Annotated in this window: 42 protein-coding genes and 1 pseudogene; 22 read left to right on the top strand and 21 right to left on the bottom strand. The window is 57.1% G+C overall.

The annotated features are described in order from the left end of the window. Positions 1-179: 179 nt before the first annotated feature. Entirely contained in the window at positions 180-1724 is a 1545-nt protein-coding gene (norR, locus tag BFP90_RS25335) for a nitric oxide reductase transcriptional regulator NorR (RefSeq protein ID WP_065898253.1), read from the bottom strand. A gap of 147 nt (positions 1725-1871) precedes the next feature. Between norR and hmpA the strand changes: the two genes are divergently transcribed. From hmpA to queC, 8 genes are all read left to right on the top strand, one after another. Beyond that, the gene (gene hmpA / locus BFP90_RS25330; RefSeq protein ID WP_065898252.1) at positions 1872-3053 is read left to right on the top strand and encodes an NO-inducible flavohemoprotein; all 1182 of its coding nucleotides are present in this window, start codon (positions 1872-1874) and stop codon (positions 3051-3053) included. 221 nt (positions 3054-3274) lie between these two features. Then, positions 3275-3781, top strand: a complete 507-nt coding sequence (locus BFP90_RS25325) for a disulfide bond formation protein B (protein WP_065892841.1) — start codon at positions 3275-3277, stop codon at positions 3779-3781. Positions 3782-4573: 792 nt separating this feature from the next. Then, on the top strand, positions 4574-5515 hold the full coding sequence (gene cyoA, locus BFP90_RS25320; protein WP_065885078.1) for a ubiquinol oxidase subunit II: 942 nt from the start codon (positions 4574-4576) through the stop codon (positions 5513-5515). Between the two features lie 3 nt (positions 5516-5518). Continuing rightward, positions 5519-7537, top strand: coding sequence for a cytochrome o ubiquinol oxidase subunit I (cyoB, locus tag BFP90_RS25315; protein ID WP_065885079.1), 2019 nt, complete (start codon positions 5519-5521; stop codon positions 7535-7537). 3 nt (positions 7538-7540) lie between these two features. Further along, positions 7541-8167, top strand: a complete 627-nt coding sequence (locus tag BFP90_RS25310) for a cytochrome o ubiquinol oxidase subunit III (RefSeq protein WP_003194052.1) — start codon at positions 7541-7543, stop codon at positions 8165-8167. Further along, complete coding sequence (gene cyoD, locus BFP90_RS25305) at positions 8167-8502, top strand: cytochrome o ubiquinol oxidase subunit IV (RefSeq protein WP_065898251.1); 336 nt, start codon at positions 8167-8169, stop codon at positions 8500-8502. Before BFP90_RS25310 ends, cyoD begins: the two co-directional genes overlap by 1 nt. 11 nt (positions 8503-8513) lie before the next feature. Next, a complete protein-coding gene (gene cyoE, locus BFP90_RS25300) occupies positions 8514-9401 on the top strand; it encodes a heme o synthase (RefSeq protein ID WP_003176002.1) in 888 nt (295 codons plus the stop codon). Positions 9402-9523: 122 nt separating this feature from the next. Next, positions 9524-10222, top strand: a complete 699-nt coding sequence (gene queC / locus BFP90_RS25295; protein WP_065892839.1) for a 7-cyano-7-deazaguanine synthase QueC — start codon at positions 9524-9526, stop codon at positions 10220-10222. 141 nt (positions 10223-10363) lie between these two features. On the opposite strand, the gene BFP90_RS25290 is transcribed toward queC, so the two are convergent. Next, positions 10364-11236 carry a queuosine precursor transporter gene (locus tag BFP90_RS25290; protein WP_065898250.1) on the bottom strand — a complete coding sequence of 291 codons (873 nt, stop codon included), beginning with the start codon at positions 11234-11236 and terminating at the stop codon, positions 10364-10366. Beyond that, positions 11223-11825: a helix-turn-helix transcriptional regulator gene (locus BFP90_RS25285; RefSeq protein WP_065892401.1), complete on the bottom strand. Its 603-nt coding sequence runs from the start codon at positions 11823-11825 to the stop codon at positions 11223-11225. The genes BFP90_RS25290 and BFP90_RS25285 overlap by 14 nt, the downstream gene beginning before the upstream one ends. Before the next feature lie 214 nt (positions 11826-12039). On the opposite strand from BFP90_RS25285, the gene BFP90_RS25280 reads away from it, so the two are divergent. After that, the gene (locus BFP90_RS25280) at positions 12040-13134 is read left to right on the top strand and encodes a pyoverdine biosynthesis transaminase PtaA (protein WP_065898249.1); all 1095 of its coding nucleotides are present in this window, start codon (positions 12040-12042) and stop codon (positions 13132-13134) included. 119 nt (positions 13135-13253) lie between these two features. Here the strand turns inward: BFP90_RS25280 and BFP90_RS25275 are convergent, their stop codons facing one another. From BFP90_RS25275 to BFP90_RS25245, 7 genes are all read right to left on the bottom strand, one after another. After that, positions 13254-13970, bottom strand: a complete 717-nt coding sequence (locus tag BFP90_RS25275) for a hypothetical protein (protein ID WP_065898248.1) — start codon at positions 13968-13970, stop codon at positions 13254-13256. 116 nt (positions 13971-14086) lie between these two features. Beyond that, positions 14087-15100, bottom strand: coding sequence for a diguanylate cyclase domain-containing protein (locus tag BFP90_RS25270; protein WP_065898247.1), 1014 nt, complete (start codon positions 15098-15100; stop codon positions 14087-14089). A 118-nt stretch (positions 15101-15218) separates the two neighbouring features. Next, entirely contained in the window at positions 15219-17108 is a 1890-nt protein-coding gene (locus BFP90_RS25265) for an alkaline phosphatase D family protein (protein WP_065898246.1), read from the bottom strand. 111 nt (positions 17109-17219) lie between these two features. After that, on the bottom strand, positions 17220-17426 hold the full coding sequence (locus tag BFP90_RS25260; RefSeq protein WP_065898245.1) for a hypothetical protein: 207 nt from the start codon (positions 17424-17426) through the stop codon (positions 17220-17222). Between the two features lie 161 nt (positions 17427-17587). Beyond that, positions 17588-19831, bottom strand: a complete 2244-nt coding sequence (locus tag BFP90_RS25255; protein WP_065898244.1) for an ATP-binding protein — start codon at positions 19829-19831, stop codon at positions 17588-17590. Then, complete coding sequence (locus BFP90_RS25250) at positions 19828-20442, bottom strand: biliverdin-producing heme oxygenase (protein ID WP_065898243.1); 615 nt, start codon at positions 20440-20442, stop codon at positions 19828-19830. Before BFP90_RS25250 ends, BFP90_RS25255 begins: the two co-directional genes overlap by 4 nt. A gap of 196 nt (positions 20443-20638) precedes the next feature. Then, positions 20639-21019 (bottom strand): response regulator, encoded by a 381-nt coding sequence (locus BFP90_RS25245; RefSeq protein WP_065885090.1) that lies wholly within the window; start codon positions 21017-21019, stop codon positions 20639-20641. 174 nt (positions 21020-21193) lie between these two features. On the opposite strand from BFP90_RS25245, the gene BFP90_RS25240 reads away from it, so the two are divergent. Beyond that, positions 21194-21568 carry a c-type cytochrome gene (locus BFP90_RS25240; RefSeq protein ID WP_065885091.1) on the top strand — a complete coding sequence of 125 codons (375 nt, stop codon included), beginning with the start codon at positions 21194-21196 and terminating at the stop codon, positions 21566-21568. A 26-nt stretch (positions 21569-21594) separates the two neighbouring features. On the opposite strand, the gene BFP90_RS25235 is transcribed toward BFP90_RS25240, so the two are convergent. From BFP90_RS25235 to BFP90_RS25225, 3 genes are all read right to left on the bottom strand, one after another. After that, positions 21595-21954 (bottom strand): hypothetical protein, encoded by a 360-nt coding sequence (locus BFP90_RS25235; protein ID WP_347400893.1) that lies wholly within the window; start codon positions 21952-21954, stop codon positions 21595-21597. Positions 21955-22099: 145 nt separating this feature from the next. Then, a complete protein-coding gene (locus tag BFP90_RS25230) occupies positions 22100-22387 on the bottom strand; it encodes a colicin E3-like toxin immunity protein (RefSeq protein WP_065885092.1) in 288 nt (95 codons plus the stop codon). Between the two features lie 14 nt (positions 22388-22401). After that, complete coding sequence (locus BFP90_RS25225) at positions 22402-23565, bottom strand: S-type pyocin domain-containing protein (protein ID WP_065898242.1); 1164 nt, start codon at positions 23563-23565, stop codon at positions 22402-22404. A 186-nt stretch (positions 23566-23751) separates the two neighbouring features. On the opposite strand from BFP90_RS25225, the gene BFP90_RS25220 reads away from it, so the two are divergent. Both BFP90_RS25220 and BFP90_RS25215 read left to right on the top strand, forming a co-directional pair. Beyond that, entirely contained in the window at positions 23752-24222 is a 471-nt protein-coding gene (locus BFP90_RS25220; RefSeq protein ID WP_065892392.1) for a helix-turn-helix domain-containing protein, read from the top strand. Next, a pseudogene (locus BFP90_RS25215) lies at positions 24219-24632 on the top strand (PIN domain-containing protein); the annotation flags it as partial. The gene BFP90_RS25220 and the pseudogene BFP90_RS25215, both read left to right, overlap by 4 nt. Before the next feature lie 66 nt (positions 24633-24698). Here BFP90_RS25215 and BFP90_RS25210 read toward each other — a convergent pair. Beyond that, a complete protein-coding gene (locus BFP90_RS25210; protein ID WP_065892390.1) occupies positions 24699-25070 on the bottom strand; it encodes a PH domain-containing protein in 372 nt (123 codons plus the stop codon). A gap of 125 nt (positions 25071-25195) precedes the next feature. Between BFP90_RS25210 and BFP90_RS25205 the strand changes: the two genes are divergently transcribed. Then, positions 25196-25831 (top strand): LysE family translocator, encoded by a 636-nt coding sequence (locus tag BFP90_RS25205; RefSeq protein WP_065892389.1) that lies wholly within the window; start codon positions 25196-25198, stop codon positions 25829-25831. Position 25832: 1 nt separating this feature from the next. Here the strand turns inward: BFP90_RS25205 and BFP90_RS25200 are convergent, their stop codons facing one another. Continuing rightward, on the bottom strand, positions 25833-26525 hold the full coding sequence (locus BFP90_RS25200) for an NBR1-Ig-like domain-containing protein (RefSeq protein WP_065898241.1): 693 nt from the start codon (positions 26523-26525) through the stop codon (positions 25833-25835). 230 nt (positions 26526-26755) lie between these two features. Here BFP90_RS25200 and BFP90_RS25195 point away from each other — a divergent pair, with 230 nt between their 5' ends. Both BFP90_RS25195 and BFP90_RS25190 read left to right on the top strand, forming a co-directional pair. Next, positions 26756-27562 (top strand): 2OG-Fe(II) oxygenase family protein, encoded by an 807-nt coding sequence (locus BFP90_RS25195; protein WP_065892387.1) that lies wholly within the window; start codon positions 26756-26758, stop codon positions 27560-27562. Positions 27563-27587: 25 nt separating this feature from the next. Beyond that, on the top strand, positions 27588-28229 hold the full coding sequence (locus BFP90_RS25190; RefSeq protein ID WP_065892386.1) for a LysE/ArgO family amino acid transporter: 642 nt from the start codon (positions 27588-27590) through the stop codon (positions 28227-28229). On the opposite strand, the gene BFP90_RS25185 is transcribed toward BFP90_RS25190, so the two are convergent. After that, on the bottom strand, positions 28197-28526 hold the full coding sequence (locus BFP90_RS25185) for a hypothetical protein (protein WP_065892385.1): 330 nt from the start codon (positions 28524-28526) through the stop codon (positions 28197-28199). The two genes, BFP90_RS25190 and BFP90_RS25185, sit on opposite strands and share 33 nt — an antisense overlap. A gap of 310 nt (positions 28527-28836) precedes the next feature. Here BFP90_RS25185 and BFP90_RS25180 point away from each other — a divergent pair, with 310 nt between their 5' ends. Genes BFP90_RS25180 through BFP90_RS25165 form a run of 4 tightly spaced genes read left to right on the top strand, consistent with a single transcriptional unit; the run spans position 28837 to position 35508 of the window. Continuing rightward, positions 28837-30291, top strand: coding sequence for a DUF3375 domain-containing protein (locus tag BFP90_RS25180; RefSeq protein ID WP_065892384.1), 1455 nt, complete (start codon positions 28837-28839; stop codon positions 30289-30291). Beyond that, the gene (locus BFP90_RS25175; protein ID WP_065892383.1) at positions 30288-30953 is read left to right on the top strand and encodes a DUF4194 domain-containing protein; all 666 of its coding nucleotides are present in this window, start codon (positions 30288-30290) and stop codon (positions 30951-30953) included. Before BFP90_RS25180 ends, BFP90_RS25175 begins: the two co-directional genes overlap by 4 nt. Further along, complete coding sequence (locus tag BFP90_RS25170) at positions 30950-34309, top strand: ATP-binding protein (RefSeq protein WP_065892382.1); 3360 nt, start codon at positions 30950-30952, stop codon at positions 34307-34309. The genes BFP90_RS25175 and BFP90_RS25170 overlap by 4 nt, the downstream gene beginning before the upstream one ends. Further along, positions 34306-35508: a Wadjet anti-phage system protein JetD domain-containing protein gene (locus BFP90_RS25165; protein ID WP_240996956.1), complete on the top strand. Its 1203-nt coding sequence runs from the start codon at positions 34306-34308 to the stop codon at positions 35506-35508. The genes BFP90_RS25170 and BFP90_RS25165 overlap by 4 nt, the downstream gene beginning before the upstream one ends. Before the next feature lie 115 nt (positions 35509-35623). Here BFP90_RS25165 and BFP90_RS25160 read toward each other — a convergent pair whose 3' ends face one another. The 3 genes from BFP90_RS25160 to BFP90_RS25150 all read right to left on the bottom strand — a co-directional run bounded on the left by BFP90_RS25160 (position 35624) and on the right by BFP90_RS25150 (position 38993). Further along, positions 35624-35992 (bottom strand): cupin domain-containing protein, encoded by a 369-nt coding sequence (locus BFP90_RS25160; RefSeq protein WP_065892381.1) that lies wholly within the window; start codon positions 35990-35992, stop codon positions 35624-35626. A 235-nt stretch (positions 35993-36227) separates the two neighbouring features. After that, positions 36228-36560: a hypothetical protein gene (locus tag BFP90_RS25155; RefSeq protein ID WP_065898240.1), complete on the bottom strand. Its 333-nt coding sequence runs from the start codon at positions 36558-36560 to the stop codon at positions 36228-36230. A 51-nt stretch (positions 36561-36611) separates the two neighbouring features. Continuing rightward, entirely contained in the window at positions 36612-38993 is a 2382-nt protein-coding gene (locus BFP90_RS25150) for a PAS domain-containing protein (protein ID WP_065898261.1), read from the bottom strand. A 419-nt stretch (positions 38994-39412) separates the two neighbouring features. Between BFP90_RS25150 and BFP90_RS25145 the strand changes: the two genes are divergently transcribed. Both BFP90_RS25145 and BFP90_RS25140 read left to right on the top strand, forming a co-directional pair. Beyond that, on the top strand, positions 39413-40372 hold the full coding sequence (locus BFP90_RS25145; protein WP_065898239.1) for a hypothetical protein: 960 nt from the start codon (positions 39413-39415) through the stop codon (positions 40370-40372). A 660-nt stretch (positions 40373-41032) separates the two neighbouring features. Further along, complete coding sequence (locus BFP90_RS25140) at positions 41033-41341, top strand: DUF3077 domain-containing protein (protein WP_065898238.1); 309 nt, start codon at positions 41033-41035, stop codon at positions 41339-41341. Between the two features lie 306 nt (positions 41342-41647). Here BFP90_RS25140 and BFP90_RS25135 read toward each other — a convergent pair whose 3' ends face one another. After that, complete coding sequence (locus BFP90_RS25135; protein ID WP_065898237.1) at positions 41648-42388, bottom strand: Cthe_2314 family HEPN domain-containing protein; 741 nt, start codon at positions 42386-42388, stop codon at positions 41648-41650. A gap of 103 nt (positions 42389-42491) precedes the next feature. After that, positions 42492-43361: a hypothetical protein gene (locus BFP90_RS25130; RefSeq protein ID WP_065898236.1), complete on the bottom strand. Its 870-nt coding sequence runs from the start codon at positions 43359-43361 to the stop codon at positions 42492-42494. Between the two features lie 828 nt (positions 43362-44189). On the opposite strand from BFP90_RS25130, the gene BFP90_RS25125 reads away from it, so the two are divergent. Beyond that, entirely contained in the window at positions 44190-45620 is a 1431-nt protein-coding gene (locus tag BFP90_RS25125; protein ID WP_065895849.1) for an IS1182 family transposase, read from the top strand. Positions 45621-45778: the final 158 nt, after the last annotated feature.

Below are 45778 nucleotides of genomic sequence, written 5' to 3'. Positions count from 1 at the left end.
GCTAACCCGGCGTCCTGCCGGGTTACCCACGGATTCAAGCCTGCGTTCGGCCAGCGTGGTTTAACGGGGCACCTGAGATCAAAAGCAGATCAGGATCAAGATCAAGAGCGACTCGCTTCGCATTGTGGTTACGGTTGGGCGCTACAGAGTTGGGTAGCAAGCCCCTCCCACATTTCGGGTTATTTCAGGCCCAGTCGCCTGGCCATGCGGCCGAGGTTGGCACGGTCCAGGCCCAGTTCGCGGGCGGCGGCGGCCCAGTTGTGTTGATGGCGTTCCAGGCAGGCGCTGATGACCTGGCGCTGGAAGTGTTCGGTGGCCTGGCGCAGGTCGCCAGTGACGTCGGGGGCGCTGGCGAGCGGTGCGTCGAGGGTCGCTGCGCTGACATCCGGCAGGTCCAGGTCTGAAGCGCTCAGGCTGAGAATCTTCGGCCGCTCGCGGCAGTGGCCCAGGGCTTTGAGCGCGCTGCGTCCGATCAAGTGCTCCAACTCGCGCACATTGCCCGGCCAGTCGTAGGCCAGCAGCGCCGCCTGGGCATCGCTGGTCAGGCGCAGGCTGCCCAGGCCCATGCGTGAGCGGTTCTGCTCCAGAAAGAACCCGGCCAGCAACAGTACGTCGCGCCCGCGTTCACGCAGCGCAGGCACTTTCAGTGGGTAGACGCTCAGGCGGTGGTAGAAGTCGGCGCGGTAGCGGCCATTGCGGACTTCTTCCGCCAGGTCACGATTGGTGGCGGCAATCAGGCGCACATTCACCTGATGCTCCTTGTCCGAACCCAGGCGCTGCAACTGGCCGCTTTGCAGCACCCGCAGCAGCTTGGCCTGCACCGTCAGCGACAGCTCGCCCACTTCATCCAGGAACAGCGTGCCGCCATTGGCCAGTTCGAATTTGCCCCGGCGTTCATTCAGCGCACCGGTGAAGGCGCCGCGCACATGGCCGAACAGCTCGCTCTCCACCAGGGTCTCGGGCAGCGCGGCGCAGTTGAGGCTGATCAGGGGTTTGTCGGCACGCGCTGACGCGGCGTGGATCGCCTGGGCGACCAGCTCCTTGCCGACCCCGGTCTCACCGGTGATCAGCACGGTCAGGTCACTGCCGCCCACCAGTTTGATTTCCTCCACCAGGTGTTTGTGCGCCTTGCTCTGGCCGATCATTTCCTTGTGCTGCTGGCCGCTGGCCTGACGGTAGATCTCGGCACGCTGGTGCTCGTCTTCGGCGCGCAACGCCAGGCGTTCAATGCGCTCGGCGACGTTGACGGTGGCGGCGGCAAGGCTGGCAAAGGCTTGCAGGGCGTCGAGTTCGACCCGTTCAAAGCGCTCGGTGTCGAGGGCATCCAGGGTCAGCAGGCCCCAGGGCCGGTCGTCGATAAACAGCGGGCAGCCCATGCAGTCGTGGACTTCCAGGTGCCCGTGCAGGCCGTCCACCAGACCGTCGTAAGGGTCGGGCAACGGGCTGTCGCTGTCGAAGCGGGTAGGGCCGGGGCTGCTCAGCAACACCTCGAAACGCGGGTGCTCGCTGACTTTGAAACGTCGGCCCAGGGTATCGGCACTCAAGCCATCCACGGCCAGCGGCACCAGCCACTCGCCATCCAGGCGCAGCAACGCGGCGGCATCGCACGGCAGCAGGGCGCGCATGGCTTGCAGCAGGCGTCGATAACGCTCGCCTTCGGGCAGTTCCCGTGTCAGGTCGGCAACCAGCGGCAACAGGGCGGTGAGCAGCGGTCTAGTAGTCATAATGACTCCTTGTAGTCCTTATGACTATAAGGCGTAAGGGGTCATTCTGACTACATGCTTTTTAACTGGCTGAAAAGTAAGGTTTTATGGGGTGGCACGAATACTGACTACCTAATGGCAATGAGTAAAAAGACCCAGGAGTCTCCCATGCTGAGTGCCCAAGACCGTGCCATCGTCAAATCCACCGTGCCCCTGCTGGAAAGTGGCGGCGAAGCGCTGATTACCCATTTCTACCGCATGATGCTGTCCGAATACCCTGAAGTTCGCCCACTGTTCAACCAGGCCCACCAGGCCAGCGGCGACCAGCCCCGCGCCCTGGCCAATGGCGTGTTGATGTACGCGCGGCATATCGACCAGTTGGACCAACTCGGCGACCTGGTGGCCAGGATCATCAACAAGCACGTGGCCTTGCAGATCCTGCCGGAGCACTACCCGATCGTCGGTGCGTGCCTGCTGCGAGCTATTTCCGAGGTGCTGGGCAGCGAGATAGCCACCCCTGGAGTAATGAGCGCCTGGGGCGCGGCGTATGGCCAGTTGGCGGACATCCTGATCGGCGCCGAAGCGGCTATCTACGACGAGAAAGCCCAGGCGCCCGGTGGCTGGCGCGGTGCGCGGCCGTTCGTGCTGGTCAAGCGTGTGCAGGAGAGCGCCGAGATCATCTCGTTCTACTTTGCCCCGGTGGACAACGGCCCGATCCTCAACGCTGCCCCCGGCCAATACATCGGCATGAAGCTGGTGCTCGATGGCGAGGAAGTGCGTCGCAACTATTCCCTGTCGGCCTTGAGCGATGCCGGGGTGTACCGCATCAGCGTCAAGCGCGAAGCCGGCGGGCGGGTGTCCAATTACCTGCATGATCAACTGCAGGTCGGCGCAACTGTTGACCTGTTCCCCCCTGCAGGCGAGTTCACCCTGGCCGCCAGCGACAAGCCGCTGGTGCTGATCAGCGGCGGGGTGGGCATTACGCCAACCCTGCCGATGCTCGAAGCGGCCCTGGCCACCCAGCGCCCGGTGCACTTTATCCACTGCGCGCGTAACGGCGGCGTGCATGCGTTCCGTGACTGGGTGGATACGCTGGCGGCGAGGCACCCGCAGCTCAAGCGTTTCTATTGCTATGCCGAGGACGACGGCGTGAGCCCGGCGGCGGACAAGGTCGGCCTGCTGAGCCAGGAGCAACTGGCGGCGTGGCTGCCCGAGCAGCGCGATATTGATGCGTACTTCCTGGGGCCCAAGGGTTTCATGGCGGCGATCAAGCGGCATCTGAAGGCGTTGGGCGTACCGCACAAGCAGGTGCGCTATGAGTTCTTCGGCCCCGCTGCGGCGCTGGAATAATCCCTCAGCAGCCACGCTGTTCAATGTGGGAGGGGGCTTGCCCCCGATAGCGGTGGGTCAGTCAGCTTGTCTTTGGCTGCCACATCGCATCGGGGGCAAGCCCCCTCCCACATTGGGTTCGCCATTTTTCCTGATTAATCCGGCGTTAACCCTTCTCTGTTTTAACCACTGCCTGTGTGTAAACTTGTTGCCATCAGGCAAACAGACAAAGGAAACCGGAGATGAGTGACGAAATGCGTTTGGGCAGGGAGCGGCGCTTTCTGGTGTTGCTGGGCATCATCTGCCTGGCGCTGATCGGCGGCGCGCTGTACATGCAAGTGGTGTTGGGCGAAGCGCCGTGCCCACTGTGCATCCTGCAACGCTACGCCTTGCTGCTGATCGCGTTCTTTGCGTTCATCGGGGCCGCGATGCGTACCAAAGGGGCCGTCACGTTCTTTGAGGGCCTGGTGGTGCTCAGCGCCGTGGGCGGTGTGGCGGCTGCCGGTCACCATGTGTACACCCAGTTCTTCCCTCAGGTCAGTTGCGGCATCGATGTGCTGCAGCCGATCGTCGATGACCTGCCCCTGGCCAAAGTGTTTCCCCTGGGCTTTCAGGTCGACGGCTTCTGCAGCACGCCCTATCCGCCGATCCTTGGCCTGTCCCTGGCGCAATGGGCATTGGTGGCGTTCGTGCTGACCGTGATCCTGGTGCCCCTGTGCATCTACCGTAATCGTCACCCCAACGCCTGAGCCCGCGCCACCAAACGCCCCGATCTGCTTGAGCGCAGGCCGGGGCGTTTTTGTTCGCGGGGATTTGTGAAAGTGCTGTGACGAGCGGCAACAAAAGCGTCGCGCAGCATGCGACATGTTGTCACACGGAGGCCGTCGCAGGAGCTGCGCAACGAGCAGAATCGAGCTTTGGATTTGCATCCGGTGCGCAAACTGTGCTGTCAGTTCGTGGTTTGAAAGGCAGCGCGAAACGCTCACGGGTTCAGCAGGGGCAGGGTGATTAAATGCCTGGTTTTATGGGGACTTTACACCCTTTGCCATGCCCTTACAGGTTGTAAGGGGAGTGGCAATCTGCCCAATAGCCCGGCAGTTTTTGTGGTTTTTGTTGAGAATTGAACGCGATAACATCGCGAACCGTTGCAGGAATGGTGAAGGATTATTGCTGTAATCGATAAAAATTATTTCTGTATCAGACATGGTTTATACATCGCTAGCTAACTACAATCGCCCGCACTGAATGTCCGGTGCTGTTCAATATTTGAGCATTGGAGCGGTCGAGGAGCAGATGGAAGGCTCTGTGCGATCCCAGGTTCCTGCAGCCTTTCAACTATTCCGCACCAAATGGAATTGGTCTGTAACAAGGCCTTTAGCCACGAAATCGAATAAGAACTCACCGCAGGTCCGTGAAACGTACAGCTATGACGTAGCGGGCTGGCTCTTATTCAATCGAAGAGAAATGCCAACCCTTGGCAGGGTGAAGTGTTGGCGATCAAAACCCAACTGCATTGCGCAAGCTGCTTTAGAGGTCGTGAGATGAGTAAAAACAGGTACCCCCGATTACTAGGCTTTTTGCCGCTGCTTGGCATGATGTTAATGCTGGGAGGCTGCAAGTGGACCTTGCTCGACCCAAAAGGACAGGTCGGTCTGGATGAACGAAACCTGATCATCACCGCCACCCTGCTGATGCTGCTGGTCGTGGTCCCTGTGATTATCATGACCTTCGCCTTCGCCTGGAAATACCGCGCGTCCAACACCAGCGCCACCTACGCGCCGAAGTGGTCGCACTCCACCAAGATCGAAATCGCGGTGTGGCTGGTCCCGATCCTCATCATCATTGCCCTGGGTTATGTGACCTACAAGTCCACCCACGCACTGGACCCGTACCGTCCGCTGGAATCTGACGTCAAGCCGATCAACATCGAAGTGGTCGCGCTGGACTGGAAGTGGCTGTTCATCTACCCGGACCTGGGTATCGCCACTGTGAACCAGATCCGGTTCCCGGAACACACTCCGCTGAACTTCAAGATCACCTCCGACGCCGTGATGAACTCGTTCTTCATCCCAGCCCTGGGCGGCCAGATCTACGCGATGGCAGGCATGCAGACCAAGCTGCACCTGATCGCCAACCAGAAAGCTGAAATGGAAGGCATCTCCGCCAACTACAGCGGCGCTGGCTTCACCGGCATGAAATTCAAAGCGATCTCGACGAGCCAGGAAGAATTTGACGCCTGGGTAGCCGAAGTCAAGGCCGCACCTAAACAGCTTGATCAAGCTGAATACGACGCCCTGACCAAACCAAGCCAGAACAACCCTGTCGCGCTGTACTCCGCGTTTGAACCGAACCTGTTTCAGAAAATCGTCGACAAGTACGAAGGTATGAAGCCAGGCAAGCCGGTCAAGCACGAGAAGAAAGAAGTGGCCGTGGTTGAAGGTTCTGACACAGGCGCGCATTCAACTGCTGGGGCAGAGGAGTAAACGATGTTTGGTAAATTAAGTTGGGACGCGGTCCCATTCCACGAGCCGATCGTGATGGTGACCATCGCCATGATCGCGCTGGGTGGTCTGGCACTGTTTGCGGGTATCACGTACTTCAAGAAGTGGACCTACCTGTGGACCGAGTGGCTGACCTCCGTCGACCACAAGAAAATCGGTGTCATGTACGTCATCGTGGCCATGGTCATGCTGCTGCGTGGTTTTGCCGACGCCATCATGATGCGTACTCAGTTGGCCATGGCCACCGAGGGTTCGCCTGGCTACCTGCCACCTGAACACTATGACCAGATCTTCACCGCCCACGGTGTGATCATGATCATCTTCATGGCGATGCCTTTCTTCACCGGCCTGATGAACCTTGCCTTGCCGCTGCAGATCGGTGCGCGTGACGTTGCCTATCCGTTCCTGAACTCCCTGAGCTTCTGGCTGCTGGTGTCCGGCGTGGTGCTGATCAACGTGTCCCTGGGCGTCGGCGAATTCGCCAAGACCGGTTGGGTTGCGTATCCGCCATTGTCGGGGCTGCAATACAGTCCGGGCGTGGGTGTGGACTACTACATCTGGGCACTGCAGTTATCAGGACTCGGGACGACATTGACGGGGGTCAACTTCCTGGCCACCGTCCTGAAGATGCGCGCCCCTGGCATGAAACTGATGGACATGCCGATCTTCACCTGGACCTGCACCTGGGCAAACGTGCTGATCGTGGCTTCGTTCCCGATCCTGGCCGCTACCATGGCGCTGCTGTCGCTTGACCGTTACCTGGATTTCCATATTTTCACCAATGAACTTGGTGGCAATCCAATGATGTACGTGAACCTGTTCTGGGCATGGGGTCACCCTGAGGTGTACATCCTGATCCTGCCGGCGTTCGGTATCTTCTCCGAAGTGATCTCGACCTTTACCGGCAAGCGCCTGTTCGGTCACCACTCGATGGTCTACGCATCGGGCGCCATTTCGGTACTGGGCTTCATGGTGTGGCTGCACCACTTCTTCACCATGGGTTCGGGGGCCAGCGTCAACGCCTTCTTCGGCCTGGCGACGATGCTGATTTCCATCCCGACGGGGGTGAAGCTATTCAACTGGCTGTTCACCATCTACCACGGTCGTCTGCGCATGACCAGCCAGGTCCTGTGGACCCTGGGCTTCATGGTGACCTTCGCCATCGGCGGCATGACCGGCGTACTGCTGGCCATCCCGGGTGCTGACTTCGTCCTGCACAACAGCCTGTTCGTGATCGCTCACTTCCACAACGTGATCATCGGCGGCGCGGTATTCGGCTACATCGCAGGTTTCAGCTTCTACTTCCCGAAAGCGTTCGGCTTCAAGCTGCACGAAGGCTGGGGCAAGGCTGCATTCTGGTTCTGGATCTCGGGCTTCTTCGTCGCGTTCATGCCGCTCTATGCACTGGGCTTCATGGGCATGACCCGTCGTCTGAACGCCACTACCAACCCTGAGTGGGTGCCGTACCTGTACGTCGCCATGTTCGGTGCGGTGATGATCGCTGTGGGTATTGCCTGCCAGTTGATCCAGCTGTACGTCAGCGTGCGTGACCGCAAGCAGAACATGTGCGAATCCGGCGACCCATGGAATGGCCACACCCTGGAATGGTCGACCTCGTCGCCACCACCGTTCTACAACTTCGCCGTGATCCCTACCGCGAACACCATCGATGCGTTCACCGAAGCCAAGGAAGACGGTACTGCGTACCAGAAGCCCAAGCACTACGAGCCGATCCACATGCCAAACAACACCGCCACTGGCGTGGTGATGGGTGCGCTGTTGACCGTGTTCGGTTTCGCGATGATCTGGCACATCTGGTGGCTGGCAATCGTGGGCCTGGTAGGCACCATCGGTTACTTCATCATTCACGCTGCCCGTGATGATCAAGGCTACATGGTGCCGGTCGAGACGATCGAACGCATCGAAGCCGAGCAGCACGCTCGCCTGGTAGCCGAGAAGAAAATCCCGGCCAACCGTGTAGAAACCTCGTTGGAACAGGCTTAAACCATGTCGAACTTAGTGACCAATGCTGGACACGCCCATGTCGATGACCATGGGCACGATGACCATCACCACGACTCGGGGCCAATAACCGTCTACGGTTTCTGGCTCTACCTGATGACCGACTGCATCTTGTTTGCGTCGATCTTCGCGGTGTACGCGGTACTGGTAAACAACGTAGCGGGTGGCCCGTCGGGCCACGACATCTTCGAACTGCCTTACGTGCTCGGCGAAACCGCCTTGCTGTTGTTCAGTTCGATCACCTACGGCTTCGCCATGTTGGCCTTCTACAAGGGCAACAAGAAAGGCGTACTGAGCTGGCTGGGCCTGACCTTCCTGTTCGGCCTGGGCTTCATCGGCATGGAGATCAACGAGTTCCACCTGCTGATCTCCGAAGGCTACGGCCCGCACCGTTCCGGTTTCCTGTCGGCGTTCTTCACGCTGGTCGGCACCCACGGTCTGCACGTATCCGCCGGCCTGCTGTGGATGGCGGTGATGATGTATCAGGTCAATAAGCACGGCCTGACCAACACCAACAAGACCCGCCTGAGCTGCCTGAGCCTGTTCTGGCACTTCCTGGACGTGGTCTGGATCTGCGTATTCACCGTCGTTTACTTGATGGGGACTCTGTAATGGCTAATACACACTCCCATGACAGCCACGATTCAAGCCACGGCAGCGTAAAGTCTTACGCTATCGGCTTCATCCTGTCGGTCATCCTGACCCTGATCCCGTTCGGCCTGGTGATGTACCCAACCCTGCCGAAGTCGATCACCTTGATGATCGTCCTGGCGTTCGCGGTAATTCAGGTCCTGGTTCACCTGGTGTACTTCCTGCACCTGGATCGTTCCAAAGAGCAGCGCGAGAACGTGATTGCGTTCGTGTTTGCAGGCCTGGTGATCGTTCTGCTGGTTGGTCTGTCGCTGTGGATCATGTTCAGCATCCACACCTACATGATGGCGAAGTGAGGTAAGACCCGATGTCGCTTAAGCACTTTATCCAAATCACCAAACCGGGGATCATTTTCGGTAACGTGCTTTCTGTGGCGGGCGGTTTCTTCCTGGCCTCCAAGGGACATGTCGATCTGGCCATCTTCCTGGCGGCGATGATCGGCACCTCCCTGGTGGTAGCTTCCGGATGCGTGTTCAACAACTGCATCGACCGTGACATCGACATCAAGATGGAGCGCACCAAGAATCGCGTGCTGGTCCAGGGTCTTATCTCCCTGAAACTGGCACTGATCTTCGCGACCGTCCTGGGTGTTGCGGGCGTGGTGTTGTTGTACAAGGTGGCCAACCCGCTGGCGGCGCTGTTTGCCGTGATCGGCTTTGTCATCTACGTCGGCCTCTACAGCCTCTACCTCAAGCGCAAGTCGGTACACGGCACGCTGGTGGGGAGTCTGTCGGGGGCGATGCCGCCGGTGATTGGTTATGTGGCTGTAACCAATAGCTTCGACATGGCCGCGCTGGTGCTGCTGGTGATGTTCAGCCTGTGGCAGATGCCGCATTCCTACGCCATCGCGATTTTCCGCTTCAATGACTACCTGGCTGCGTCGATTCCGGTTCTGCCGGTCAAGCGTGGCATCCAGGTGGCCAAGAAACACATCCTGCTCTACATCCTGGCCTTCCTCGTGGCGACCTTGATGTTGACCTTCAGTGGCTATGCCGGCATGAGCTACCTCGCCGTCGCCGCGGCCATGGGCATGTACTGGTTGTACATGGCCTGGACCGGCTACAAGGCGGTGGATGACACCGTCTGGGCGCGCAAGCTGTTCGTGTTCTCGATCTTCACCATCACCGCGCTCAGCGTGATGATGTCCCTGGATTTCCAGGTACCGAAAGAGCTGTTGCTGACCTACGCACACTGAGTGGTCTGAGCAGTAAAGGCCCCGCCTTCGCAAGAAGCGCGGGGTTTTTTATGGTATGCCCTTTATGATCGCGAGCAAGCTCGCTCCTATACCCAAATTCTTCGAATGCAGGAAGCAAAGCAATGAGTAAAAAAGCCGTTATGGTCTTCAGTGGCGGGCAGGACTCGACCACCTGCCTGATCCAGGCATTGAAGCAGTATGACGAAGTGCACTGCATCACCTTCGATTATGGCCAGCGCCATGTGGCGGAGATCGAAGTGGCTCGCACGTTGGCCAAGCAGTTGGGCGCCACCGTGCACAAGGTGATGGATGTGTCCCTGCTCAATGAGCTGGCGATCAGCAGCCTCACCCGTGACAACATCCCTGTGCCCACCGTGAACAGCTCAGGCGAAAGCCTGCCGAGCACCTTCGTGCCGGGGCGTAACATCCTGTTCCTGACCCTGGCCGCGATCTACGCCTATCAAGTCAAGGCCGAGACCGTGATCACCGGCGTGTGCGAAACCGACTTCTCGGGTTACCCGGATTGCCGCGACGAGTTCGTGAAAGCGCTGAACCAGGCCCTCAAGCTGGGCATGGAATACGACGTACGCCTCGATACCCCGCTGATGTGGCTGAACAAAGCCGAGACCTGGGCCCTGGCCGATTACCACGGGCAACTTGAGCTGGTCCGCGAGCAGACGCTGACCTGCTACAACGGCGTGATTGGCACAGGCTGCGGCAACTGCGACGCGTGCAACCTGCGCGCCCGGGGTTTGAATGAGTATCTGCAGAATAAAGCGGATGTGATGCAGAGCCTCAAGCACAAGTTGCAGCTGAAGTAACTCGATCAAGAGCCGGGTGATATCCAAATGTGGGAGGGGGCTTGCCCCCGATGAGGGAGTGTCAGCAAATGCATTTTTGACTGACACACCGCTATCGGGGGCAAGCCCCCTCCCACAGGGATAGCGGTGAACCAGTGAGTTTCATGCACTGGTCAGATAGCGCTTGAACAACGACCGCGCCCCATACGCCGGCAGGATATTGAAGAACGCAAAGCCGACTTTGATCGCGATCTGCACATAGATCATGCTCAGGATGTCGCTGGTCTGCATCACGCCATAGAAAGCGATAAAGCAGAACAGGAAGCTGTCGATAATGACCGCAAAGAACGTACTGAGGAAAATCCGCAGGTACAGGTACCTGGAGTTGGTCAGTTCCTTGATTTTGCACAGCAGATAAGAGTTGATGTTCTCCGACACCAGGAAGGACACCGACGAGGCGATCAGCACCGACGAGACTTGCAGGATCACGTCGGTGTACGGTCCATCCAGTTTCCAGCCCGGCAGCCCCGGCAGGAAGGTCGAGCCGTAGAGCAGGATGATGATCATCGCGTTACTGGCAAACGCAAACAGGATCGCTCGGCGTGCCAGGCGCAGCCCGAAGTTTTCGTTCAGCAGGTCCACGATCAGAAAGGTCAGGGGATACAGGAACGTGCCCGGCGTCACGATGATGCCCATCGACTCCAGGTAGATCGGTTTGGTCGCGGCGATACTGGTAAAGATATAAAACGTGAACAGCAGCAGATTCAGGATGATGTATATCATCCATGAGTTTTCATTGCGGTCGTTCATGTCGTAGGCCGTGAGCGCACCGCCTTGTGAATAGAACTTCTTGTAGAGGTTCTTGATTTCCATCCTGTTGAAGTTGTCCATCATTTCGCTGTTGAGCACTTCACTGAGCTTGATCCTGATGACCTTGCCCGTGTCGATCACCATGATCACCGCCAGGCGCTTGTCATTTTCAAACCCCAGCAGCTTGTATTTGCTGTTTTCAACCGGTGCCTCAAGCCTGTTCATTGAAGCGCTCCTCGAAGATATCGCCGATGACACACAGGCGATCCGAGTTCGCACAGGGTTCAAGGGTAATGAAGAGCTTTTGGGTGGCGCGGTCGTACACCAGCTTTTCCTTGTCGTCGCTGCACGCGCCTTTTTGAACGATCAGCAGGTCCCCTGGCTCATTGAGACCGGTAATGGCGTGCTCCAGCAGTACGCCGATCAAGTTGCAGGACAGGCCGAAGTAGTAAGTCAGCGGGAACAGCGTGGACAGCTCACCGATGCGCTTGCCCAGGTGCTGCATGACCTGGCTTTCCTTGAGCACAGGCACCGCCGCCGGGTTCATGTTGCCCAGGGGTGAAGCATGGCTCTCGATGATTTCCTTGGCTTCAAAATTGATGGTTTCGATTTCTTCGTAGGAGACGCCGAAGAAGTCGGAGATTTTGCGCAGGGTCGACTGTTGTACGTTGGCGACCTTGCCTTCGAGGATGTTGTAGATGGTAGTCCTGGTCAGGCCGGCGGCGCTGCTTAACGAAAGCTGGGTTTCGCCGCGACTTTTGATCAAGTACCTGATGTTGCTCTTCAGGTGCTCGGTTTTTTCCCGTCTGTGCATCACGTGCTCACCAGTTCCCTTTAGTCATGATCGTCCATTTTTCCTTCGCGAAACCGTGGATCTAGAGCCTGCCACGGGGCTTTTCAACGTCGCGATCGCGAGTGTTACATGTGTGTTGCTCAACAATAAAGCGCTAAATCAGGCTGCGTTTTCCTCGTCATACTTCTCTGTACGACCCGTAGGAATCATCGTTCGTCTACAAGGAGTAGTTGCCATGGTCAGCGTCAGCCGTCGATCTCTTCTCGCCCTGGGCGCGGCCTTGCCGGTGCTGGGGCGCCTGGATTGGGCTGTCGCCAACCCCACGCCGGTGACCTCTGACACCGTATTGCTCAACTACAACGAAAGCCCCTACGGGCCGTCAACGGCGGCGCTTGAGGCGATGGGGCGGGGCAGTGCGGCAGCAGGACGTTATCCTTACCCGCACCTGTACGCGTTGGCTGCGCTGTTCGCCCGGCAGCAAGGTATTACCGAAGAGCGCGTGGCCGTGTTTGCCGGCTCCATGGCCGCCCTGCGCTATGCCGTGTTGGCGTTCACCCGTCCAACCCGTGGCCTGGTGATGGCCACGCCGTCCTACGAAGTGCCGCGCCAGGCGGCCGCGTCGAACCAGGCACCGGTGCGCGAAGTGAACCTCGATGCCGCGCATGCCCATGATGTACCGGCCATGCTCGCGGCTGATCCCCAGGCCGGCATGCTGTACCTGTGCAACCCCAACAACCCGACCGGTACCCTGACGCCAACCGAGGCCATCCGTCAGGCGCTGGCCAACAAACCCAAAGGCAGCGTGCTGGTGGTGGACGAAGCCTATATCGATTTCTGCGATGCCCCCAGTTGCGTGAGCTGGACCAGCGACCACGACGACCTGCTGGTACTGCGCACGTTCTCGAAAATCTACGGCATGGCCGGTGCGCGCCTGGGCCTGGCAATCGGCCACCCGGCATTGCTGGAGCAACTGGCGGTGTTCGGCGGTGACAATGTGCCGGCGGGTGCCAGCCTGCTGGGTGCCCATGCCAGCCTGGAGGACGTCAAGCTGCTGGGCCAGCGCAAGGCGCTCAATGCCACCGTGCGTGATGAGACTATCGCGTGGCTCAAGGACCGAGGGTTCAGGTGCACGGCCTCGCAGAGCAACTGCTTCATGATCGACGTCAAGCAACCCGCAGAGCAGGTGATCGAGCGGCTGGCTGCACAGAACGTGCTGGTGGGGCGGGTATGGAGCAACTGGCCGCAGTGGGTGCGGGTGACAGTGGGTAACCGGCAGGAGATGGAGCGGTTTCGTCAGGTGTTCGCCACGCAGATCGTGGGTGTCGGCTGAACCGGATACAAAAGGTGGGAACGGAGCACCGCCCCTCCCACAGGGGATCTGCGCTAACTGACCTGCATCAGGACTTGCCCCGTCCCCAACTTCAGTCCTGCTGTGTGACCGGCAATGGATTACTGCTGGACGATGCTGTAGCCATCAAAGGCTGTCTGCTGTTGCAGGGCCGCAATCACGTTCTTGCGGCTCAGCGGCTGTTCAGTGCCGGCGTTATCGACAAAGCTTTCCACCTCCGGCTCGGCTTCATCGCCCTCACCGACAAAGTTGAACCCCAGGAATTCGAATGCTTCACGGTCGACGTTGAGTTTGGAGCGCGGAGTGCGCAGTGGCAGGGTGACACTGGTACCGTCCTTGCTGATCACAAACACCTCGGCTTCTTTCTTGGCACGCGCGGCCTTGCCCTTGCCGGCGCTCGGGTTGCTGATGGCCTGGTGCGACTGGTTCAGCACCTTGAGGGCCAGGCCATAGACCAGTTCCTGGAACTCGGGGTCGTCCTTGAAGCTGGACAGGATGCGGCTGATCGAGAACTTGCTGCTCAAGTCTTCCAGGGCGGCGTTATCGGCCGCTTCGGCGTCCTTCAATTGCTTGAGCCGGCCCATCAGCTCGTACGCCTTGTCATCGTCAAAGGCGTCATGGGCCTGACGGATGGCCAGGCGCAATTCGCGGATCTGGTCGCTTTCCTTGGAGGTGTGAAACGCGTCCAGCACCATTTCGCTGATGATCTTGGCCGCTGGCACATGCTGTGAAAGATTGATGGCGTTCTCGTACTCGGCTTTGGCGTGCAAGGCGGTTACGGAGGCTTCGGCGGATTCAGCGGTGTACGAATCGGACATTGAAATTTCACTACTTCAGTAAACGGGGAGAGACAAAAAAGCGTCGCGCATTTTCAGGGGGCAGGGGAGTCAGGTCAAGGCAACTCATCGAAGGTGAGCCCGCTCAGGTCGCTGGTTTATTCCGACACACCATTCTTCCCCGCCGCCTTGGACCGATACAGCGCCTGATCGGCGCGGGTCATCAGGGCTGCCGGTGACTCACCGAGCTGACGCTCCACCACGCCCAGGCTCAGGGTTATCCTGGCGCCACCCACGGCGGGCATTTCCTGGATTTTATGACGCACCCGTTCGGCCAGTTCCCTGGCCGTCTCCAGGGTACTGTTGGGCAAGACCAGCATGAATTCATCACCGCCCCAGCGCGCCAGCACGTCATCCGCACGCACGCACGCTTCCAGGCCTTCAACCACCCGTATCAGCGTCTGATCGCCTACGGCATGGCCATGTCGGTCATTGATCGGCTTGAAGTCATCGATATCCATGGCCACCAGCGCCAGTGGCAGGCGAAAGCGTTCGGCGCGGCTGCACTGTTCGAGCAATACCTTTTCCAGGCGATAACGGTTGGCGATGCGGGTCAAGGCGTCCCGTCCGGCCAGGGAGCGGTTTTCGTCCAATTGCAGTTGCAGCTGCTGATTGACGCGCGACAATTCAAGGGTGCGCTCCACCACCAGTGCTTCAAGAGACTCGTTACGCTGTTGAAGGCGCTCCATGGAGCATTTGCGCGTATGAATATCGCGGTGCGCACCCACCATGCGCGCGACCGAGTTATCGGGATTACGCGCGATGACGTAGCCCCGGTCTTCGATCCAGAGGTAGCTGCCGTCGCGCTTGCGGCAGCGGTATTCGGCCCGGTATTGGGGCGCGCGTTGGCAGATATAGTCATCAAATCCGCTCATCACCCGGGGGTAATCCTCAGGATGGATCAGGTTCTCCCAGGTGAATACGCTGTTTTCCAGGGAGTGGCGCGAGTAACCCAGCATTTCGTACCAACCGGGATTGCGGTAGACGAAGCCGGTATTGGCATTCCAGTCCCAGATACCGTCGCTGACCAATTCCATGATGGCATGCAACAGGTCGGCGCTGAGGTCGGAAAAGTCATTGCGCGGTATTTCACTGCCGGTTGTATCGTCCATTTACGCGCTTCCTGCGTGAACTGGCTCCCGAGGCCAGCTGTGGTTGACGCCGATACTCCGTGGCTGGCGCTACTGTACAACGCGGCCGGTGTGCTTTGAATAGGGCAGATGTATTGTTTCAGGGGCGTGGCGCGGTCATTTTCGTACGCGGCTTGCCATTCGCGTTGTGCTGAAAAATCGCTTCAGGTTGGCCCTTTTCGTTGAAAAACACCTGACCGATTCCCGCGCAATTCCATAAGCGCTCGCCAGCCTCGGCATGTTCCGGGATATGCGGCACCACCTGCATGGTACGGCGCCGGGTAAACCAGTTGAGCGGTGAGCGCGGGGAGTAGAGCCAGCGGTTGAGACGGTCGAACCATTCCAGCAGACGCGGCGGGAACTCGTTCTTGATGCCGCTGCTGGTGATCTGCCAGATTCTGGGGCCCGCATTGCGGTGGCGAATCAGCACTTCGTAGACAAACGAATAATGCACGTCCCCCGACAGAATCACGTAATTACCGGGTGTACGGGAGTGGCGGAAGATATTGAGAATCACCTGGGCGCTGCCGCGATGGGCCATCCAGTTTTCGGCGTCGACCAATAAGGGGTGGCCGCACCAACTGAAGATTTTCTGCACGGTCTCTATCAGCTTCACGCCAAAGATTGGCGCGGGCGAGACGATGATCGCCGAAGGGTGATCGAGCAGTTCCTGCTGCAGCTCGCTCAAGGCTTCCCAATCCAGCAGGCCGGAGGGTTGCTTGAGCGTGAACTCGCTGCGCCAGCGCCGGGTGCGGGTGTCGAGCACCACCAGCGCGGGGTTGGTGGGTAGTACGTAGTGCCAGTGCTGGAATTTGCGCAGCGCTTCGAGTAATTCGTCCTGCGCGGCTGCGTCCAGATGGTTGGCCCGGGTCTGACGGGTCAACGCTTGGGTTCGGCTCACCAGTTCGCCAAATGCATCGGGCTGATTGCCCCAGCCCTGGCATAGCAGGTAGGCCAGGAGGGCGTTTCCGATGATGCGTCTGGAGAAGGGGTGGCCGTAAGCGGTTTCCTCCCATTGGGCGCTGAGGTTCCAGTCGTCGGTGATGTCATGGTCGTCAAAGATCATCAAGGTCGACAGGTGGGCGAAGACTCGCGCGACCCCCGGCAGCCCATCGCGGAATCCTTCGACCCGGACCTCTTCGCTGGCATAGCGCTGCTGTCGTTCCAGGCTCAGGGGCGGGCTTTGAAGCGTGATCAGCGTCCAGGGCGTGGGTGACCACACCAGCAGGTACATCGCGATGACTTCGGCAAAGGTCACCAGATGATTATCGGCGGTGCTGCTGGTGAAAATCGGCTTTTTCACGCCACCAAAGAAGCGTTCGCGCAACGTCTCATTGCTGTCCAGTGCCGGCAGCAAGTCGGCACGGTGATAATAACTGGCGGGATGCCGGTAGAGGCTTGCGCTGTCATCGACCACGGCGCCTTCGAGGTATTCATCGACCAGGCCCAGCCGTGCAATCAGCCCATGAATCGCACGGAGCATCGGCCCGGCGACATCGTCGGCGTAAACCTGATCGCCGCTCATCATCAGCAAGGCCGGACGTTCGACCGGGGTTTGGGCGTCGGCCAGCAGACGGTCGACGCACAGCAAACCGTCATTGGCACTGTGATGGGGTTTGCGGCATGAGCCGTGCACCAACTGATGGATACGGCTATGCAGGACGAAACTGGGGTATTGGTGGTCGGCGTACAGGAGGTGCGGTGCCCACTCGGCGATGCCAGTATCGGCGAAAACCAGGTCGTAGCCGATCGCCACGTCCAGCGGCAGCGCTTCGTCCAGTGACACATCGATCAAGTGAATAAATGCGTGACGCCCGACGGGTACGACGTTGCAGTCAAGGATAATCTCCAGTGTCCGCTCGGGCAGATGCAGCTTCAGCGTCAGTTCCAGTGCTCGACTTCCTACCAGCCACAACACCAGGCGCCGAGCTTCGAGGCGTCGCAGCAGAGGGCCCGCCAGAACGGCGGGCAGTGTGTCGGAATGCGGCATGCAGGCAGTGGTCCGGGGCAGGATTGAACCAGTGAGTTTAAGCGAGTGAATGTCATGGTTTTGTTATCGGGGGGTACGAAGGGCCGTACACGGCCCCTCGTACGCGCCCGGTTAGAGAACGTTGCCTCGACCCAGGCTGTCCAGCCCACCGCCCTTGGTTTTGCGTCGGTCATCGGCCGCCATGCCTTCAGGCTCGAAGGCATTTTGTTGCGTGGCGGTGGAGTCGATGCTGCGCTTCGTGCGTTGGGGCCCTGCATCATCCTGCTGCAGAGGTGGGTATTGAAAGCTGCTCAGTGAATGATTGATTCCGCTGACCATGGATGTTTCCTTCTATGAGTAGAGGATGACTTCGCCTATCGGAGCGAAGCAAGGCCTACCTTAATAGCGGCCCGCAAGGGCCGCTATAAACGCGTTGCTGCAAGATATGACTGCAACTGACGAGCGTTTTTTAGAAAGGGTCCCGCCCATGCTCTACCGCATCAGGTGTACGAATCTTCAATCATCTTGGGTACCGTAAACCGGAACTCACTCCCTCGGCCCACCTCACTTTCGGCAACGATCTTGCCGCCATGGGCCTGGACGATGCCCTGGGTGATGTACAGTCCCAGGCCGCTGCCGGTGGGGTTGTTTTCGGTCTGCGTCCAGTAGCGGTCAAACACATGGGGCAATTGTTCCGGCGCTATGCCTTCGCCCGAGTCACGCACCGAGAACACGATTTCTTCGCCATTGCTCATGGCACTGATGCCGATATTGCCCTGGCGTGGGGTGAACTTGATGGCATTGCCGATCAGGTTCGACAGGACCTGGAACAGGCGCTCCGGGTCGGCGTTGATCAGCAGGCCGGGCTCGGCGCTGAACGACAGGTCAATGCCTTTCTCCGACGCCAGCGGTGCGAGCAAGGAGTAAGCCTCTTCGAACATCTGGCTGACATCCAGCGCCACCGGCTTGACCACATACCGCCCCGCATCGATTTTCGACGTGTCGAGCAAGTCTTCCAATAGCACATTCATGCGCCCGGCCGCCTGCTGCATGGTATCGATGGCCGAGGAAATCCGCCGTGACGTATGAGGGCCGTCGGAGCTGAAAGCCTTTTGCAGCATGCCGCAGAGCATGGAAATCACGGTCATGGGGTTGCGCAGGTCATGGGACACCACCGCCACCAGCTCTTCACGCGCCCGCACGGCTTGTTGTTCACGCAGCACCTGGCGGGCCAGGTCGTTTTCCAGGGCCGAGCGGCGCAGGTCATTGGCGGCGAACAGGTCGCCATGGCTCCACTTGGTGGAGATGCCGGCCATTTCGACCTTCCAGATTTCAAATGACGTGCGGGGACGAAGGCGCAGGCCGGCGTCGGAGTTTTCCAGGTCCAGCGGCTTTTGCGGATCGCCGCTCCAGTTGATGTTCTCTTTGACTTCCGGGCGGAACCACAGCACACCATTGTCCACAGGCTTGGGCAGTTGCATGGCCAGGACGCCGCTGGCCAGTGCCTGGAACTCGGCGGCCGGGGGGTATGACGAAACCAGATTGTGGCTGGCGAACACCGGTTCGTCGCGTTCCTGCAGCCATTTGTGCAGCGCACGGATCTGCGCCGGTTCCGGGCAGTTACCGTAGCGGTGCAATTGTTTGTTATCAATGATCGCCACGCCGCCTGCCCGCGTCAGGTCCATCAGCAACTGGCCCTGTTGGGCCAGGCCATCGAACACATTGTCCTCCGAGGCCTTCATCGCTTGATCAAGCAGCGCCAGTGCCTGAAGTTTTTCCTCGCGCTGACGGCTCAGTTCCAGGGCTTCCATGGCGCTGATCTGCAACGACAGCACCTGGCCGATGGTCTGGCAGGCGGTGCGTAACTCGTTGGGTACCAGCAGGGGTTCCCGATTGCCGCAGCTGATCAGGCCCCAGAGCTTATCGCTGTCCATCAGCGAGATGCTCATGGATGACAGCACGCCCATGTTCTGCATGTACTGGCAGTGGATCGGCGACACACTGCGCAGGGTGGCAAAGCTCAAATCCAGCGGTTCGCCGTTATCTGGCCGCAGCCTGGGCACCAACGGGACTGGCTCGTAGGCCGCATTGGGAATAATCCGTAGCCAGTTGGTGCGATACAGCTCGCGAGCCTGCTCCGGGATGTCGGACGCAGGGAAGAACAGCCCGTTGAAAAGCTCCATGGACGGCGCCGACGCTTCGGCGATCACCTGGCCATGGCCTTCGTCTTCGAAACGGTAGATCAGCACGCGGTCGTAACCGGTCATGGCCTGAATTTCATTTACGCTGATTTCGTACAGCGCCTGCAGGGTTTTCGCCGCCTGCAAACGTTGCAGCATCTTGCCCAGGTTACTGGTGCGGCCGTTTAACGCGCGCGGGCGAAAGTCCTTGAGCCGCGGCTCGAACTCCAGTACCAGCACGTCCTGGTGGCGGTGCAGCAAGCCTTCGAAATCCGCACCGTTGAGGGTGACGTGCAACGGTGGCATGTCGAAAAAGGTATTGGTCCGGGCCATGACCTGCACGGCCTGGGCGTGTTCGGTGCCGATCAAGCTGTGCAGCGGCTGGCCGAGCAGCGTTTCGGGCGCACGGCCGAACAAGGTGCCGACGTTGGCGCTGACCTGGATGATATTCAGGCCGGGCTCCGACAGGGTCAGCAGCGCACCGTGGGGCTGGATCGCCCCGGGAAAGCGGATGGGCTCGTTGGCACAGTTGGCAAGCAGCTCTTCAAAATCTTCGGTTTTCATAGCAGTACCTCCTGGCTGTCGAGCCATTGCTCAAAGCAGCTGAATGTCGAGCGGGCGGCGTTCACGGCGCATTGTTTTGCGGGCGCGTCCAACGGCTGGTCGCCCAGATAAACAAGAAAGTCTTTCCAGCGCCGCCCGGTCTCTACCCCGTAGATGTCGAGAAAGGCGCCGCCGTTGTCGGCATTGACGCCCAGGCGCTGAGCCATTTCACGACGAAGCACCTGGCCACCCAGCGTCGCACCCTCCAGTACATACAGAGCACCGAGGCAGGCGGCGGGGGTGTCGAGCGTTGGCAGTTGCGTGCAATGGGGCAGGGTGTCGATGGCCTGATCATCCAGGCCCAGCGCGTGGAGGTCACTGACCAGTATCGGTGTTTTCACACGCATTGCGGTATCAAGCCCTTCGGGAATCAAGCCGCTGCCGTACAGTGCAGCCTCCATAGGCTGATAAAACCCGAAGTACGCCTGCAGCAGATGCCGGTACCCCTGCGCATCAAGGCGATCGGAGAAAAACGGCAGGCGTTTTTCCAGCGCGGTATGCAGCAAGGCCGTGCCTGTGCGCAACGCTTCCAGCAGTGGGGGCGCATCGACGTCATGGGCCTGAGAATGCATTCAGTAAGCTCGAACTGTGGGCCTCTCGGCCATGAGTGACGCGCGGAAAAGGGCGACGATTCTACACAACTCGCAGTCAGTAACTAAACGCGCAAGGCGAAAAGGCTGACTAACGGATCAGAAATGTCGCTCCTTGCGTCATTAATGGACCGATGGTTTCACCGGGAAGTTCGCTCAAGGTGATATCGCGACGCTATCAATGCATAGCCAAACCCTGCTGATTCAGCGCTGTTTGCACGCAGTCAATCAGATGCTGGGTACTCCAGGGCTTGGGCAGGAATCGCACCGAGCCGCCCAATTGTGCCGCCAGATGGGCGTTGCCGGACGTCAGCACCACCTGCACCGTCGGCCAGCGGTGCGCCACCACCTTGCTCAAGTCAAAGCCATTGAGCAAACCCGGCATTTGAATATCGCTGACAATCAGGTCCACGGGGTCATCGCCCCGTTCCAGATAAATCATCCCGTCGTCCGCCGAAGGGAACGACGTCACCGACGCGCCGAAGTCCTCCAGCACATCCACCATTAACGCCCGAATGATTTCGTCGTCTTCCAATACTAAAATCGATGGCCGAGCCATGATCCTTACTCCACCATCAGGGTTCAGTAGGGTTGAGTGGAAGCTGCGGGCATAGGTTCGATTGGATGTTTTTTAAACGATGGGTGGTCGTTTGGCGGTGTGCAGGAATGTGGCTGAGGGCGTTGCTGTGTAAACAGGCATAATTGGCATCAACACTCGACGCGGAGCTGTCCGATGAAGTATGCCTTGTTGACCCTCGCCCTGATGCTGACCACCGGCCAGGCCGCCGCCGCCGGCGATGCGGAAGCGGGCGGCAAGCTCTTCGCCAAGACCTGCGGCGGTTGCCACAGCATTGGCGAAGGCGCCCGTGGCGGTTTTGGGCCGCAACTGAACGGCATCATTGATCGACCTGCCGGCACTACGGCGGACTATCAGTATTCGGAGGCGATGAAGACCTCGGGAGTGGTCTGGACCCGGGACAAACTGGCGGCCTACATTGAAGATCCGAAATCGGTTGTGAAAGGGACGCGGATGATTTTCTGGGGCATCAGTGATCCGGAGAAGATTGAAAATATATTGGCGTATCTTGAGACGTTTCAGCACGAGTGATGGCGTAGAGGGTTGTCGGCGTATGTCTAGCCTTCAGGCGTTAAGTTCTCAACCCTGTGTAAAGCCTGTGCGAATACCACACCATTGAAGGTATGGGTGCAGCAGTCGTAAAAGGGGTCCATAAGCTCGGGCGTCAGTTGCGGGTTGACCTTCTGTAACAGGCCGGCCTCGTCTACCCACAAGCCGCTGTAATAGCTGTTCTCATCCGTTCTCACATACTCCTGCTTGTCGCTTTCATGCAGCGCAACCATCCAGAACACCGGCTCCGGACGATCCAGGCGGGCGTTGGCTTCGCTGAAAACCTTGCTCCATGGGTGGCCGACTTTGGACAGGAGAAACCGAAATAGCGGTGTGTAATCAAAGCCGTGTCGTAGGTGACTGTGCATGGAACCTCGATTTGCCAAGGTGTTTCTTTCACTTTTTGTGTTCCGTTCATACCGATAAGCGCGACAGCTGCCGTGACGCACACCGTGGGTTCTAGAGTTGAAGGAGCGGTAGAGGAGAGGCTTTTGCAGGGTAGGTCTCATTGCATCACGATTCCTTGTTCGACTGCTTCGGGGGCGGTGGCCAGGCGCCTTGATAGTGAAAAGAAATCTGGAAGTCGAAAATATCTGGCTCTATCACCCGCCGGAAATGTGGCTGAAGAATCGCTATCCAGCTTGGGAGAACATCAAACCCTCCAGAATAAATTTGCGGTTCCTCGTGTAAATCGAGTTTGTTAAGAATGCTGTCGTCTTCCTCAAAGTCTGCTGAGTATTCAGCTGCCTCCAAATTTTCTGTTTGTTTGTTGAACCATTGCAGCCGTAGTTTCATTGCCATAGAGAACGCTCCACTTACTTTTCTATACGTCTTTCATCTTTTGCCGGCCCCCGCCGCTCGCCGGTATAGGGATCAAATGACCCTAGATGTTTCACATCACTGTATCGGTAGACTTCCAGCTCACCTTGTTCTGAGTCCCACTCAAAAAGTCTTTTTCCTTTCGCATCCTTCCAGCGCTCCCGAAGCCCGCCACCGTTGCGTTTTCGCGTCTTTCTCTTCTGTTCTATCAAACCAGGGAAGCCAGTAATGTCCTCGGTCTTGGGGGCCGGGAAGTAACCATAATCTGGATTTTTCGAGCCCTTGCGAGTCTCATTTACCACCAGATACAGCGGCTGAACGCCCGACCCCACCGGGAACACCAGAATAAAATCCCGGTACTCCGGCGGATAAACCGGATTCACCAGAATCTGCGCGGCCTTCTCCGTCGGCGGGTAAATCCAGATCACCGGCGCTTGCGGCGCAGCCTCCAAGGCTGGAATTCCCAGCGTGTCACTGGGATCAACCGCAGGCGTCCAGATCAACTCGACTCCCTCACCCAAATCCGCCACAAACTGCTCGTCGCGGGCTTGGAACTGCACCACATCGATCATCTGCCAACTCGGATGGTTGCCGGTGTAAAAACCATACCCCTTGAGCGTACCGTCCTCGCGTTGTTCGACATGCAAACGCATCTGCGACCGCGCCCGCTCCATCGAGCGCAACTGCTCCTCACTGTAGAGCGCGCTATCACCCAGATCAGACGGCCAGGCCAGCGCCACCAAACCGGCCAACAGGCCACCGGCGACAGACCCGACGGCAGTCGCCGCCGATTCCCACACCGCCGAACGCAACGCCAACTGCCCCAAGCCGGCGGGCAACGCGCTGCCGCCGATCCTGCGCAAGGCCACCGCGCCTCGGCCGTCCAGTTCGCGCCCACCCAGCAGGCTGAAATGGGCGTACTCCTTGACCAACTCCAGCGGGACATAACCGGTGGGGTCTGCGTAGCGGGTGAAGCCGTCCGGCAATTGGCAAGGCTTGATAAAGACGCAGCCGACAGGTTTGGCCGGCGTGGGGGCTGGGGCAGGGGAGGGTTCGTATAGATCAATCGCCGGCGAATAGGGTGCCCGCGACGGTTGCGGTGTCAGGATTCGCTGTCTGCGTAGCGCTTCTTCAGTAGGTGGATAAGAACGTTCTGACATGACCGGCTCACTTCCTTGTGCGAGGGAGTGAGCCTACGGGGGGATATCACGGGGCTGGAATTGGCAGTGTTCGATGGGGAGTGTGGGAAAAGTAGACAGTAACTTCAGCGGGTTTCGAATATTGCGATTTTCGTTTGTTTCGTTTAGCTTGAGCTCAATTGAACTATGTGACGACGGAGTAGCATCATGATCACCCCGCACCTCCCTAAAACAATTCCTCCGCTGGAAAAGGAAGTTGAAGCCGCCGTTCAGGGCCAGCGCGAATTGGCCTCATTGCTGTCGACCAAATTCGACACTCAACGCATCGATATCTTCGACAAAGAAGACAAACCCCACTCCCTTGTACTCCCCACATCCGCGCTACGTCTGCTGGTTGATATTTTGGGTGAGCTGGCGCTGGGCAATGCCGTCAAGGTTGTACCCGTCCATGCTGAGTTGACCTCCCAGGAAGCTGCCGACCTGCTTAACGTTTCACGCCCGCACCTGGTGAAGATGCTGGAAGAAGGCGCCATTCCTTTTACGAAGACGGGTCGCCATCGGCGTATCCGGTTTTCAGATTTGATGGCGTTTAAACAGCAGCGCGATGCAGAAAGCCAAGAGGCGATGGAGGCGTTGGTACGGCAGGCTCAGGAGTTAGGCATGGGGTATGACCTATGAGGTGTTCGCCGTTCACTGCGGTATACGATGCTTGTGTTCTTTACCCGGCAGCACTCCGGGATCTGTTGATGTGGCTGGGATTGTCTGGTCTGTATCGAGCGCGATGGACCAGCCAGATCCATGAAGAGTGGAAGCGCAATGTGCTAAAAAATCGCCCCGACCTTACTTCGGAGCAAGTGGATAACACTTCAACGATGATGGACAAGGCTATACCCGACGGGCTGGTGACAGGGTATGAGGAGTTATGTTCGAGCCTGGATTTGCCCGATCCTGATGATCGTCACGTACTGGCGGCGGCGATTCGTAGTAAGGCGGAGGTCATCGTTACGTTCAACTTGAAAGACTTCCCATCGCATATCTTGGCTGCTTATGACATTGAGCCAATGCACCCACATTTTTTTGATCGGGATGCAGTAGCCGAACCGTATTGGTAGTAAAAAAGACCTTGGCACACCGAGGTCTCTTTTGTCCGCTGATCAAGTCAGCAGATGCTTTGAAATCAACCGTGAAATCTCGACAATCGACGTCTTCCCGGTAAATTCAAACTTCACCTTGCCCAACGACGAAAAGTAAATCTCCAGCTCCGAATCCAGATCAAACGTACCCGACGTCTCCACCGAATACGCCACGATGTTCTTGTACGGCAGCGACGTGAAGTCCTTCTTGCTGCCGGTAATTCCCTGCACATTCACCGCGATAATGCGCTGGGTGGTGAACACCACGCCGTCGCGCATGGCCTTGTACGCATCCACCACTTCCTCGCCATCGAGCAGCAATGCCGCCACGCGTTCGGCGTATTCGTTGTTCTGTTTGAGCTTGAAGAAGCCTTTGTTGTTGAAATCAATCATGTGCCTGCCCTCGGGTGAATGGTGCGCTCGGTGTATGACGTTTTGCGCGCGGATCTGTATCTGACGCGCGCGGTTTGAACGCCCTACCATGGCGTCCAACCCTACAGCGTTGCAGGAGCCAAATCATGCCCGAACTGTCCAGCTGGCTTGCCTATGCGCTGATATCCCTGAGCATGGTGCTGACGCCCGGCCCGAACATGATTTACCTCATCTCACGGTCGATCTGCCAGGGGCGCGTCGCCGGGTTTATTTCCCTGGGCGGCGTGGCGTTGGGGTTTCTGGTTTATATGTTGTGCGCGGCCTTGGGGATTACCGCGTTGGTGATGGCGGTGCCCTTTGCCTACGACGCGCTGCGGTTTGGCGGGGCGCTGTACCTGGCCTATCTGGCCTGGCAGGCGCTCAAGCCGGGTGGCCGTTCGCCGTTCCAGGTGCACAGCCTGCCCCAGGACAGCCCGCGCAAACTGTTCACCATGGGCCTGGTGACCAACCTGCTGAACCCCAAGGTTGCGGTGATGTATCTATCGCTGTTGCCCCAGTTCATCGACCCGAACGGCCATGGCAGTGTGCTGATGCAATCTCTGGTGCTGGGCTTCACGCAGATTCTTATCAGCGTGAGCGTGAATGCGGTGATAGCCACCCTGGCGGGCTCCATCGCCGTATTTTTCGTCACCCGGCCGGGCTGGCAGGTGGTACAGCGTTGGCTGATGGGGTCGGTGTTGACGGGGTTGGCGGTGCGGATGGTGGTGGAAGGGCGCAAGTAGCTCAGCGCGCCATCACGTTTACGATCACATGCAAAATGAACTCAGGGCCGTAGCACGGTTGCCCATGTTCATCCTCGATCCGCCAGATGGAAGTGACTGCGCAGGTTTCCTTGGGCGCGGCGAATTCCATCGTGATATGCACGGGTTGGCCAGGCAGTGTTTCTGCGATGAGGATTTCGTTGTTAAGGCTGCGCAGATGCGTGTCCATGACGACTTCCAATGGCGCGCCCATGGCGGTGCGCCGTGCGATGACGTACTCACCGTCAACGCGCACCAATCTTCGTCCACGCCATGGACGTGTGCCGAGGTTCTGGATTTCCCAGGTCTTATGAAAAGTCTCACTGGGCATTACCACGGTTTGATCGGGGGTGGTGACGTCTGCATTGAATACGGCGATGTCACTGGGGTCGCGTAGGCCGATGGCGCGGTTCGTGGCTGCAGTTGAATAAGCATCGACGGGTGCGCCAGTCAGGTCGGCAAAATAGCGAAACAGTAGCAGCGGTGAAACCTGAAGCGCCTTGGCGAGTTTGATCAGGGTGCGAACCGAGGGATCTTGAGATACGCCGCTGGCCAAGCCGTACAGATAGGTTCTGGAAATTGCGGCTTCCCTGGCCAGGGTGGTCATGGATTTACCCAACTCTCGACTGCGTCGTACAACGAGGGAGCGGAGGGTGTCGCGAGTTCGTATGCTCATATTCGATTGCTATCCCTAGTGCTTGGAAAGGCCCACACGTTGTTCGCCAAAAAAGACAACCTGACCACCGTTGCGGGTAATACGCAATGCACACTTGCGACCTGCTGGTGATGTTGTGAAGGACATGGATTGGTCGCTTTCTGGTTGGCTATATCCAGTGTCGTAGTTTCTCGCATGCTTGCGAACCTAGTGTTTGTTGTATTCCTTTACGTCTACCTTTGGATATAGCGATGACTCAATTAAAGACGTGCTGCGCTTCCATTGCTCGATCAGGTTTCGGCACTTTGCAATTACCGGAAGCCATGCTGCAGGACTACAAACAAATTGTTGATGGATACTCAGCAATATCCCATGCCACCAAAGCGTCATTTTCTTTCAGCCAGGACACTGACGGTTTTTTCCCTTTCGGTGCCGAATACTCAAGTGTTGAGGAACATCCTGACCTCTGTGAGCGATTCTGTTATTGGCAGGCGCATGCGTCGAAAAGAAATGGTTTTGAATTTACTCGGAGCGATTTTTTTGCGGCTGTAGAAATTTTTGAGCGCCAGGTCAGCGAGTTGGCTCAAGAGTTGATGGACGGTATATGCAGCGAGTTTGGAGTATCTCCACTTGCCCCTTTTCGCTCGGCGTCCTACGTGCAGTTGTGTGTTTATCGTGCTCAGGCTGCAAGCATTGAGCGGCGGTTCGTCCAGGACCCCCATGAAGATGGCCACATGCTGTCGCTTATCAAGCCTAGCCGCGAAGGGCTGGTGTTGGTGAAGGGGCTCTCGCTTGAGCCGGTGCGTCTTTTGGAGAATGAGATTGCGGTGCTAGCAGGGTCTTTACTCACTGAGCTGTCCGATCACGCAATTCCTGCGGCTTATCACGCGGTCCTCGCACCTCAGAAGCCGGTGGACAGAAGCTCGTTGATTTATTTTGTTAACCCGAATCCTGAGCAAGTGCTGACCAGCTTTTTCCGCAGGCAGAGAATCGATTTGAGTCGTTCCGTAAACGCCCGTCACATCGGCTTCGGTAATCAACCTATTCAACTCCTGTAACTATCTCCTCGGGCACGGACACTCCATGGCTCCCTACTTCAGTGCGCTCTACCTCGAAGGCTTGCTTTTAGGTATGGGTTTGTTCGCCGCCCCCGGCCCCAAAGACACCTTGGTAATCCGCCAAGGTGTCAGCCGTGGTCCCGTCTGGGGCGTGGTCGCAATTTGCATAGTGGCCGACGTCCTGCTGATCGCTCTCGGCATCACTGGGTTAGGTTCGATTTTAGAGCGTCGTCCAACATTGGTAGCGCTGTTGCTACTCTCCGGCGCGGCGTACTTGCTCTGGTTCGGTGCTCAGCGCCTATTGGCTTGCCTGCGTGATCAATCGATGCCGGACACCCACGGCGGGAACTCGCAACGGGGGTTGTTGCGCACGGCGGTAGTGCTGGGGTTCGCCAACCCCTACGCATGGCTTGATACGGTGGTGCTGATCGGTTCCATTGGTGCTGCGAAACCGGCAAGCCAGCAAGCACTGTTTGCCGCGGGCGCCATGACGGCATCGCTTATATGGTTCGTGGTGCTGGCGCTGGGCTGTCAGCGGTTGACGGGGTTGTTTCGAACGCCGGCAGTCTGGCGTTGGTTGGACGCGGGTGTTGCGATCTTGATGGTGTATTTGGCCAGTATGCTGATCGCCGATTCACTGGATGTCTTTGAGGTAGTCCTTAAGTAGGCTGAGTGGCAAGGACAGTTCATCAAGGTGAGAGACGCCTTGAACATCAGCGGATAGTTTTTGCAGTTCTCGCCCCAGTACCGTGTCGGTACCGCCTAAGGCAATCAATGCTTGTGCAATGCACTCATCAAGCTTCACCTGAATCCCCGCCAAATCCCCCTGGCGCACCAACAACCCAAACACCTCGCGGTCGTACGCTTCCATCACCGGATCATCGCGCAAAACCGGGCTGCCGCCGTCCGTCTCGTGCACCAGCTTCAGTGCATAAAGCGCAACCGCTTCCAGCGTCAATTCCATGGTTTTGGTTCCTGCGGTTTTTTGGGGGGGCGATGATCACTGTTCTGCGCGGGAAAAAAAAGACCCTGATGTTTTGAACCGTTTGGTTTGCGTACTCTTTGCCTTACAACTTTAAACGCGAAACCACAGTACACAACTCTCCCGCCAGCAGTGAACTGTCTTCTGCCGTCACCGCGATGTCTTCTATGGCCTCAACCTCGCACCACTTAGCGATACCTATCCGTTCGGCTAGTTGCGCTAGTAAAGGGTGGAAAAAGTCCATGATTCGCGCCACTGTTACCCGCTGATCAACCCTGCAAATTGGTGAGTGATGGATTACGCCACCCTTGAAAGCTTGCGCACGCACCATCCGGCCTGGCGCCTCTTGCGTTCGGACCATGGGCCGCTGGTTGCGAGTTTTTTACATCGTGCGTTTGTCGCGACCAACGTTCGGACTGTTCCTGCTGCCGATCTGGCCGAGTCGCTGGAAGACGAGCTCTATGTCTTGCGCCGGCAGCTGGATGACGATGTTTTCCCCAAGTCTGCTTTGCAGTACCTCAATGAATGGGCCAGTCCGGAAAAAGGTTGGCTGCGCAAGTTCTATCGTCAAGACGATGATGAACCGCAATTCGACCTGACCCCGTCCACCGAGAAAGCCATCGCCTGGTTGGCCACCCTCGCCGAGCGAGGATTCGTCGGTACCGAGTCGCGCTTACTGACGCTGTTCGAGCTGCTCAAGCAAATGAGTGAAGGCAGTGAAACCGACCCGGCCAAGCGCGTTGCCGATTTACGTAAGCGCCGTGATGAGCTGGATGCGGAAATCGCACAAATTCTGCGCGGTGACGTGCCGCTGCTTGACGATACGGCGCTCAAAGATCGCTTTCAGCAATTCACGCAGTTATCACGGGAGTTGCTGGCTGACTTTCGCGAGGTCGAGCATAACTTTCGTCTGCTCGACCGCCGTGTGCGGGAGCGGATTGCCTTGTGGGAAGGTGCCAAAGGCGCGTTGCTCGAACAGATCATGGGCGAGCGCGACGCTATTTCCGATTCGGACCAGGGCCGTAGTTTCAGGGCGTTTTGGGGCTTTTTGATGTCGAGCAGTCGTCAAGAGGAATTGACGCGGATGCTTGACCGTGTGCTGGCCCTGGCACCGGTGATGGAACTCAAGCCGGATATTCGTACCCGGCGGGTGCATTACGACTGGCTTGAGGCCGGCGAGCACACTCAGCGCATGGTCGCGCAACTGTCCCAGCAATTACGGCGCTTTCTGGACGATCAGGTCTGGCTGGAAAACCGCCGCATCATGGATATTTTGCACGGGGTTGAAGCCAAGGCGCTGGGCCTGCGTGAGCAAGCGCCGGCAGGGGCGTTCATGGACATGGCCGACGTGGCCGCCAGTATTGAATTGCCCATGGAACGCCCGCTGCACACCTTGAGCGTAAAGCCCGACTTTGCCGGTATCGCGGTGCAAGTCGGCGACGAACATATCGATATCAGCGCATTGTATAACGACCAGACGGTCGATCTGGTTCGGTTGGCCGCTCATATTCAGCAAACCTTGCAGCTACGCTCGCAAGTTACCTTGCATGAGCTGACTCGGTTGCGGCCCTTGCAGCAGGGGTTGGCCGAATTGGTGGCGTATCTTCATTTGGGCAGTGAAACCTTTACCACCGTTGTCGACGACACTCAGGACGAGCCGATTGCGTGGGTCGCGACGGATCGTGATGGCCATTCGGTTCAGAAGCACGCACGGTTGGCGCGCGTTATTTTTGTGAGGCAAGGATGAGCGAAGAGCAACCCGCATCGGGTGAGGTCATGGACAGTGGCGCGGCGGATTTGTCGACGCTGCTGGTTGTGCTGCTTAAAGGGGTGATGTATCACGAAGCCGACGAGCGCTTGTGGAGCGTATTGCTCAACTTGCAGACGCGGGTGCGCGACTACGTGACCGTGTTGGGTTTGGAGCTGATGCTGGATGAGGCCGAAGGCTACGCCTTTTTGAGGAGCCGAACCGAACCTGCAGACGATGAATCGACGGTTCGCGTACCGCGCCTGATTGCGCGCCGGCCGTTGTCATTTCCGGTCAGCCTGCTGCTGGCTTTGCTGCGTAAAAAACTCGCGGAATTCGATGCCAGTGGCGGTGAAACACGGCTGGTGCTGACCCGCGATGACATCGTCGAACTGATTCGCGTGTTTCTGCCCGACAGCAGCAACGAAGCGCGGCTGGTCGATCAGATTGACACGCATATCGGCAAGGTCGTCGACCTGGGTTTTTTGCGGCGTCTCAAGAGCAGCAGCGGCCCCCTCAGTTATGAAGTACGGCGCATTCTGAAGGCGTTCGTGGATGCTCAGTGGCTGTCTGAATTCGACACCCGCCTGAGTGAGTACCGTGCCCATCTGTGCGGCGAGAGCCCTGCCGCGCCACACAGCGAACCGGAGGTGGTTCCATGAGTGACTTATTGCTACCCGAGCTGGACTTTATCGGCGATGACAGCCTGTCAGGCTTTCGCCTCAAACGCCTGGAAGTCTTCAACTGGGGCACCTTCGATCAACGCGTGTGGACGCTGTTGCCCGAGGGCAGAAACAGCCTGCTGACAGGCGATATCGGCTCAGGCAAGTCGACGCTTGTGGATGCGTTGACCACCCTGCTGGTACCCACTCAACGGATTGCCTATAACAAGGCCGCCGGCGCAGAAAACAAAGAGCGCAGCCTGCGCTCCTATGTCCTGGGTCATTACAAATCCGAGCGCAGTGACGTCACCGGTGCCGCCAAACCCGTCGCCCTGCGTGACCACAACAGCTACTCGGTGATTCTGGGGGTGTTTCATAACGCCGGCTACGATCAGACGGTCACCCTGGCCCAGGTGTTCTGGATGAGAGACGGGCAAAGCCAGCCCGAGCGCTTTTACGTCGGCGCTGAGCGCGACCTGTGCATCACCGCGGACTTTGCCGACTTTGGCTCGGACATCCCGCAACTGCGCAAGCGCCTGCGTAACAGCGGGGCGGATATTCAGGACAGTTTCCCCAAATACGGTGCGTGGTTCCGGCGCCGCCTTGGCATTGATAACGAGCAGGCCCTGGAGCTTTTTCATCAAACCGTCTCGATGAAGTCGGTGGGTAACCTCACCGATTTTGTGCGCAGCCACATGCTTGAACCCTTTGATGTTGCCGCGCGCATCGCTGCGCTGATCGCCCACTTCGATGATCTGAGCCGTGCCCATGAGGCCGTGCTCAAGGCTAAGCAGCAGCGCGTGTTGCTGGAGCCGCTGGTGGCCGATTGCGACAAGTACCAGGGCCTGTGCGCAGAGCAGGACGGCTTGCGTGATTGTCGGGAGGCGCTCAAGCCCTGGTTTTCCGAACTCAAGCTGACGCTGTTGGATCGACGCCTGCAACTGCTGGCTCAGGATCAACAGCGGCTCGGCGCGCAAAAGGAGCGTCAGATCGAGCAGCGTGATCGTCAGCGCCAGGACGTGGAATCCATCAAGCGGGCGGTGGCCGAGCAGGGCGGTGATCGTCTCGAGCAGTTGGCGATAGACATACGCAAGTACGATACCGAGCGCGAACGCCGCCAACAGCGAGCGCAGCGCCACGGGCAATTACTTGCCGCTGTGGGCGAGTCACCGATTGACGATGAAGCGGCGTTCACCCGTCTTGGACAACAGTTGCAAACCCGTCGAGAACAGTCGGGCACCCAGGAAGCCGACCTGCAAAACCAGATCACCGAATGGGGCGTCTCGTTGCGCCAGGGCCGGCTTGAGCACGCGGCACTGGAGAGTGAAATCACCAGTCTCAAGGCGCGGCGCAGCAATATCCCCGATGCGCAGATCAAGTTGCGCACGGCCATGTGCCTGGCGTTGGGGTTGGCGGAAGACGTCATGCCCTTCGTCGGCGAACTGTTGCAGGTGCGCGAAGACCATCGCCCGTGGGAGGGCGCCATTGAGCGCGTGCTGCACAATTTCGGCCTGGCGCTGTTGGTGCCGGATGAACAGTACAACCAGGTCGCCGCCTGGGTGGATAAAACCCACTTGGCGGGTCGCCTGGTGTATTTCCGCGTACGGTCCGGTCGGCAGTCCGATGCGCCGGATCTGCATCCACAGTCGCTGGTGACAAAACTCAGTGTTAAACCCGACTCGGCGTTTTACGCCTGGCTGCTGCGCGAACTGAGCCATCGTTTCAATTACGCCTGCTGCGACACACCGGAACAATTTCGTCGAGAGGTGCGTGCCCTGTCGTTGTCGGGGCAGATCAAGGGCGCTGGTGAGCGGCATGAAAAGGATGATCGACATCGGCTGGATGACCGCAGTCGGTATGTGCTGGGCTGGAGCAACGCGGAAAAAATCGTTGCGCTTGAGGCGATAAAAGAACGGCTGCAAGGGCAATTGGCCGATATCGGCGCACAGATCGCCAATGCCGAAAAACGGCGCAGCCAGTTGCGTCAGCAGCTTGAATCGTTGGCGGCGCTCAATGAATTCACTGACTATCGGGACATTGACTGGGCGGAGTGTGCAACCCTCGTGGCGCGCTTGCAGGATGAAAAAGCCACGCTGGAAGCGGCCAGTGACACCTTGCTGCAACTGACCGCCCAACTGAAAACCATGCAAGACACGCTGGGGCAGACGGAAGAAGAAATCTCCAGGCTCGACAAGGAATTGGGGAGCGTGCAGGCCAAGCACGAAGTCGCCACCGCGCTTCGCGTCGAAACCTTCAACTTGATCATCACGATCGCAGACGCCACGCGGCTCCATCTGGAGGCCCTGCGTGCCCAGGTGCTGGGCGAGCGGCTGTTGACCGTTGAATCCTGCGATAACGCCGAACGCGAAGTGCGTGAAGCCCTGCAAGGCAAAATGGACGCCGAAGCCAAAGCACTGGAGCGTCTGCGCGACAAAATCATCCGTGCGATGGCGGCGTTCAAGGAAGCCTACAAGCTGGAAACCAACGAGTTCGATGCCGACCTTAACGCCGTCGACGAGTACAGCAACCTGTTGGATCAGCTCATCCGTGACGATCTGCCGCGTTTTGAGCAACGCTTCAAGGAACTGCTCAACGTCAACACCATCAATGAGATCGCCAACTTCAACGGGCAACTGGCGCGGGAGCGGGAGACCATCAAGGAGCGTATTGACCTGATCAATCAATCCCTGGGGCAGATCGACTACAACCCCGGCCGCTATATCGTGCTGGAGTCGCAACTGAGCCCGGATGCCGACATTCGCGACTTCCAGATGCAATTGCGCGCCTGCACCGAAGGCGCCTTGACCGGCTCCGAAGACGGCCAGTATTCGGAGAGCAAGTTCCTGCAAGTCAAAACTATCATTGATCGCTTTCGCGGGCGCGAAGGGCTGACTGAACAGGATCGACGCTGGACCGCCAAAGTGACCGACGTGCGTAATTGGTTTCTGTTCGCCGCCAGCGAGCGCTGGCGCGAGGATGATCGCGAGCACGAGCATTATTCCGACTCGGGCGGCAAGTCGGGTGGGCAGAAAGAAAAACTGGCCTACACCATTCTGGCGGCCAGCCTGGCTTATCAGTTCGGTCTGGAATGGGGCGCCGTGCGTTCGCGCTCGTTCCGTTTTGTGGTGATCGATGAAGCCTTCGGCCGCGGCTCCGACGAATCGGCCGAGTACGGCCTGAGGTTATTTGAACAGCTCAACCTGCAATTGCTGATCGTCACCCCCTTGCAGAAAATCCACATCATCGAGCCTTTTGTTTCCAGCGTGGGCTTTGTGCAAAACGAGGGCGGCAAGGCCTCCCGGTTGCGTAATTTGTCGATTGAGGAGTACCGGGAGCACCGAGGCGATTTGTCATGATGAACTGGACTACGGTGCAGGACCTCAAGCAACAGATGCTGCGTCTTTGGTTGCGCGGGGACTTACTGCGCGCGCTGGTTGCAGGGCCGCCCTGGGAGCCACGCCGACTTGCGCTGAAAACGCCGGATACGACTCAGTTAAGTGAACACTTCGAAGATGTCCGCAAGTGGGTCGCACAGCTCAGTGCTGTCGACGGTATTCGCATTCAATGGCGGGACATCAACCATCGGGTTATCGGTTTGCAGCGGTTACCGGCGGCGGTGTGGCTGGACTCGGCCGAAGATGCCATTAAGCTGATCGGCAAACAGATTGAGCTGCAAGCCTTGCGCGGCATGCTTGAGCTGACCCTTCAGCGGCAACCCTCGCTTGTCGGCTGGCTGGGCGTTCGGCCTTTGCAGGCCGTAGAACTCGCGCCGCATTGGCCGGCGCTTTTGGAGGTCGTGGCGTGGATGAAGCAACACCCATATCCCGGAATCTACCTGCGACAGGTCGACATTCCGGGCATCCATACCAAATTCATCGAAGGCCACCGAGCCGTCTTGAGCGAATTGTTTGATCGAGTGCTGCCGGAGCAGGCTATCGCGACACAGTACAAAGGCGCCTCGCAGTTTTGCGCTCGCTACGGCTTCCTTGAAAAAACCGCCGTACTTCGCTTTCGTGTGCTCGACTCTGGCTTGGCCCTGCTGCCCGGGGCTGACTTGCCGGACATCACCCTCGACGCCGCGAGCTTTTCCCGGCTGCACATCGCCGTAACGCGAGTATTCGTGACCGAAAACGAAACCAATTTCCTCGCCTTTCCGCCTGTGCCAGAGGCCATCGTGATCTTTGGTAAAGGCTATGGCTGGGAAACCCTGGGACGTGCCGAGTGGTTGTCGCGCTGCACGATGTATTACTGGGGCGATATTGATACCCACGGCTTTGCCATTCTTGATCAACTGCGGCGCAAGTTTGGGCATGTCGAATCGTTATTGATGGACCGCCAAACCCTGGAGGCCCACAAGGAGCTGTGGGGGCAGGAGAGCCGGCAGGTGGCTCACGATTTGCCCTTTCTTACGCCAGAAGAGCGTGGGTTGTTCGATGAGTTGCGCGACAACAGGCTGGGGAGTGGGGTCAGGTTGGAACAGGAACATGTGGGGTTTGGTTGGTTGGAGAGGGCGCTGAAATCGATAAGCCAGTCACCGAGTTCGCGCCTTTGTTGATGTCGCTAATTTGCTTGACGGAACTTGCCCCACTGTAGGAGCGAGCGTGCTCGCGAAAAACCTCAACGATAACGCGTCCGTCAGCTTTATTGATTCGTATGATCCAAAGGCAGCCCTAGATCCACTGATCATTCAAGGCGGTCCGGTCCCCACCTTCATGACCGGTGTTCAAGATGCCACGTGGCTCGATCATCATCAGCTTGGCTTCGCCTTCGGCGGCCGTGCGGTGCTCTACGCCGCGAGGGACCACATACAGTTCGCCTGGCGCCACATAGACCGGGCCGTCGGCAAGGTCGATACGCAGCGTGCCTTCCAGTACCAGGAATGCCTCGTCGGTTTCGGGATGGGCGTGCCAGATGAATTCGCCTTCGATGCGCACTACCTTGAACTGGTAGTCGTTCATTTCGGCGACGACCCGTGGGCTCCATTGTTGCTCGATCAGTGAGGCTTTTTGGGCGAGGTTTATAGGACGTGTCTGGACCATGACGGGTACTCGTGGTGGGGGAGAGTCGTCAGGTTAGCGAGGGGGAGGGTGGGAGAGCTTGTACGATCTTGCAGCATTGCGCTGGGCGATTTGTGATCGTTCCCTCGCTCCGCGTGGGAATGCATCCCATGACGCTCCGCGTCACCCTTGCGCAAGTGACGGCTTTTGCGCTGAAAGCAGGACGCGGAGCGTCCGGGGCGGCACTCCCACGCAGAGCGTGGGAACGATCAGGGCTTTATGGCGTGTAAGCCTGCCGCACCCTGCCGGCAAGCCACGACAGCGCTATCGCCGGAATCGAAAGAAAAGCCGCATAAAGGATGCCGACACCCAGCAACGGGGAAACACCAGAGGTGACCAACATCACCGGGATCTGAGCAAGCATTACGACGGCGCCTGCGGACCACTGGGCGCTTTTCAGCAGGGCTCCGAGAATCACCGACAGAGCAAGCGCGGCGGGATAGATGAAGGTCCAATAATTAGCCAGGTCCCATGGCTCTTTAGTCCCCGTAACTGCTGAAACAACAGCCCAAAAAAATAGGGAAACAATACAGGTAGCGGTGAATGCCATGATTTTCCTGTTTCACTTTGTCCAAAGACCGTTGGACGCAATCGAAATTTATTATGATCGCAGTGAAGCTCTGCGCTTCACCACGTTGGCAAGCAAACTGGAAAGCGATTCGATTGAGTAAGGTTTCTGCAATAGCTCGAACCGCTGACCACCCGCTTCAATTTTGGCGAACTCGGAGCTGTAGCCTGTGGTGAGGACCACGGGCAACCATGGATAAAGTACTTCGATACGTTCGAACAACTCGATCCCGCTCATGCCGGGCATCGTGATATCTGAGAAGACGACATGAAAATTTTCCGGATTAGGTGAGAGCGCGATAAGCGCTTCCTGCCCGCCAGATACCCAGTGGACGGTATAACCCAGCTGCTGCAGGGTGTCAGAAGTGAAAGTCCCGATATCTTCATTGTCCTCTACAACCAGCACTGCATATCCCTCGCCGCACTCCGTAACTGCAGGTGCGGCATCAATGGTCTTTTGCACGAATGCCTCGACCCGTGGCAGATACAGAGTAAACGTGCTGCCAACACCCTCACAGCTACTGACCAGGACCTCTCCGCCTGATTGCTTTGCAAACCCGAAGACTTGAGACAGACCGAGCCCGGTGCCTTGCCCCACACCTTTGGTTGTATAGAACGGCTCAAAGATGCGCTCTAATTTGTCCGCAGAAATTCCTGTGCCGGTATCAGATATAGAAACAGTTACGAAATTTCCAGGACGCTCGGGGTGTGAGCGTACTGCGGGGAGCGATGTATTCGTATTAACGTTGATTGAAAGCTCCCCCACACCGCCCATTGCGTCCCGAGCATTAACGAGCATGTTTACCAGCGCGGTCTCGAACTGGCTTACATCGGCATTGATAAAACACGGCTCATCACAGATATCGATGGTCACACTGATCCGTGACCCAGTGAGCGTGTCCATCATTTCGCCTATTCGCACAACACTCTCGCCAGCGTTAAAGATTTCCGGTTGCAGCTTTTGTCGTCGTGCAAATGCCAACAACTGGCTCGTCAACCGCGCCGCGCGCTCTACCGTACTTGAAATCGCTTTGATGTATTTATCGCGGCGATCCTCTGATAGGACTGGGCTGCTGAGAAGATCTGTACAGGACTTGATAACCGTCAGTAGATTATTGAAATCGTGGGCGACACCACCCGTGAGTTGCCCAATAGCTTCCAGCTTTTGCGATTGCCGCAGCGCCTCCTCTGAAAGCTTCAATGCCTCGTTGGCATCTTCCTCCGCTTGAGTATCCCGGCCAACAGCGTGGATAAAGTCTTTATCCGGCACCGCCGTCCAGGAGATGGTGCGATATGAGTTATCCGAATGCCGGTAGCGATTCTTGAAAGTAGGGAAATGCTCCCCTCGCTTCAGATCGGTCATCGCATCAATCGTCCGCTCCAAGTCATCAGGGTGAACGAAGTCAAGAAACTGGCTATTTATGAGATGTTCTTCAGGCCATCCCAACGTTTTACTCCACGCAGGGTTGACCGCCGAGATTTTCCCATCGAAATGAGCGACCAGCATGAGGTCTGCGGAAAGCCGCCAAATGCGATCTCGGTCCTGGGTTTTCTCGACAACTTGCTGCTCCAACGACTCGTTGAGTTTGGCCAATGCATTTTGGGCATCACGCAGGGCTGTCATGTCGCGAGAGACACTAAGGATTTTTTCAGGTTTCCCATCCGAGCCAAAAATAGGACTGACTTGAACGTGCCACCATTTCAGCGTCCCACCCATGGTGAAAGCAGATCCCATAAAGCTGGCACTCTTACCTTCGCGAGCAGATTGCACGGCAGCCTTGGCATCCACGTTTCCCTGATCCTGCCAGAAGTCAGGCCATGGACAGCCGCGTATTTCGTTGAAATCGCTGACCTCCATGATCTCTTTACCCAACTCGCTCATGAACGTCAGGCGCGCGTCCAGATCCAGTACCTTGATGCAGTCGTTTATGCTCGCGAGAACACGGTCGGTGAACGCCTCGTTCTCCTCCAGTTTCAGCGCTCCGTGCACCTGCGTCGTGGTTTCGTGGACACGGCAGAACATTCCCTCAGGCTTTCCAGTATCCCCATGCAGTGGCGAAAACGAGAATGACCAGAAAGTCAGCTCGGTCACCCCCTCTCGAACAAGTGTAATCGGATGGTTTTCAAAGCGGCTTGCCTGCCCCTGAAGCGCGCTTTGCGCAATGGTGCGTACTTGCTCCCATGCTTGGCCCCAAATCAAATGAATCGGCGCGCCTAAGGCAACTTCTGGCGCGCATGGGAGATTGATGAGGTAAGCGTCATTAAAGAACAGTTGTAACGCGTCTCCCCACACGAGGTACATGCTCTCGGGTGAGTTCAGCATCAGACTGAGTGAGCTTTTGAGCGCCATAGGCCAAGATTCTCTGGCCCCCAGAGGGGTTGCAGACCAATCCGTTTCGCGTATGAGGCGCCCCATATCTCCGCCGCCGGCAGGGAGGTCAAACGAAACCATGTACTTGAAAGCTCCCTCGGCCAAAAGGTGGCCAATACGCTGCGAGAATAGTGCAGGCATGATGTCATTTATGCCCGCTGCACAGCCATCTATAAAAAAACCTGGAGGTGCCTTCGGTCGGGTTTGGAGTCAGGTTCTGGTGCTGTGTTCAACGTAATGCGTGATCCGAATATGAGCCCAATGAACCTCCAGGAGCACCGTGACGATTCACTTCTGGACTTGGCCTCAAAAATACTTACCCAGAATGACTGGAAAGACGGTAGCGCTTGGCTAGCCTGTGTGATGGTACTAGTGCCAAACACGTCCAGCCTCGGTAGAGCGGGCCAAGTAGTACGCAGTCATTAAGAGATGAGGCTCAACACGAATCAAGAAGGATCATCTCGATGCAGATACTCAAGCTATCCATAAACGTCATGTTAATGGGCGCTCTAGCGGGTTGTAGCGCAATTACTTACCACAAGTCATTTAATGAAGACAGGGAGGGGTATACGAAGTTCGAACTCCAGTCCTCTGCGATCCGTCTCGACCGTACGGAGCCAGCAAAGGGAGAAAGCGTAAATGTTGTAGCAGGGACTGGTGCGGTTAACAGTGACAAAGGCGACAAAACCGCTACCGCCGCGCCAGCGGGAAAGCTGGTTTTGACCTCAGTACCCACAGCCTCATCAGCTCATCGATACGCGATCGAGTCCACAGACTACTGGTTTTGGAGAACCACTCATCTGGGTATCACCAAAAGGCCGGATACGGATCAAATTCAAGCAGTTACGATTAACACAGAAGACAACTTAGTCAAACTGATCGAGAACGTGGGGGCTGCGGGTGTTGGTCTTGTTGGACTGCTTGCTTTCACCGGGGAGGTTGTAGATACCACAACTGCGTTGCCTGACGCGATTGATCTTGAGCCAGAGCTGACAGCGAGAGCAGAGAAGCGTAACGAAGTAATAAAAATACCGCTGATCTTTGCTGGCGGTATAGCCGGTGATGTCTTTATTGAGCCAGTGGCCCGCGACGCTATCGAAACCACGAAGTTTCTTGCGAACGATAAGACGAAGAGCGATGTGCTGATCTACTCGGCCTGTCGCAAAGCGACGGTTGTGCTCAAAGAGGGCGATGAAACTCTGAGGTGGGCAGTTGTTGTTGCTGACCCGAACTATGTGCAGACACTGAAACTCCCCGAAAAAGGTAAGATGACGGCCCATCCTGGCTGCGGCTTTGATTCATCGAGCGACCCGTCCTCGGTTGCGTCGGCTTCGGCGGTATTCAATGAAATTGTGGGGCAGACTAAGGCGATCATCGACGCTAAAAAAGCTGCCAAGAAAGCTGCGGCCGGGGGTGGAGGCTAGAACCTGCTACTGTGGCTGAAAGGTCTAGTGGAATGAGGGGCAGATCACGTTTGAAATAACGGTGGTTTGACCCCGGTTTTATACTAGGGTTTGCATCCGGGCGTAAGTCATAGCAAACCGACGTCGCCCCTTCTGCCGCAAGCGCTAACGATATCGCTCTGCCAATACCAGAGCTTGCTTCTGTCACTGTAGATGCATCAGCGGTCTGTCGGAGCATCACTTGCCGGTTAAGGCTTAGTAGAGGGCTGATCACAATTCTGCTTGAATTGATAACCTCAGCCTGACTATCGGAAACTTTTCGCCACAGATCCCAGCTTTTAGATCCGCGCGTTTCTGAGCTACCTTCCCACCGTCACTGCAAATTCAGTGACCGGGTCTGATAACCCGTGGAACAATAGGCGCTCAAGCGTCTCCAGCACCATGCCGGCGCTTTTTTTTGCGTCCGCACATCCGTGTTATGGCGGCTGTGCGCGGGAGGCCTTCGGGCCTGCCGGGTTCCTATTGTCCCGGTTTATCAGCCTGCGCACAGCTGCCACCCTTTCGCCTGATAACGAATGTGGCAGCTTCTCGACATTAGGAGCTAAAACTCATGAGCGTTTCTGATAGGTCATATCCTCGCAATTCCTTATCCTGCATCTCCACCCACCTGGGAGGTGCCCAATGATCAACCCACCGCTCAACAAAACCCTAGGCGTCATCACCTTCTCCACCTGCGGCAAACAGCCCAACCTCCACCGTCTATTCCGCGTCAATGCCGGCGTACCCATCCGCGATGCCCTCGAGCATGCCTCCGAGCTCCTCCATTGTTCAAAAATGCTGGCATTGGATGCGGCGATGGATAACAGCGCAGATCGCTACGCCTGGGCAGCACATTATTTGGGCGAGATGGCGAAGGCGGTGGTGGATGATTTGGCGAATGGGATGTTGCCGAATGGGGTGACGGAGGAGGGGGATTCGGTTGGTGTGTAGGCAGGTGGTTTGAGGGTGTTGGGGCTGACGCAGTCGCAGGCAAGCCAGCTCCCACATTTGGATCGTGTTTCAGGTTGGTAATGGGCGGCAAGCAATGAATCAGCTGTCGCCCACTTTTCTACAGACGAAAAAAAAGACCTTGAATTTCAAGGTCTTTTTTTAAGATGGTGCCCGAGGGAGACTGTAGTCTTCCATATGCTCTGTGGCTTGCAGCCGAATTATACGGTAAGGGATACACATAGGGATACACGCTACTCGGCCCTGGGTGAAGTTTATGCGCAGTAGAATCGGTAGGAGTAGCCCTGCTCACTTTATTTTTGCGGCGCAGAACTCATTTGCGGTGGCAAAGACACGACCCAGCTCGTCCAGTAGTGTGGTGAGGGCTGCGACCAATCTCTCTATAGTTCCCGAAATTTCTGTAGCTCCTGCTGATGAGTAGTCTCGCTTGAGCTCGTTTATATCGACCGCCCCGGTATCCATGCTGAATTGTTCAACCGCCATGAATAGGCCCAACTCACGGCTAGAGTAGGCGTTCGAGTGGATCAACTCATTTCTTGGTCCGCGGTAGCTATTTACTGCTGCCGCCACTGCCAGCAGGGTGTCATGCAATCCAAGGTGGCTTTTCTTTGTAGCTTTCTGAACGTAGGCATTACCTCCCATCCCTTCATATTTTTTAGAGGGCAGCAAGAGAGATGCCCCCACAAGTCTGTGTGCGCGATCCACGAATCCAATCACACGAAGTACGAAGTTTTCGTAGTGATAGCGGTATTTTTCTGGACTCGGGCTTGGCTCTGAACCCAGGTCGGTTACGAATTGCCAAGCCAAGCGCAGAGAGGTCAACGCAGTATCCAGTTCTGCGACTCGATCCCAAACCCCGGTAGCGTATGTTTCAATGGGAGACAAACAAATTTCTTTATTTCCTTTCAAGAGTTCCGTTAGACCCCTTTCGCAATAACTGTGCATATGAGGAAGAAGCACGATCAAAGAAGGGTGGTCGATCAAGTTTTTTTTGGTTGGCATATCTTTCAATACGTTACTTTTCTTCATGATCTTCCATTGTAATTACAGGGTGGGTATAGTTTTCGAAAAGTAAAATTATTAAATAATTAGTCAGGTTTAGATGTGTCGTAGAATTGCACCTCGATGCCTATTAAGACCTTATAGAAAAAAGTGTGTCCTCAACTTGTTCGACGAGGGAGTGGATATCGTTTAAAGCCCCTCTTACAAGCATCGTTGTAAAATTATGCTCAATTCCTGATTCATCGCGTCCATTACGATGGACGACATCATGTCTAAGCTTCACGATTTGGTGTAGTCGCGTTTTGAGGGCAGCGTCGGAAAAAATATCTACGTTCAAAGCGATTTTGTATATTACGCCTACTTTTGCGAGGTTGTGGTATAGCAGGCCTTGTAGGTATCCTTGGACTTTAGCGAAAACTACATTGGAGTCTTTCAGAATCATCTCTAAAGATATTCTTTCTGCTGCTAGTACTTTGTCTCCTGCGACCAAGCGTTCCATAGAAACAGGGTCGGCCGAAACCGCATTAACTAACGTATCGTTCAGATACGCTTCCATTGCACTGATCGCGCTAGCGAAGACCATTCGGTTTATCACTGGTCCTGAGTTTTTTAATATTCCACGCCCTTCGTCACCGTACTCTGCGAGCACATCACCTAGATGATGGTAGGAGTTGATAAATTCCTTGTACGGCCTTTCAGGCTGTTTTTCGTTCAGCCAATCTTCTTCATCAGGACCATCAGCGGAGAATGGAGCTTCATCTGCGTTGATCTCAACCTCGGGATATTCATCGAGCTCAATAAAACACCCTGCTGGTGAGTTCTGAACGTGAGCGCTAAACGACTCGCCGCAGCGTCCACATTGGATATCCGTATCATCCTCCGTCAGGGAGTCCGAAAGAGGTTCGACACACCAGTCGACTTCAGGTACGTCTACTTCTACCTCTGTCAATTCCCCACACTCAGGGCATTCGAATCGTGCGGTTGTCGTCAGTTGAGCCATAGCTATTTGAGTCTCTGAATCATGAACGTTGAGGTGCCAAAGCATAGCTTGAGATAGCTGATCGTTGGTGACGCGCCCGTTTGAGTTGGAACGTGGCGGGGCCCCTGAGGCTTTCCGTTGTGCACGGGGTCGGAAACCCGCGGGATTTCGATAGCTGCAGGCGCCCCAGCTTACTGAAATTTCAGCGTTGAAATTGAAAGGATATTGAAGAAAGGAGGGCATCGTTACCGCATCGGTAACGATGTTCAGATATAGGTCAGTTCGTAGGGCAGATGCACAGGTGAACAGCAGTTCACCGGGTTCACCGGTTCACTAAGCTGGGAGTTCTCCCGCTAACAAGGTCCGGCGGGTTTCCGACCCCGTGTCTAAAGGAAAACCTCAGGGGCCCCAGGCACAAGGAGGGATCACGCCTGACGTTCGCTGGTGGGATTGGTGCTTCCGGGGTGCGGGGGGCACATCTCTCGAAATGTGGTGTAACTCATGTAACTGGTGTAACGAATATTATTAACTTGTTGTATTTATTGGATATTTTGTAAGTTACACCGACTTTGTACACCAGTCGTGAGGCGTGTAACTCTGCTATCTGGTGTAACGCTTCTGATCCATGAGAAATGAATGGGCGAGTTCATGCGAATGATGCAGAAGGACAGAGTACTCCCGCTCCCGGCCTGCCCAATAGATGCGGTTAGCGGTCTTTAATCATCAGACCGCCAGCTGTGCGAGCGATTAGTCAGCCTTAGCAACAGGCCCCTTTCGGCCCAGAGTGTGTAAAAACGCCTTCGCGAACTCTTGCTATGATTTCTGAGGATTTCATCGCAGGGATCGCCCATGAAGCGCTTTATCCAAGGTGAACATCGAGGCCAAGGCACCTTACTTCCCGAGAGCCTCGACGACTACGTCAGCGATACCAATCCGGTGCGGGTAGTCGACGTCTTTGTCGACGAACTCGACCTGGTCAGTCTGGGTTTTGAGGGTGCTATTCCTGCTGACACAGGCCGGCCGGCTTACCACCCCGCGATCCTGCTGAAGATCTATATCTACGGTTATCTCAACCGCATCCAGTCGAGCCGACGTTTGGAGCGAGAAGCCCAACGCAACGTCGAGCTGATGTGGCTGACCGGGCGTTTGATGCCGGATTTCAAGACCATCGCCAACTTCCGAAAAGACAACAGCAAGGCCATTCAAGGCGTCTGTCGCCAGTTCGTTGTGCTGTGTCAGCAGTTGGGACTGTTCGGAGAAAATCTGGTCGCCATCGATGGCAGTAAATTCAAAGCAGTCAACAACCGCGACCGCAATTTCACCAGCGCCAAATTGAAGCGGCGAATGGAAGAAATTGAATCGAGCATCAAGCGTTACCTGGCTGCACTCGATGCTGCCGATCGGCAAGAACCCACAGCTTCCGAGCCTAGCGCCGTGCGGCTGGAAGAGAAAATCGCCAAGCTCAAAACTCAAATGAAGGAGCTTCACGCGATCGAAATCCATCTCAATGAATCGCCGGATAAACAGGTCTCACTGACCGATCCAGACGCCCGCTCCATGAAGACGCGTGGCACGGGAATCGTCGGCTACAACGTGCAGACAGCGGTCGATACTCAGCACCATTTGATCGTTGCACATGAGGTGACCAACGTCGGTTCCGACCGCGATCAACTCAGCTCAATGGCCAAGCAGGCCCGCGAGGCTATGGCGTCAGAAACGTTGTCGGTAGTGGCTGATCGAGGTTACTTCAAAAGCGAACAAATCCTGGCTTGTCACGCTGCCGGCATCACCGCCTATGTGCCCAAGCCGATGACCTCTGGAGCCAAGGCAGACGGGCGTTTCAATAACGATGCCTTCCTCTATGACGCGGCAAAAAACGAATACATTTGCCCGGCTGGAGAGGCGCTGATCTGGCGCTATACCAACGTTGAAAAAGGCCTGACGTTGCACCGTTACTGGAGTTCGAAATGCCAGGGCTGCGCGTTGAAGTCGCAATGCACTCCGAGCACGGAACGACGGGTTCGACGCTGGGAGCATGAAGCCGTATTGGAGGAGATGCAGCTTCGGCTGAGCAAAGCGCCGGAGATGATGCGAGTCCGAAAGCGGACGGTTGAGCATCCCTTCGGGACGCTCAAACAATGGATGGGTGCGACGCACTTCCTGACGCGAAAGCTGGCCGGGGTGGGCGCGGAGATGAGTTTAAATGTGCTCGCCTACAACATGAAACGAGTCATGAAACTCATCGGTGCTCACGGTTTGATGAAGGCGCTATCGGCATAAAAAAGCTGATTTTGGCCCATCCCAGAGGCTATAAACAGAGTTGACGTGTTCCAGGTCGCGGCTGATGCAATACGCAGTATTTGCCATGCGCTCGTTCAGCCACGAACGTCAATGATCCAAGACGACGAGGCCTTGAGCGTTTTTACACACTCTGGGCC

The organism is Pseudomonas sp. 24 E 13 (assembly GCF_900004715.1).
Classification (GTDB): Bacteria; Pseudomonadota; Gammaproteobacteria; order Pseudomonadales; family Pseudomonadaceae; genus Aquipseudomonas; species Aquipseudomonas orientalis_A.
The sequence above is the reverse complement of the archived record's forward strand: the minus strand, read 5'-3'. Positions and strand labels throughout refer to the sequence as shown.

Bases quoted from the DNA above. Each gene is read 5' to 3' on its own strand.
- norR (WP_065898253.1), bottom strand. From the start codon at position 1,724: ATGACTACTAGACCGCTGCTCACCGCCCTGTTGCCGCTGGTTGCCGAC.
- hmpA (WP_065898252.1), top strand. From the start codon at position 1,872: ATGCTGAGTGCCCAAGACCGTGCCATCGTCAAATCCACCGTGCCCCTG.
- BFP90_RS25325 (WP_065892841.1), top strand. From the start codon at position 3,275: ATGAGTGACGAAATGCGTTTGGGCAGGGAGCGGCGCTTTCTGGTGTTG.
- cyoA (WP_065885078.1), top strand. From the start codon at position 4,574: ATGAGTAAAAACAGGTACCCCCGATTACTAGGCTTTTTGCCGCTGCTT.
- cyoB (WP_065885079.1), top strand. From the start codon at position 5,519: ATGTTTGGTAAATTAAGTTGGGACGCGGTCCCATTCCACGAGCCGATC.
- BFP90_RS25310 (WP_003194052.1), top strand. From the start codon at position 7,541: ATGTCGAACTTAGTGACCAATGCTGGACACGCCCATGTCGATGACCAT.
- cyoD (WP_065898251.1), top strand. From the start codon at position 8,167: ATGGCTAATACACACTCCCATGACAGCCACGATTCAAGCCACGGCAGC.
- cyoE (WP_003176002.1), top strand. From the start codon at position 8,514: ATGTCGCTTAAGCACTTTATCCAAATCACCAAACCGGGGATCATTTTC.
- queC (WP_065892839.1), top strand. From the start codon at position 9,524: ATGAGTAAAAAAGCCGTTATGGTCTTCAGTGGCGGGCAGGACTCGACC.
- BFP90_RS25290 (WP_065898250.1), bottom strand. From the start codon at position 11,236: ATGAACAGGCTTGAGGCACCGGTTGAAAACAGCAAATACAAGCTGCTG.
- BFP90_RS25285 (WP_065892401.1), bottom strand. From the start codon at position 11,825: ATGCACAGACGGGAAAAAACCGAGCACCTGAAGAGCAACATCAGGTAC.
- BFP90_RS25280 (WP_065898249.1), top strand. From the start codon at position 12,040: ATGGTCAGCGTCAGCCGTCGATCTCTTCTCGCCCTGGGCGCGGCCTTG.
- BFP90_RS25275 (WP_065898248.1), bottom strand. From the start codon at position 13,970: ATGTCCGATTCGTACACCGCTGAATCCGCCGAAGCCTCCGTAACCGCC.
- BFP90_RS25270 (WP_065898247.1), bottom strand. From the start codon at position 15,100: ATGGACGATACAACCGGCAGTGAAATACCGCGCAATGACTTTTCCGAC.
- BFP90_RS25265 (WP_065898246.1), bottom strand. From the start codon at position 17,108: ATGCCGCATTCCGACACACTGCCCGCCGTTCTGGCGGGCCCTCTGCTG.
- BFP90_RS25260 (WP_065898245.1), bottom strand. From the start codon at position 17,426: ATGGTCAGCGGAATCAATCATTCACTGAGCAGCTTTCAATACCCACCT.
- BFP90_RS25255 (WP_065898244.1), bottom strand. From the start codon at position 19,831: ATGAAAACCGAAGATTTTGAAGAGCTGCTTGCCAACTGTGCCAACGAG.
- BFP90_RS25250 (WP_065898243.1), bottom strand. From the start codon at position 20,442: ATGCATTCTCAGGCCCATGACGTCGATGCGCCCCCACTGCTGGAAGCG.
- BFP90_RS25245 (WP_065885090.1), bottom strand. From the start codon at position 21,019: ATGGCTCGGCCATCGATTTTAGTATTGGAAGACGACGAAATCATTCGG.
- BFP90_RS25240 (WP_065885091.1), top strand. From the start codon at position 21,194: ATGAAGTATGCCTTGTTGACCCTCGCCCTGATGCTGACCACCGGCCAG.
- BFP90_RS25235 (WP_347400893.1), bottom strand. From the start codon at position 21,954: ATGCACAGTCACCTACGACACGGCTTTGATTACACACCGCTATTTCGG.
- BFP90_RS25230 (WP_065885092.1), bottom strand. From the start codon at position 22,387: ATGGCAATGAAACTACGGCTGCAATGGTTCAACAAACAAACAGAAAAT.
- BFP90_RS25225 (WP_065898242.1), bottom strand. From the start codon at position 23,565: ATGTCAGAACGTTCTTATCCACCTACTGAAGAAGCGCTACGCAGACAG.
- BFP90_RS25220 (WP_065892392.1), top strand. From the start codon at position 23,752: ATGATCACCCCGCACCTCCCTAAAACAATTCCTCCGCTGGAAAAGGAA.
- BFP90_RS25210 (WP_065892390.1), bottom strand. From the start codon at position 25,070: ATGATTGATTTCAACAACAAAGGCTTCTTCAAGCTCAAACAGAACAAC.
- BFP90_RS25205 (WP_065892389.1), top strand. From the start codon at position 25,196: ATGCCCGAACTGTCCAGCTGGCTTGCCTATGCGCTGATATCCCTGAGC.
- BFP90_RS25200 (WP_065898241.1), bottom strand. From the start codon at position 26,525: ATGAGCATACGAACTCGCGACACCCTCCGCTCCCTCGTTGTACGACGC.
- BFP90_RS25195 (WP_065892387.1), top strand. From the start codon at position 26,756: ATGACTCAATTAAAGACGTGCTGCGCTTCCATTGCTCGATCAGGTTTC.
- BFP90_RS25190 (WP_065892386.1), top strand. From the start codon at position 27,588: ATGGCTCCCTACTTCAGTGCGCTCTACCTCGAAGGCTTGCTTTTAGGT.
- BFP90_RS25185 (WP_065892385.1), bottom strand. From the start codon at position 28,526: ATGGAATTGACGCTGGAAGCGGTTGCGCTTTATGCACTGAAGCTGGTG.
- BFP90_RS25180 (WP_065892384.1), top strand. From the start codon at position 28,837: ATGGATTACGCCACCCTTGAAAGCTTGCGCACGCACCATCCGGCCTGG.
- BFP90_RS25175 (WP_065892383.1), top strand. From the start codon at position 30,288: ATGAGCGAAGAGCAACCCGCATCGGGTGAGGTCATGGACAGTGGCGCG.
- BFP90_RS25170 (WP_065892382.1), top strand. From the start codon at position 30,950: ATGAGTGACTTATTGCTACCCGAGCTGGACTTTATCGGCGATGACAGC.
- BFP90_RS25165 (WP_240996956.1), top strand. From the start codon at position 34,306: ATGATGAACTGGACTACGGTGCAGGACCTCAAGCAACAGATGCTGCGT.
- BFP90_RS25160 (WP_065892381.1), bottom strand. From the start codon at position 35,992: ATGGTCCAGACACGTCCTATAAACCTCGCCCAAAAAGCCTCACTGATC.
- BFP90_RS25155 (WP_065898240.1), bottom strand. From the start codon at position 36,560: ATGGCATTCACCGCTACCTGTATTGTTTCCCTATTTTTTTGGGCTGTT.
- BFP90_RS25150 (WP_065898261.1), bottom strand. From the start codon at position 38,993: ATGGGGCGCCTCATACGCGAAACGGATTGGTCTGCAACCCCTCTGGGG.
- BFP90_RS25145 (WP_065898239.1), top strand. From the start codon at position 39,413: ATGCAGATACTCAAGCTATCCATAAACGTCATGTTAATGGGCGCTCTA.
- BFP90_RS25140 (WP_065898238.1), top strand. From the start codon at position 41,033: ATGATCAACCCACCGCTCAACAAAACCCTAGGCGTCATCACCTTCTCC.
- BFP90_RS25135 (WP_065898237.1), bottom strand. From the start codon at position 42,388: ATGAAGAAAAGTAACGTATTGAAAGATATGCCAACCAAAAAAAACTTG.
- BFP90_RS25130 (WP_065898236.1), bottom strand. From the start codon at position 43,361: ATGGCTCAACTGACGACAACCGCACGATTCGAATGCCCTGAGTGTGGG.
- BFP90_RS25125 (WP_065895849.1), top strand. From the start codon at position 44,190: ATGAAGCGCTTTATCCAAGGTGAACATCGAGGCCAAGGCACCTTACTT.